At 58.1% G+C, this 57,671-nt stretch carries 52 protein-coding genes (1 of these 52 running past the window's edge); 20 read left to right on the top strand and 32 right to left on the bottom strand.

What is annotated here, in order from left to right; translation table 11 throughout:
- The 12 genes from nuoF to CF137_RS13525 form a co-directional block, all read left to right on the top strand.
- A protein-coding gene (gene nuoF, locus CF137_RS13580) for an NADH-quinone oxidoreductase subunit NuoF (protein WP_139719649.1) crosses the window boundary here: on the top strand, positions 1-292 show its 3' portion. Its footprint begins 1,094 nt before the window's first position; 292 of the gene's 1,386 nt are visible here — the last part of the coding sequence; its start codon lies beyond the left edge, outside the window; the stop codon is at positions 290-292.
- 43 nt (positions 293-335) lie between these two features.
- On the top strand, positions 336-3,092 hold the full coding sequence (gene nuoG, locus CF137_RS13575) for an NADH-quinone oxidoreductase subunit NuoG (RefSeq protein WP_139719647.1): 2,757 nt from the start codon (positions 336-338) through the stop codon (positions 3,090-3,092).
- Positions 3,089-4,057 carry an NADH-quinone oxidoreductase subunit NuoH gene (gene nuoH, locus CF137_RS13570; protein WP_005337244.1) on the top strand — a complete coding sequence of 323 codons (969 nt, stop codon included), beginning with the start codon at positions 3,089-3,091 and terminating at the stop codon, positions 4,055-4,057. Before nuoG ends, nuoH begins: the two co-directional genes overlap by 4 nt.
- Positions 4,058-4,067: 10 nt before the next feature.
- The gene (gene nuoI, locus CF137_RS13565) at positions 4,068-4,610 is read left to right on the top strand and encodes an NADH-quinone oxidoreductase subunit NuoI (protein ID WP_100646127.1); all 543 of its coding nucleotides are present in this window, start codon (positions 4,068-4,070) and stop codon (positions 4,608-4,610) included.
- A gap of 10 nt (positions 4,611-4,620) precedes the next feature.
- Positions 4,621-5,172: an NADH-quinone oxidoreductase subunit J gene (gene nuoJ, locus CF137_RS13560; protein WP_139719645.1), complete on the top strand. Its 552-nt coding sequence runs from the start codon at positions 4,621-4,623 to the stop codon at positions 5,170-5,172.
- Entirely contained in the window at positions 5,169-5,477 is a 309-nt protein-coding gene (nuoK, locus tag CF137_RS13555) for an NADH-quinone oxidoreductase subunit NuoK (RefSeq protein WP_042019042.1), read from the top strand. The genes nuoJ and nuoK overlap by 4 nt, the downstream gene beginning before the upstream one ends.
- The gene (nuoL, locus tag CF137_RS13550; RefSeq protein ID WP_139719643.1) at positions 5,474-7,321 is read left to right on the top strand and encodes an NADH-quinone oxidoreductase subunit L; all 1,848 of its coding nucleotides are present in this window, start codon (positions 5,474-5,476) and stop codon (positions 7,319-7,321) included. Before nuoK ends, nuoL begins: the two co-directional genes overlap by 4 nt.
- A gap of 98 nt (positions 7,322-7,419) precedes the next feature.
- A complete protein-coding gene (nuoM, locus tag CF137_RS13545) occupies positions 7,420-8,964 on the top strand; it encodes an NADH-quinone oxidoreductase subunit M (RefSeq protein WP_139719640.1) in 1,545 nt (514 codons plus the stop codon).
- Positions 8,961-10,424, top strand: coding sequence for an NADH-quinone oxidoreductase subunit NuoN (nuoN, locus tag CF137_RS13540; RefSeq protein ID WP_139719638.1), 1,464 nt, complete (start codon positions 8,961-8,963; stop codon positions 10,422-10,424). Before nuoM ends, nuoN begins: the two co-directional genes overlap by 4 nt.
- A gap of 237 nt (positions 10,425-10,661) precedes the next feature.
- Positions 10,662-11,798: an FIST C-terminal domain-containing protein gene (locus tag CF137_RS13535; protein ID WP_139719636.1), complete on the top strand. Its 1,137-nt coding sequence runs from the start codon at positions 10,662-10,664 to the stop codon at positions 11,796-11,798.
- Complete coding sequence (locus CF137_RS13530) at positions 11,795-13,252, top strand: HD domain-containing phosphohydrolase (protein WP_139719633.1); 1,458 nt, start codon at positions 11,795-11,797, stop codon at positions 13,250-13,252. Before CF137_RS13535 ends, CF137_RS13530 begins: the two co-directional genes overlap by 4 nt.
- 1 nt (position 13,253) lies before the next feature.
- Entirely contained in the window at positions 13,254-14,798 is a 1,545-nt protein-coding gene (locus tag CF137_RS13525) for an HD domain-containing phosphohydrolase (protein ID WP_139719631.1), read from the top strand.
- Between the two features lie 64 nt (positions 14,799-14,862).
- Here CF137_RS13525 and purL read toward each other — a convergent pair whose 3' ends face one another.
- Complete coding sequence (gene purL / locus CF137_RS13520) at positions 14,863-18,813, bottom strand: phosphoribosylformylglycinamidine synthase (protein ID WP_139719628.1); 3,951 nt, start codon at positions 18,811-18,813, stop codon at positions 14,863-14,865.
- Between the two features lie 149 nt (positions 18,814-18,962).
- Between purL and mltF the strand changes: the two genes are divergently transcribed.
- Positions 18,963-20,447, top strand: a complete 1,485-nt coding sequence (gene mltF, locus CF137_RS13515; protein ID WP_139719626.1) for a membrane-bound lytic murein transglycosylase MltF — start codon at positions 18,963-18,965, stop codon at positions 20,445-20,447.
- Positions 20,448-20,622: 175 nt separating this feature from the next.
- Positions 20,623-20,769 carry a hypothetical protein gene (locus CF137_RS22115; RefSeq protein ID WP_162850107.1) on the top strand — a complete coding sequence of 49 codons (147 nt, stop codon included), beginning with the start codon at positions 20,623-20,625 and terminating at the stop codon, positions 20,767-20,769.
- Between the two features lie 50 nt (positions 20,770-20,819).
- On the opposite strand, the gene CF137_RS13510 is transcribed toward CF137_RS22115, so the two are convergent.
- The 20 genes from CF137_RS13510 to trmJ all read right to left on the bottom strand — a co-directional run bounded on the left by CF137_RS13510 (position 20,820) and on the right by trmJ (position 39,783).
- A complete protein-coding gene (locus tag CF137_RS13510) occupies positions 20,820-21,044 on the bottom strand; it encodes a zinc ribbon domain-containing protein (protein ID WP_139719624.1) in 225 nt (74 codons plus the stop codon).
- A gap of 124 nt (positions 21,045-21,168) precedes the next feature.
- Entirely contained in the window at positions 21,169-22,659 is a 1,491-nt protein-coding gene (der, locus tag CF137_RS13505) for a ribosome biogenesis GTPase Der (RefSeq protein ID WP_068979372.1), read from the bottom strand.
- A 74-nt stretch (positions 22,660-22,733) separates the two neighbouring features.
- Positions 22,734-23,918 (bottom strand): outer membrane protein assembly factor BamB, encoded by a 1,185-nt coding sequence (bamB, locus tag CF137_RS13500; protein ID WP_101316580.1) that lies wholly within the window; start codon positions 23,916-23,918, stop codon positions 22,734-22,736.
- The gene (locus CF137_RS13495; protein ID WP_042019025.1) at positions 23,911-24,561 is read right to left on the bottom strand and encodes a YfgM family protein; all 651 of its coding nucleotides are present in this window, start codon (positions 24,559-24,561) and stop codon (positions 23,911-23,913) included. The genes bamB and CF137_RS13495 overlap by 8 nt, the downstream gene beginning before the upstream one ends.
- A 3-nt stretch (positions 24,562-24,564) precedes the next feature.
- Positions 24,565-25,842, bottom strand: coding sequence for a histidine--tRNA ligase (gene hisS / locus CF137_RS13490; RefSeq protein ID WP_042019024.1), 1,278 nt, complete (start codon positions 25,840-25,842; stop codon positions 24,565-24,567).
- Between the two features lie 138 nt (positions 25,843-25,980).
- On the bottom strand, positions 25,981-27,111 hold the full coding sequence (ispG, locus tag CF137_RS13485) for a flavodoxin-dependent (E)-4-hydroxy-3-methylbut-2-enyl-diphosphate synthase (RefSeq protein WP_042019023.1): 1,131 nt from the start codon (positions 27,109-27,111) through the stop codon (positions 25,981-25,983).
- 10 nt (positions 27,112-27,121) lie between these two features.
- A complete protein-coding gene (locus CF137_RS13480; RefSeq protein WP_139719621.1) occupies positions 27,122-28,063 on the bottom strand; it encodes a RodZ domain-containing protein in 942 nt (313 codons plus the stop codon).
- Positions 28,053-28,844 carry a PilW family type IVa pilus biogenesis/stability lipoprotein TapF gene (gene tapF / locus CF137_RS13475; protein ID WP_098969695.1) on the bottom strand — a complete coding sequence of 264 codons (792 nt, stop codon included), beginning with the start codon at positions 28,842-28,844 and terminating at the stop codon, positions 28,053-28,055. Before tapF ends, CF137_RS13480 begins: the two co-directional genes overlap by 11 nt.
- Before the next feature lie 11 nt (positions 28,845-28,855).
- The gene (rlmN, locus tag CF137_RS13470; protein WP_042019018.1) at positions 28,856-29,959 is read right to left on the bottom strand and encodes a dual-specificity RNA methyltransferase RlmN; all 1,104 of its coding nucleotides are present in this window, start codon (positions 29,957-29,959) and stop codon (positions 28,856-28,858) included.
- 178 nt (positions 29,960-30,137) lie between these two features.
- Positions 30,138-30,566: a nucleoside-diphosphate kinase gene (gene ndk / locus CF137_RS13465; RefSeq protein ID WP_042019017.1), complete on the bottom strand. Its 429-nt coding sequence runs from the start codon at positions 30,564-30,566 to the stop codon at positions 30,138-30,140.
- Positions 30,567-30,833: 267 nt separating this feature from the next.
- Entirely contained in the window at positions 30,834-32,117 is a 1,284-nt protein-coding gene (pepB, locus tag CF137_RS13460) for an aminopeptidase PepB (RefSeq protein ID WP_139719619.1), read from the bottom strand.
- On the bottom strand, positions 32,114-33,418 hold the full coding sequence (gene pepB, locus CF137_RS13455; RefSeq protein WP_139693156.1) for an aminopeptidase PepB: 1,305 nt from the start codon (positions 33,416-33,418) through the stop codon (positions 32,114-32,116). Before pepB (CF137_RS13455) ends, pepB (CF137_RS13460) begins: the two co-directional genes overlap by 4 nt.
- A gap of 160 nt (positions 33,419-33,578) precedes the next feature.
- Entirely contained in the window at positions 33,579-33,917 is a 339-nt protein-coding gene (fdx, locus tag CF137_RS13450; RefSeq protein ID WP_042019013.1) for an ISC system 2Fe-2S type ferredoxin, read from the bottom strand.
- 1 nt (position 33,918) lies between these two features.
- Positions 33,919-35,766, bottom strand: a complete 1,848-nt coding sequence (gene hscA / locus CF137_RS13445) for a Fe-S protein assembly chaperone HscA (RefSeq protein ID WP_139719617.1) — start codon at positions 35,764-35,766, stop codon at positions 33,919-33,921.
- Between the two features lie 28 nt (positions 35,767-35,794).
- Positions 35,795-36,313, bottom strand: coding sequence for a co-chaperone HscB (gene hscB / locus CF137_RS13440; protein WP_042019011.1), 519 nt, complete (start codon positions 36,311-36,313; stop codon positions 35,795-35,797).
- 114 nt (positions 36,314-36,427) lie between these two features.
- Positions 36,428-36,751 (bottom strand): iron-sulfur cluster assembly protein IscA, encoded by a 324-nt coding sequence (gene iscA, locus CF137_RS13435; RefSeq protein WP_042019010.1) that lies wholly within the window; start codon positions 36,749-36,751, stop codon positions 36,428-36,430.
- A gap of 15 nt (positions 36,752-36,766) precedes the next feature.
- Positions 36,767-37,150 (bottom strand): Fe-S cluster assembly scaffold IscU, encoded by a 384-nt coding sequence (iscU, locus tag CF137_RS13430; protein ID WP_040094674.1) that lies wholly within the window; start codon positions 37,148-37,150, stop codon positions 36,767-36,769.
- 42 nt (positions 37,151-37,192) lie between these two features.
- Complete coding sequence (locus CF137_RS13425; protein ID WP_139719615.1) at positions 37,193-38,407, bottom strand: IscS subfamily cysteine desulfurase; 1,215 nt, start codon at positions 38,405-38,407, stop codon at positions 37,193-37,195.
- 57 nt (positions 38,408-38,464) lie between these two features.
- On the bottom strand, positions 38,465-38,968 hold the full coding sequence (iscR, locus tag CF137_RS13420) for a Fe-S cluster assembly transcriptional regulator IscR (protein ID WP_101316595.1): 504 nt from the start codon (positions 38,966-38,968) through the stop codon (positions 38,465-38,467).
- Positions 38,969-39,060: 92 nt separating this feature from the next.
- The gene (trmJ, locus tag CF137_RS13415) at positions 39,061-39,783 is read right to left on the bottom strand and encodes a tRNA (cytosine(32)/uridine(32)-2'-O)-methyltransferase TrmJ (protein ID WP_139719613.1); all 723 of its coding nucleotides are present in this window, start codon (positions 39,781-39,783) and stop codon (positions 39,061-39,063) included.
- A gap of 186 nt (positions 39,784-39,969) precedes the next feature.
- Here trmJ and CF137_RS22430 point away from each other — a divergent pair, with 186 nt between their 5' ends.
- On the top strand, positions 39,970-40,386 hold the full coding sequence (locus CF137_RS22430) for a hypothetical protein (protein ID WP_101316599.1): 417 nt from the start codon (positions 39,970-39,972) through the stop codon (positions 40,384-40,386).
- Here the strand turns inward: CF137_RS22430 and ubiT are convergent.
- Positions 40,339-40,872, bottom strand: a complete 534-nt coding sequence (ubiT, locus tag CF137_RS13405) for a ubiquinone anaerobic biosynthesis accessory factor UbiT (protein ID WP_101316601.1) — start codon at positions 40,870-40,872, stop codon at positions 40,339-40,341. The genes CF137_RS22430 and ubiT overlap by 48 nt on opposite strands.
- Positions 40,873-41,061: 189 nt before the next feature.
- Between ubiT and ubiU the strand changes: the two genes are divergently transcribed.
- A complete protein-coding gene (gene ubiU, locus CF137_RS13400; RefSeq protein ID WP_139719611.1) occupies positions 41,062-42,057 on the top strand; it encodes a ubiquinone anaerobic biosynthesis protein UbiU in 996 nt (331 codons plus the stop codon).
- A gap of 12 nt (positions 42,058-42,069) precedes the next feature.
- The gene (locus CF137_RS13395; protein ID WP_139719609.1) at positions 42,070-42,942 is read left to right on the top strand and encodes a U32 family peptidase; all 873 of its coding nucleotides are present in this window, start codon (positions 42,070-42,072) and stop codon (positions 42,940-42,942) included.
- A 62-nt stretch (positions 42,943-43,004) separates the two neighbouring features.
- Here CF137_RS13395 and nlpI read toward each other — a convergent pair whose 3' ends face one another.
- From nlpI to queA, 7 genes are all read right to left on the bottom strand, one after another.
- Complete coding sequence (gene nlpI / locus CF137_RS13390; protein WP_301335802.1) at positions 43,005-43,949, bottom strand: lipoprotein NlpI; 945 nt, start codon at positions 43,947-43,949, stop codon at positions 43,005-43,007.
- 90 nt (positions 43,950-44,039) lie between these two features.
- Positions 44,040-44,408, bottom strand: coding sequence for a rhodanese-like domain-containing protein (locus CF137_RS13385; RefSeq protein WP_139719656.1), 369 nt, complete (start codon positions 44,406-44,408; stop codon positions 44,040-44,042).
- Positions 44,409-44,492: 84 nt separating this feature from the next.
- On the bottom strand, positions 44,493-45,440 hold the full coding sequence (gene secF, locus CF137_RS13380; RefSeq protein WP_101316611.1) for a protein translocase subunit SecF: 948 nt from the start codon (positions 45,438-45,440) through the stop codon (positions 44,493-44,495).
- A gap of 10 nt (positions 45,441-45,450) precedes the next feature.
- Entirely contained in the window at positions 45,451-47,304 is a 1,854-nt protein-coding gene (secD, locus tag CF137_RS13375; RefSeq protein WP_101325094.1) for a protein translocase subunit SecD, read from the bottom strand.
- 18 nt (positions 47,305-47,322) lie between these two features.
- Positions 47,323-47,658 carry a preprotein translocase subunit YajC gene (gene yajC, locus CF137_RS13370; protein WP_042018994.1) on the bottom strand — a complete coding sequence of 112 codons (336 nt, stop codon included), beginning with the start codon at positions 47,656-47,658 and terminating at the stop codon, positions 47,323-47,325.
- Between the two features lie 55 nt (positions 47,659-47,713).
- A complete protein-coding gene (tgt, locus tag CF137_RS13365) occupies positions 47,714-48,850 on the bottom strand; it encodes a tRNA guanosine(34) transglycosylase Tgt (protein WP_101316615.1) in 1,137 nt (378 codons plus the stop codon).
- Positions 48,851-48,923: 73 nt separating this feature from the next.
- Positions 48,924-49,991 carry a tRNA preQ1(34) S-adenosylmethionine ribosyltransferase-isomerase QueA gene (gene queA / locus CF137_RS13360; protein WP_139719607.1) on the bottom strand — a complete coding sequence of 356 codons (1,068 nt, stop codon included), beginning with the start codon at positions 49,989-49,991 and terminating at the stop codon, positions 48,924-48,926.
- Between the two features lie 212 nt (positions 49,992-50,203).
- On the opposite strand from queA, the gene CF137_RS13355 reads away from it, so the two are divergent.
- From CF137_RS13355 to ahpF, 3 genes are all read left to right on the top strand, one after another.
- On the top strand, positions 50,204-50,650 hold the full coding sequence (locus tag CF137_RS13355; protein ID WP_068979356.1) for a CBS domain-containing protein: 447 nt from the start codon (positions 50,204-50,206) through the stop codon (positions 50,648-50,650).
- Positions 50,651-51,292: 642 nt separating this feature from the next.
- Positions 51,293-51,859, top strand: a complete 567-nt coding sequence (ahpC, locus tag CF137_RS13350) for an alkyl hydroperoxide reductase subunit C (protein ID WP_101316621.1) — start codon at positions 51,293-51,295, stop codon at positions 51,857-51,859.
- Between the two features lie 154 nt (positions 51,860-52,013).
- Complete coding sequence (ahpF, locus tag CF137_RS13345; RefSeq protein WP_139719605.1) at positions 52,014-53,594, top strand: alkyl hydroperoxide reductase subunit F; 1,581 nt, start codon at positions 52,014-52,016, stop codon at positions 53,592-53,594.
- Between the two features lie 136 nt (positions 53,595-53,730).
- Here the strand turns inward: ahpF and CF137_RS13340 are convergent, their stop codons facing one another.
- The 3 genes from CF137_RS13340 to CF137_RS13330 all read right to left on the bottom strand — a co-directional run.
- Entirely contained in the window at positions 53,731-54,447 is a 717-nt protein-coding gene (locus CF137_RS13340; RefSeq protein WP_162515937.1) for an SIMPL domain-containing protein, read from the bottom strand.
- 56 nt (positions 54,448-54,503) lie between these two features.
- Complete coding sequence (locus tag CF137_RS13335) at positions 54,504-55,064, bottom strand: hypothetical protein (protein ID WP_139719601.1); 561 nt, start codon at positions 55,062-55,064, stop codon at positions 54,504-54,506.
- Positions 55,065-55,150: 86 nt separating this feature from the next.
- Positions 55,151-57,671, bottom strand: a 2,521-nt coding sequence (locus tag CF137_RS13330; RefSeq protein ID WP_139719598.1) for a type I secretion C-terminal target domain-containing protein, incomplete at its 5' end; no start/stop codon positions are given.

The raw sequence follows: 57,671 nt of genomic DNA, 5'->3' as shown, positions 1-57,671 counted from the left end.
ATCCTGCGGCTGGTGTACTCCCTGCCGCGACGGCCTGCCCTGGAGCGTCAAACTGCTGCGGGCACTGGAGCGTGGTGAAGGGCAAGAGGGCGATTTAGCTACGCTCGAGCAACTTTGCAATTTCCTTGGGCCGGGCAAAACCTTCTGTGCCCATGCTCCTGGCGCCGTCGAGCCGCTCGCCAGCGCAATCAAATATTTCCGCTCCGAATTCGAGGCCGGGATCAAGGGCGCTGGTGACAACCACAAGCCATTTAAAGGGATCCAGCCCAATCTGCTGGGCGAACGCTGGTAAAAAAAAACCACCGATTTCACAAAACAGGTTTCAGGGAAGTTGTATGGCAACCATTTATGTAGACGGTAAAGAGTACGAGGTGGACGGGGCAGACAACCTGCTGCAAGCCTGTCTCTCCTTAGGGCTGGACGTCCCCTATTTTTGCTGGCATCCGGCGCTGGGTAGCGTCGGCGCCTGCCGCCAGTGCGCGGTCAAGCAGTATCAGAATGCCGACGACAAGCGCGGCCGTCTGGTCATGTCCTGCATGACCCCCTCTACCGATGGCACTTATATCTCCATCGAAGATGAAGAGGCAAAAGAGTTTCGCAAGTGCGTGGTGGAGTGGCAGATGACCAACCACCCCCACGACTGCCCGGTATGTGAAGAGGGGGGTGCCTGCCACCTGCAGGACATGACGGTGATGACCGGCCACAACAGCCGTCGCTACCGCTTCACCAAGCGCACCCACCAGAATCAGGAGCTGGGGCCTTTCATCAATCACGAGATGAACCGCTGCATCGCCTGCTATCGCTGCGTCCGTTATTACAAGGATTATGCCGGTGGCGAGGATCTGGGGGTCTACGGTGCCCACGACAACGTCTATTTCGGCCGGGTCGAAGATGGCACTCTGGAGAGCGAATTTTCCGGCAACCTGGTGGAGGTCTGCCCCACCGGCGTCTTCACCGACAAGACCCACTCAGAGCGTTACAACCGCAAGTGGGACATGCAGTTTGCACCCAGCATCTGCCAGCAATGTTCCGTGGGCTGCAACATCAGCCCGGGTGAGCGTTATGGCGAGCTGCGCCGCATCGAAAACCGCTTCCACGGCAGCCTCAACCACTACTTCCTCTGCGACCGTGGCCGCTTTGGCTATGGCTATGTCAATCTGGCGGATCGCCCGCGCCAACCGCTGCTCAAAGATGGCAGCGACCAGCTGACCATCACGGTAGATGGCGCCCTCAACCGCGCCGCCGATGCCCTGCGCACCGCCAGCGGCTTCATCGGCATCGGCTCGCCCCGCGCCTCGCTGGAGAGCAACTTTGCCCTGCGCGAGCTGGTGGGTGAAGCCAACTTCTACGCAGGCGTCGAGCAGGCCGAGTGGGCCTGTCAGCTGAAGATGCTGCAGATCCTGCAACAGGGCGGCGTGCCGACCCCGAGCCTGCGGGACATGGAAGAGGCTGACGCCATTCTGCTGCTCGGCGAAGATGTCACCATGAGCGCCGCCCGTATCGCGCTGGCGCTGCGTCAGGCGGTCAAGGGCAAGGCCCGCGAGCTGGCCCGCAAGATGAAGGTGGATCTGTGGCAAGTCGCCGCTGTTCAGACCCTGGGGCAGAACGAGCGCTACCCGCTGCTCATCACCAGTCTCGACACCACCCGTCTTGACGATGTGGCGGCCGACAAGCTGCACGCCCCCTACGCAGATCAGGCGCGCCTTGGCTTTGCCATCGCCAACCTGCTCGACCCGAGCGCACCGGCAGTGGCCGATCTCGGCGCCGAGCAACAGGCACAAGCGGTTCGCTGGGCCGAGCTGCTGGGCAACGCCAAAAAGCCACTTATCATTGCAGGCTCAAGTGCCCGCGATGTGGCGCTGGTCGACGCGGCCAGCAACATTGCCCGCGCCCTGAAAGGCCGTGGCCAGGAAGCCAGCATCGCGCTGGTTGGCCAGGAGGCCAACTCGCTGGGTCTGGCCATGCTCGGCGCTCAAACATTGTCAGCCAAGCCGCTCGAAGCCGCCCTCGAGCGTATCGAGGCCGAAGAGGGGCTGGCGCTGGTGACCCTGGAGAACGATCTCTACCGCCGCGCACCGCGCAACCGGGTGGACGCTGCGCTGGCCCGACTGCAGCACCTGCTGGTCATCGACCATCAGGCGACCCTGACTGCCAACAAGGCGGATCTGGTGCTGCCTGCGGCCAGTTTTGCCGAGGCCGATGGCACCCTGGTCAATATGGAAGGGCGCGCCCAACGCTTCTTCCAGGTCTATGCGCCCGCCTTCTACAACGCTGACATTCAGGTGCGTGAAGGATGGCGCTGGCTGGCTGCGCTGCAAGGGGCGCTAGATCACAAGCCGCTGCGCTGGCAGACCTATGAACAGATAAGCCATGACTGCGCCACCAGCCATCCGCTGCTGGCCACCATGCTGGAAGCGGCGCCCAACGCGGGCTTGCGCATCCGTGGCATGCGGCTGGCCCGTGAGCCGCACCGCTACAGCGGCCGCACCTCTATGCTGGCGGATCAGAACGTCAGCGAGCCACGGGTGGCGCAGGATCCCGACTCCCCCTTCAACTTCTCCATGGAAGGGTATGCCGGTGCCCGCCAGAACATGCCGCAAGTGCCCTTTGCCTGGGCGCCGGGCTGGAACTCCCCCTCCGCCTGGAACAAGTTCCAGGATGAAGTCGGTGGTCATCTGCGCGCTGGCGATCCGGGTCGCCGTCTGCTGGAAGTAAACGACCAGCAAACAGAAGGTAAAGAGCCACTCGGCTGGTTTGCCACCATCCCCGCCCCCTTCAAGGCCGCAGAAGCGCTGCAGGTGGTCAACTATGCCCAGTTGTTTGGTGGCGAGGAGCTGTCGGCCCGTAGCCCGGTGATCCAGGCCCGGATGAACGAACCCGAGCTGGTGCTCAATCCCCTTGATGCGCAGCGTCTGGCCCTCCATGCAGGCAGTCAGGTCTCCTTCTCCTGGGGCGGTAGCCACTGGCAGTTACGCCTGCGTCTTAGTGCACAGCTGAGCGCCGGTCTGGTGGGGCTCCCTCTTGGGGTGAACGGCCTGCCGACGGCCCTGCAACAAGCCTCAATCACTAACCTGCAGGAGGTGATCGCATGAGCGAGTCGCTGATCGATCTGTTGCTGGAGGTGGGCAAGGCACTGATAGTGCTGGTGGGGATCGTGGGGGCTGGCGCCTTCATGAGCTTCATCGAGCGCCGTCTGCTGGCCCTGTGGCAGGATCGCTACGGCCCCAACCGGGTCGGGCCGTTTGGCCTGCTCCAGCTGGCCGCCGACATGATCAAGATGTTCTTCAAGGAGGACTGGATCCCGCCGTTCGCCGATCGCCGGATCTTTATCCTGGCTCCCATCATCGCCTTTACCGCCTTTATTCTGGCGTTTGCGGTGGTGCCCATCACCCCCACCTGGGGCGTGGCGGATCTCAACGTGGGGCTGCTCTACATCCTGGCCATCGCGGGGCTGGCGGTCTACGCGGTGCTGTTCGCCGGTTGGTCGAGCAACAACAAATACTCCCTGCTCGGCAGCTTGCGCGCCTCGGCCCAGACCCTCTCCTACGAGGTGTTTCTCGGCCTCTCCTTGATGGGGATCGTGATCCAGACCGGCAGCTTCAACCTGCGGGATATCGTCGAGGCACAGGCAGATTTGTGGAACGTGGTGCCCCAGATCCTGGGCTTTGTCACCTTCCTGTTTGCCGGTGTCGCCGTCACCCACCGTCACCCGTTTGACCAGCCGGAAGCCGAGCAGGAGCTCGCCGATGGCTATCACATCGAGTATGCGGGGATGAAGTGGGGTCTCTTCTTCGTGGGCGAGTATATCGGCATAGTGCTGATCTCTTCGCTCATCGTGACCCTCTTCTTCGGTGGCTGGCACGGCCCCTGGCTGCCCCCCTTCATCTGGTTTGCCCTGAAGACAGCCTGTTTCATGGTGTTCTTCATCCTGCTGCGGGCTTCCCTGCCTCGCCCGCGCTTTGACCAGGTGATGTCGTTTGGCTGGAAAGTCTGCTTGCCGCTGACCCTGATCAATATGCTGGTCACCGCGGCAGTTGTACTGATAAGTACGCAGTGAGGCACTCAATATGAAAATTGTTAGCATTATTCAGGGTGTCGGCACCCAGTTACGCAGCCTGGCCATGGTCTTCTCCCATGCCTGGCGGCCCCGTGAAACCCTGAGCTATCCGGAAGAGGCGGTCTATGCGGCCCCCCGCTACCGCGGGCGCATCGTGCTGACCCGTGACCCCGACGGGGACGAACGCTGCGTAGCCTGCAACCTCTGCGCGGTCGCCTGCCCGGTCGGCTGCATCTCGCTGCAAAAGTCCGAGCGGGAAGATGGCCGCTGGTATCCGGAGTTCTTTCGCATCAACTTCTCTCGCTGCATCTTCTGCGGCTTGTGCGAAGAGGCCTGCCCCACCACCGCCATCCAGCTGACGCCGGATTTCGAGATGGGTGAGTATCGCCGCCAGGATCTGGTGTACGAGAAGGAAGATCTGCTGATCAGTGGGCCCGGCAAATACCCGGACTACAACTTCTATCGCATGAGCGGGATGGCCATCGACGGCAAGCCGAAAGGGGATGCCGAGAATGAAGCCAAACCCATCGATGTCAAGAGCCTGCTGCCCTGAGGAGTCAATCATGGAACTGGCATTTTATGCCTCGGCCCTGGTGGCCGTTTACAGCACGCTGCGGGTGATCAGCACCAGCAATCCAATGCATGCGCTGCTCAATCTCATCATCTCCCTCATCGCCGTGGCCATGATCTTTTTCTGCCTGGGCGCCGCCTTTGCGGGCGCTCTGCAGGTGATCGTCTACGCAGGCGCCATCATGGTGCTGTTCGTGTTCGTGGTGATGATGCTGAACTTGGGAACCGCACAAGTGCAGGAGAAGACCTGGCTTACCCCCATGACCTGGGTTGGCCCTGCCCTGCTCTCGCTGGTGCTGCTGGGCTTTCTGGCCCACGGCATTCTCGGGGTGACCGGAGGCCTGATCGGGGTGACCGAGGTGACCGCCAAGCAGGTCGGTATCGAGCTCTTTGGCCCCTATGTACTAGCAGTGGAGCTCGCCTCCATCTTGCTGCTGGCCGGTCTGGTGACCGCCTACCATCTGGGTCGGGAAGAGAAGAACGGTGAAGTGCTCTCGGTCCCTCGCGCAGCATCCCGCTCTGCACAAGAAGGAGATCAGCAATGAATGGAATCCCTATGGAGCACGGCCTACTGCTGGCCGCGGTGCTGTTCTGCATCGGCTTGTGCGGTCTGCTGATCCGCCGCAACCTGCTCTACATCCTGATGAGTATCGAGATCATGATGAATGCCTCGGCACTGGCGTTTGTGGTGGCGGGTAGCCGCTGGGCCCAGGCCGATGGCCAGATCATGTACATCTTGGTGATTTCTCTGGCAGCAGCAGAGGCCAGTATCGGCCTCGCCCTGTTACTGCTGCTCTATCGTCGTTACCACACCCTGAACGTGGACATTGTGAGCGAGATGCGCGGATGAGCCTCTTATACCTGACTTTTCTATTTCCGCTGTTGGGATGGCTGGTGCTGGCCTTCTCCCTCGGCCGGTTTGGTGAGCGTACCTCGGCGCTGATCGGGGTGGGCTCCATTGGCCTGTCGGCCCTCACCACCCTCTGGGTCGGCATCGACTTTCTGAGCAACCCGCCCGAGGGGGGCGTCTATGTCCAGCGCCTGTGGCAATGGATGGCAGTGGGCAACTTTACCCCGAGCTTCTCGCTGGCACTGGATGGCCTGTCGCTGACCATGCTGGGGGTAGTGACCGGGGTGGGTTTCTTCATCCACCTGTTTGCCTCCTGGTACATGCGTGGTGAAGAGGGCTACTCCCGCTTCTTTACCTACACCAACCTCTTTATCGCCAGCATGCTGTTTCTGGTGCTGGCCGATGACCTGCTGTTTGTCTACCTCGGCTGGGAAGGGGTGGGGCTGTGCAGCTACCTGCTGATCGGCTTCTACTACAAGGATCGCAACAACGGCGCGGCGGCCCTCAAGGCCTTTATCGTGACCCGGGTGGGTGACGTCTTCCTCGCCATCGGTCTGTTTATCCTCTACCAGGAACTGGGCACCCTCAATATCCACGAACTGCTGGTACGGGCGCCGACCATGTTTGCCGAGGGCTCCCCTGCCCTGTCGCTGGCCTGCCTGATGCTGCTGGGCGGCGCGGTCGGTAAATCGGCCCAGTTGCCGCTGCAAACCTGGCTGGCGGATGCAATGGCAGGCCCGACCCCGGTCTCTGCACTGATCCACGCCGCCACTATGGTGACCGCCGGTGTCTACCTGATTGCCCGTACCCACGGTCTGTTCCTGCTGGCGCCTGAGGTGCTACATCTGGTCGGGCTGGTCGGCGCCATTACCCTGGTGCTGGCTGGTTTTGCGGCGCTGGTTCAGACCGACATCAAGCGGATCCTCGCCTACTCCACCATGAGCCAGATTGGCTACATGTTCCTGGCACTCGGTGTCGGCGCATGGGAAGGGGCCATCTTCCACCTGATGACCCACGCCTTCTTCAAGGCGCTGCTGTTCCTCTCCGCCGGTGCCGTCATCGTCGCCTGCCACCACGAGCAGAACATCTTCAAGATGGGCGGCCTGCGCAAGAGCCTGCCGCTGGTTTATGCCTGCTTCCTGGTGGGTGGCTCGGCGCTGGCGGCGCTGCCGCTGGTCACCTCCGGTTTCTACAGTAAGGACGCCATTTTGTGGCAAGTAGCAGCCTCGGGCCAAAGCGCGCTGCTGTGGGCCGGTCTGGTGGGGGCATTCCTCACCTCGCTCTACACCTTCCGGCTGATCTTTATCGCCTTCCATGGCAAAGAGCAGACCAAAGCCCACGCGGGCCACGGTCTGGCTCATCACTTGCCGCTGCTGGTGTTGCTGGTGCTCTCTACCGGCATCGGGGCGCTGATCACCCAGCCGCTGGCCGGGGTACTGCCGGCAGGCCCTGGGGATCATATCGAAGAGGGTCGCCATGCACTGGAGGTAGCCTCCGGCATCATCGCCATCGCAGGGATTGCACTGGCGGCCTTGCTGTTCCTCGGCGAGCGCCGACTGGCCACCTCGATTGCCAACAGTGCACCGGGCCGCCTGCTCAGCACCCTCTGGTTCAACGCCTGGGGCTTTGACTGGCTTTACGACCAGCTGTGGGTCAAACCCTATCTGCTGGCTACCCAGCTGCTGGCCCGAGATCCGCTGGACCGCACCATGGAGCTGCCCGCCTGGTTTGCCCTGCGTGGCAACCAGTTGTTGGCCTGGACCGTGACCGGCAAGTTGCGCTGGTATGCCGCCTCCATGGGGATCGGCGCCGTACTGGTGCTGGCGCTGTTGCTGCTGGGGTAACGCGATGAACAACCGGACAATCATACAGCCAGGCTGTTTGCTCTCCCTGATGGAACAGGGAGCGCAATCTCATATGAACTTGAACGAGAGCTGATACCGTGACCTTACTCTGGATCTTGCTAATTCCTTTTATCGGCGGCTTGCTCTGCTGGCAGATGGAGCGTCTCGGCGGGCAGTTTGTCCGCTGGGTAGCCCTCATCTCCATGAGCGCCAGCCTGCTGCTCTCCTGCGCCATCTGGCTGGGTAGTGACTTCTCGCTTGCCACGACAGGTCTCGACAGTGCTGGCTTCACCGGTGCCGCATCTGCCTGGGCCGCCGAGTGGCGCCTGCCGTGGATCCCCCGCTTTGGCATCTCTTTGCATCTGGCAGTGGATGGCTTGTCGCTGCTGATGGTGATCCTCACCTGCTTTATCGGGGTGCTGGCCATCCTCTGTTCGTGGAAAGAGATCGTGCAGCGCATCGGCTTCTTCCACCTCAACCTGCTGTGGATCCTGGGCGGGGTGCTCGGCGTCTTCATGGCGCTGGACCTGTTCCTGTTCTTCTTCTTCTGGGAGATGATGCTGGTCCCCATGTACTTCCTGATTGCCCTGTGGGGCCACTCGGTCACTGACGGCAAATCACGGATCAACGCCGCGACCAAGTTCTTTATCTACACCCAGGTGAGTGGCCTGATCATGCTGGTAGCCATCATCGGGCTGGTGCTGACCCACCAGCATGCCACCGGTGTCTACACCTTCAACTATCTGGACCTGCTCAACACCCCGATGAGCAACAGCGTTGAGTGGTTGCTGATGCTGGGCTTCTTCATCGCCTTCGCGGTCAAGATGCCGCTGGTGCCGCTGCACGGCTGGCTGCCGGATGCCCACAGTCAGGCACCAACCGCAGGCTCGGTGGACTTGGCCGGTATTTTGCTGAAAACCGCCGCCTACGGTCTGCTGCGCTTTGCCCTGCCGCTGTTCCCCGAGGCCTCGGCCGAGTTTGCCCCCTACGCCATGGTGCTGGGCCTGATCGGTATCATCTATGGCGCCATCGTGGCGTTCGGCCAGACCGACATCAAACGGCTGGTGGCCTATACCAGCATCTCCCACATGGGCTTTGTGATGATCGCCATCTACTCGGGTAGCGAAGTGGCCCTGCAGGGCGCCGTGGTGCAGATGATCGCCCACGGTCTTTCTGCTGCCGGTCTCTTTATCCTCTGTGGTCAGCTCTACGAGCGGCTGCACACCCGCGACCTGCGCCTGATGGGTGGCCTGTGGGGACGGCTTCGCTATCTGCCCGGCGTGATGCTGTTCTTCTCGGTGGCCTCGCTCGGCATGCCGGGCACCGGCAACTTCGTCGGCGAGTTCCTGATCCTGGTCGGCAGCTTCCAGGTTGCCCCGGTTATCACGGCGGTCGCCACCTTCGGTCTGGTACTGGCCTCGGTCTACTCCCTCATCATGTTGCAGCGCGCCTGCTTTGGCCCCGCCAAGGATGAGCGCGTGCTCAAGGGACTGGATCGCCGCGAGCTGACCATGATGATGGTGATCGCAGGTCTGCTGGTACTGCTTGGCCTCTATCCCCAACCCGTGATTGATACCGCCAGCAGCAGCCTCATCAACGTGCTGCACTGGTATCTGCTGCCGACTGCTGGAGCCCTGCAATGACTTTCACCGCTGCCCAACTGCTGGCACTGCTTCCCCTGCTGTTGACCACCGGGGCCATGGCGGCCCTGATGCTGGCCATTGCCTGGCGCCGCTGTGTCACCACCGCCTTTACCGTGACCATTGTTGGCCTCAACCTGGCGCTGTTCTCCCTGCCCATCGTGATAGCGCAGGGTGATCAGGGGGTTACCCCGCTGCTGCAAGTGGATGGCTATGCCGTTTTCTACATGGGTCTGGTGCTGATCGGGGCGCTGGCAACCTGTACCTTCGGTCAATCCTGGCTGAAAGCCTACCCGGATAACCGGGAGGAGTTCTTCCTGCTGCTGCTGATCGCCACTGCCGGTGGTCTGGTGCTGGCCTGCTCCCGCCACCTCGCCTCCCTGTTTATCGGGATCGAGATGCTGACCCTGCCGATGTTCGGTCTGGTGGGCTACGCCTACCGCGAGCGCCACTCGCTGGAAGCTGCAGTGAAGTACATGGTGCTCTCTGCCGCCGCCACCGCCTTCCTGCTGTTTGGTATGGCACTGCTCTACGCGCAGGCTGGCAGCCTGAGCTTTGCCGCCCTGGGGCAGACCCTGGCCGAGAGCCCGGCTCACCATCCGCTGCTGATGGGCGGTTTGGGGTTAATGCTGGTCGGCTTTGCCTTTAAACTCTCCCTGGCCCCTTTCCACCTCTGGACCCCGGATGTCTATGAAGGTGCCCCGGCACCGGTGGCCACCTTCCTCGCCACCGTCAGCAAGGTCGCGGTCTTTGCCGTGCTGCTGCGTTTCTATCTGGCGGTACCGGCGGCGAGCGATCCCATGATCCACTGGCTGCTGGCAGCCATGGCGGTCATCTCCATCCTCGTCGGCAACCTGCTGGCACTGGTGCAGACCAACGTCAAGCGGATGCTGGGTTACTCCTCCATCTCCCACTTCGGCTACCTGCTGGCGGTGATTGTGGCGAGCCGCATTGGCCAGATGCCGGTGGAAGCGGCCGGGGTCTACCTGCTGATGTATCTCTTCACCAGCCTGGGTGCCTTTGGCGTGGTGAGCATGATGTCGAGCCCCTATCGCGGCAAGGATGCAGACTCCCTGCACAGCTATCGCGGCCTGTTCTGGAAGCGTCCTTACCTCACTGCCGTAATGACGGTGATGATGTTGTCGCTCGCGGGCATCCCGATGACCCTCGGCTTTATCGGCAAGTTCTACCTCATCGGCGTGACAGTCGAGGCCCAGCTCTGGTGGCTCTCCGGCGCCATCGTGCTCGGCAGCGCACTGGGTCTTTACTACTACCTCAAGGTGATGGTGACCCTCTATATGCGCGAGCCGGGCATGCAGCAGCGTGATGCCAGCGCCGACTGGGCACTCTCCTCTGGTGGCGTGGTGGTACTGCTCTCTGCCGCACTGGTAGTGTTGCTGGGGCTCTACCCGCAGCCGGTCATCAGCCTGGTACAAGGGTTCCAGCACGTGGTGTTGCAGTAACCTTTACCGTCGTTACCCCTCATCATTACCCGCAAAACCGGCAGCCTTGGCTGCCGGTTTTTTCTTTCCAGCCCGATTAACGTGCTTCCGCTCTCTTGGACTCGCCACCCAATCACCCTGCGACAGGGGAGTACCGGTCACCCGAGTTGGTGTTCAGTCACAGTCACAGGGATTAAAAATATCCTTATGAATCTCATATTGATATAGTCATCAGATTCTGGAATGGAGTTCAGATTGATGAAGCAACATTACGTTTGCCAATTTAACCCGACAGAACTGGCAGCTACGCTCAGGCCCTATCAAGGCGGCAAACTGACCATACTGCTGGCTGAACAGGAAAGTTCACAGGTCGCGCTGTTGCAGCAGTTGTGCAACGACCTTGAGATCACCCTCGATGGCGCCATTTTCCCCCAACTGCTCGGCGCGCAAGGATTGCTACCACAGGGGGCATGGTTACTGCCCAGACCGGAACCCTATCAGGCAACCTTGATACCGCTGCCACCAGAGGGGGATGCAGTACAGCTGGCCCGACTGATCACAGATCAGGTGGCAAGCATGCTGGCCACCTGGCCAGCCCTCTCGCCGCCACCCACCCTGTTTCTGACCTTCGACAACCTCATCCCCAATATTGCCTCCATTCTGGATGCGCTTTATCTGCAGTTGGCCAATCGCGTCAACTATGCCGGCACCAATGCGGGCAGCGGCCACTTCACCCCCCTTGCCTGTCTGTTCGACAACCAGCGGCTACTTGCCTACGGGGTGACCTGCACGCTGCTGCCAAACAACAGCTTTCCCTTTCTGGAGCATGGCTATCAACTCTCGGCCCAACCAATGCTGGCGACCGGCAGCGGCGCCAACACCATCACCTACATCGACTGGCAACCGGCTTTTCACACCTATCAGGAGCTGATCCGCCAGCAGTTCCAGCACACGCTGACGCACGAGGAGCTCTACCACTTCGCGGTACACATGCCCCTTGGCCTGCTCCTTGCCAATGGGGATGTGATTGTCAGGATCCCGTTCGATGTGACGGATGAGGGTGCCCTGATCTGCTCGAGCGAAGTATCCGAGCACAGCATTCTCACGCTGCTGAAAGCGCCGGAGAGTGCCACCGATCATGCCTGCTCACTGGCCCGACGCCTCTGCCAGCAGCAGGATCTCACCCGGGCGCATCTGCTGGAGGTTTACTACTGCGCAGGGCGCCAGCTGCACTTCGGCCAGCAAACCGTGACCGAGTTGCGCACCCTGCTGAGCGACTCGGGCGCGGGCGAGCTGGCAGGCGCACTCTCACTGGGTGAAATTGGCAGCATCCGCAGTGGGGATTATCCCCAGTTTCATAACGGCGCCATTCTCTGCAACGGGGCATTGGTATGAATAACGATCACGCCATGGCGATTGTGTGCGATCTGGCGCTCTGTATCGGGCGCGAAGTGACGCTGGACGCCCTGCTTACCAAGGTATTGCAGCGTTTCATGTATCACTGCGCCACGCCGGTCGGCGTGGTCTTGCAACAAAAACCGGAGGGATACACCCTGCTCAAGGCGATTGGCGACGAGCAGTTGTGCCAGCATACCGGCACCACCCTGACCCTGCCTGCTTGGGTCAGCGAGGAGGCGCGCTGCCTGCTGCAGCAGACGATCCCGCTACCGGGTAGCCATTCCTACCGCTTTGCCTATCGCCTCAGGGTCGACGGGGGCTATCTCATCTTGTTGCTCGCCCCCCAGCCACAGCAGCAACTGGTGCCCGTCTGTCATCTGTTCAGCCCGGTGCTCGGCAATCTGGCGCGCACCATTCAGTTGTGCAAAGACAGCGAACTGCTCGCCCAGCGCCAGCAAGCCGAATTGAAAGATCTGCAGCACTTCAACCAATCCCTGCTCAAAGCCATCCCGATCCCGGTGTTCTACAAGGATATCGAGGGGCGTTTTCTGGGCTGCAATCCGGCCTTCAGTCAGGTGATCGGGATCAGCAAAGAGTCGCTACTCGGCAAGCGGACCCATGAATTGCTGCCCGTCGGCATGGCTGAGGAGTACTCCATACGGGAAACCGAATTACTGCGAAACCACCAGCCCCAGTGCTTCGAGCTGCAACTGCACGATCGCAATGGCATGCGCTATAACGTCATCTGTTTCAAGGATCTCTTCTACGACCATCAGGGGATGATCGCGGGCATCATCGGCACCCTGGTCGATATCACCCGCCTTAAAGAGAGCGAACGCCACCAGCGTGACCTGCTGTTCCAGGCCATCAGCGCCCTCGCCAGCGCCATCTCTCACAAGGATCGCAACAGCGCAGGCCATGAGCAGAGGGTGCATGATCTGGCGCTGGCCATCGGGCAGGCCATGCAGCTGCGTCAGGATCAGCTTGATGGGCTGGGGCTGGCCGCCATGGTGCACAATATCGGCCTGCTGCAGACCCCCACCGAGATCATCACCCGCCCCCGAGAACTGCGGCCGTTGGAGTTCGAGCTGATCAAACAGCATCCGCAAGCAGGTCATGACATCCTCACGCAGATCGACTTCCCCTGGCCCATCGCCATCATAGTGTTGCAACACCACGAGAACCTTGATGGCAGCGGATACCCGATGGGGCTGACAGGCAACGCCATCACCCTGGAGGCGCGCATTATCCGGGTGGCGGACTCACTGATCGCCATGACGGCCCATCGCCCGTTTCGCCGCGCCATGCCCCTGAGCGACGCCTTTGCCGAACTGACCCGCTATGCCGGGATCCGTTACGATGAACAGGTCGTCAATACCTGCATCCAGCTGTGGCAGACCGGCTACGGCTTCAGCCCCTCCATCAGCCAGGTCATGCACAAGGCGGGATAATATGTCTGAACTGCTCACCCCCTATTCATCCCGCCATCACCTGCCAGATGCCCTCCCCTCATCGGCCATGTTGCTGACTCAGGTGATGGACCAGCTCCCCTACCGGGTGCTGCTCAAGGACACTCGCTTCATCTACCTCGCCGGCAACCGCCTGCTGGCCGATGATCTGGCCCTGACTCCCGAGGCATTGGTAGGCAAGAGTGACAGCGATTTTTTTCCGCCCGAACTGGTGCGACGCTATCGGGAGGATGACACTCGGGTGATGCGCGAAGGCATACATCAGCACATCGAAGAGCCCTATCTCAAGGGCAGAGAGTCCCGCTGGCTCAGCACCACCAAGTTTCCCCTGCGCGACAAAGCGGGGGCGATCGTGGGGGTCGGCATCTTCTTTGAAGACATTACCGAACAGAAGTGGCAGCAGGAGAAGCTGCAACAGTACCGCTGGACCCAGCAAGCGATCAGTCGCGCCCATCACGCCTTGCTCAAACCGGGCGATGAACATCTGCTGCTGCAAGATATTTGTGATGCCATCGCCTTCGATGACCGCTTTCCGTTGGTGGCGGTGCTGCAGAGTTCCCCGGATCCCGCCCAACCACCCCGGGTCGTGGCGCGGGCAGGCAGTGCCGACGCCTCAGAGCAGGCACTGTGGTTGACCGATGATGCCCTCGGACCGGCCATCCTCCACCAACGTAGCCTCAATCAGATCATCTGCCATGAGCCGCAGCAGCACAGACGCCACCCACTTTACTCCCACCTGCTGATCCCCCTATTACTGCAGGGAGAACAGCCGGGGGCACTGCTCATTCACAGCGACCAGCAACGGCTGTTCAGTCAGGAGGAGGAGCAGCTCTTTATCCAGTTGACCGACTACCTCGCCTACGGCCTGCAAGCGCGCCATACCCAGCAGGCCTACCTGCACTCGCAGCAGGAGAAGATCCTCCACGCCCGCCAACTGGAGCTGGCACTGGAAGATGCACTGGGGGCCATCGCCGCCGTGCTGGAGCAGCGCGATCCCTACACGGCGGGTCATCAGAAACATGTCGCCCGGCTGGCCCAGGCCATCGGCAGGGAGCTCCGGCTGGCAGAAAGGCAACTGCGGGGACTCTATCTGGGGGCCATGGTGCACGATATTGGCAAGATCCAGGTGCCCGCCGAGATCCTCACCAAACCGGATCGCCTGACACCGCTCGAGTTCGAGCTGGTCAAGGAGCACCCCGCCATCGGCTATCTGGTGCTCAAGGATATCGACTTCCCCTGGCCCATCGCCCAAATGATCCACCAGCACCATGAATATCTCGATGGCTCCGGCTACCCACAGGGGCTCAAGGGGGATGAGATCCTGCAGGAGGCCCGCATCCTCACCGTCGCCGATATCGTCGAATCCATGTCATCGGATCGCCCCTATCGCGCCGCCCTTGGCATTCCCCAGGCCCGGGAGCAGATCGTCCAGATGCGCGGCCACCAGCTCGATGCGGATGTGGTGGATGCCTGTCTGCGGATCCTCGACCGGGGGGACTTTATCCCCCAACCGCTCGGCAAGCCGTAACGCCGCAGATCAAAAAACCGGCCAATTGGCCGGTTTCTGTTTTTACTCTCTTGCGTAATCCGTATTAACCCAGACGGATCCGGGCGTTGCGGAACATCCGCATCCAGGCCCCATCCTCGCCCCAGTTGTCCGGGTGCCAGGAGTTGGCCACGGTGCGGAACACCCGCTCCGGGTGCGGCATCATGATGGTAGCGCGGCCATCCGTGGTGGTCACCGCGGTAATGCCATCCGGCGAGCCGTTCGGGTTGGCCGGGTATTGCTCGGTCACCTGACCGTGGTTATCGACAAAACGCAGCCCTACCAGACCGCTGGCTTGCAGTGCGCTCAGGTGAGCCGCATCGCGCACCTCGACACGCCCTTCCCCGTGGGAGACGGCAATCGGCATCACGGAGCCTGCCATACCGGCGAAGAAGGCAGAGGGTGACTCCTGCACCTGCACCAGGCTGAAGCGCGCCTCGAAACGCTCGGAGTGGTTACGCACAAAGCGCGGCCACAGATCGGCGCCCGGGATGAGATCCCGCAGGTTGGACATCATCTGGCAACCGTTGCACACCCCCAGAGAGAGGGTATCGCCGCGCTCGAAGAAGCGCTGGAACTGCGCGCGAGCGTTGTCGTTGAACAGGATGGACTTGGCCCAGCCTTCACCGGCGCCCAGCACGTCACCGTAAGAGAAGCCGCCACAGGCCACCAGGCTCTGGAACTCCTCCAGCTTGATGCGACCGGAGAGAATATCGCTCATATGGACGTCCACTGCGGCGAAACCGGCACGATCGAACGCCGCCGCCATCTCCACGTGGGAGTTGACCCCCTGCTCGCGCAGCACCGCCAGACGGGGGGATACCCCACGGGCGATATAGGGCGCCGCCACATCCTCAGACGGGTTGTAGCTGAGCTTGGCATGCAGACCCGGATCGGTGGCGTCCTGACGGGCGGCGTGCTCTTGATCGGCACACGCCGGGTTGTCACGCAGACGCTGCATCTGCCAGCTGGTCTCGCCCCAAATGGTGCGAAGCGCAGTACGGCTGGCGCGATAGAGCTCCTGACCCGCACGCTGCAAGGTGATGAGATCCCCCTCGCGCACCGTGCCAAGCACATGGGAGCAGGCCGCCAGACCATGACCGGCCAACAGAGTCATCACCGCCTCTTTGTCTTCACGGCGTACCTGAATGACGGCGCCCAGCTCTTCGTTGAACAGCGCAGGCAGCAGCTCGCCACCGATGCGATCGAGATGGATATCGAGGCCGCAGTGACCGGCAAAGGCCATCTCGGTCAGGGTGACGAACAGGCCGCCGTCAGAGCGGTCGTGATAGGCGATCAGTTTGCGATCGGCCACCAGCGCCTGAATGGCGTTGAAGAAGCCCTTGAGCTGCACCGGATTGTCGAGATCCGGCGCCTTGTCACCCAGCTGACGATAAACCTGCGCCAAAGCGGAAGCACCGAGACGCTGCTTGCCGTTGCCAAGGTCAATCAGGATAAGGTCTGTCTCACCCAGATCGGTACGCAGCTGCGGGGTCACTGTGTTGCGCACATCTTCGACCCGGGCAAAGGCGGTGATCAGCAGGGAGAGCGGCGAGGTGACGCTTTGCTCCTTGCCATCCTGCTGCCAGCGGGTCTTCATGGACATGGAGTCCTTACCGACCGGAATGGTGATACCAAGGGCCGGACAGAGCTGCTCGCCTACCGCCTTGACCGCCTCATAGAGACCGGCATCTTCCCCCGGATGACCCGCTGCGGACATCCAGTTGGCAGAGAGCTTGACCCGTTTCAGGGAACCGATATGAGCCGGTGCCAGGTTGGTCAGGGCCTCGGCTACCGCCATACGGGCAGAAGCGGCATGAGAAAGCAGCGCCACCGGGGTGCGCTCGCCCATCGACATGGCCTCACCGTGATAGCTGTCGTAGGTAGCGGCGGTGACGGCGCAATCGGCCACCGGGATCTGCCAGGGGCCAACCATCTGATCGCGGTTAACCAGACCGGTCACGCTGCGATCGCCAATGGTGATCAGGAAAGATTTCTCCGCCACGGTCGGCAGGCGCAGTACCCGCTCGGCTGCGTCACTCAAAGTGATGCCATCGAGCTGGAGCGCTTTGCCTTGGGCAGGCAGGGTCACCACGTCGCGGTGCATCTTGGGCGCCTTGCCCAGCAGCACGTCCAGCGGCAAGTCGATGGGCTGGTTGTCAAAGTGTGCATCCGACAGCGTCAGATGCTTCTCTTCGGTGGCAGTGCCGATCACCGCATAAGGGGCGCGCTCACGCTCGCACAGTGCCTTGAACAGGGGTAACTGCTCCTGCGCCACCGCCAGCACGTAACGCTCCTGGGATTCGTTGCACCAGATCTCCAGCGGGCTCATGCCCGGCTCGTCGCTCTGGATGGCGCGCAGATCGAAACGGCCGCCACGCTCGCCGTCGTTGACCAGCTCAGGCATGGCGTTGGAAAGACCGCCCGCACCTACGTCATGAATAAAGACGATAGGGTTCGCCTCCCCCATCTGCCAGCAGCGATCGATCACCTCCTGGCAACGGCGCTCCATCTCGGGGTTATCGCGCTGTACCGAAGCAAAATCGAGATCTTCGGCCGACTGGCCGGAGGCCATGCTCGATGCGGCACCGCCGCCCAGACCGATATTCATCGCCGGGCCGCCCAGCACGATCAGGGCCGCGCCGACCGGGATCTCCCCTTTCTGCACGTGTTCGCTGCGGATGTTGCCGATGCCGCCCGCCAGCATGATCGGTTTGTGGTAACCACGCACCTCAACGCCATTGTGGCTCGGCACCTCCTCTTCGAAGGTACGGAAGTAGCCGAGAATGGCCGGACGGCCGAACTCGTTGTTAAACGCCGCGCCGCCGAGGGGGCCTTCCTGCATGATGTCAAAGGCGCTGACGATACGGCTCGGCTTGCCAAAATCCTGCTCCCAGGGCTGCTCGAAACCGGGGATGCGCAGGTTGGAAACGGAGAAACCGACCAGACCCGCTTTGGGCTTGGCACCACGGCCGGTGGCACCCTCGTCGCGGATCTCGCCGCCGGAGCCGGTAGCGGCCCCCGGGAAGGGGGAGATGGCGGTCGGGTGGTTATGGGTCTCCACCTTCATCAGGATGTCGACCCGCTCCTGGTGGTATTGATACTCACCATTGGCGGGGCTCGGGAAGAAACGGCCACCCTGACTGCCTTCCATCACGGCGGCGTTGTCTTTATAAGCAGAGAGGACATGATCTGGCGTCTGCTCAAAGGTGTTCTTGATCATCTTGAACAGCGACTTGGGCTGTTGCTCACCGTCGATGGTCCAGTCGGCGTTGAAAATCTTGTGGCGACAGTGCTCGGAGTTCGCCTGGGCAAACATGTAAAGCTCGATGTCGTTGGGGTTACGGTCAAGCTTGGTGAAATTCTCCACCAGATAGTCGATCTCGTCATCGGCCAGCGCCAGACCCAACGCCACGTTGGCTTCGGCCAGCGCAGCGCGGCCACCACCCAGTACATCGACCTGGGTGAAGGGGCGCGGCTCGTGGTGAGCAAACAGCGCGCTCGCCGCCTCCATCTCGGCAAACACCACTTCCATCATCCGGTCATGGAGCTCTGCAGCAATGGCGCTGCGCTGGGCAGCACTCAGCTCACCCTGACCACCTTTGATAGTCAGGTAATAGGCAATACCTCGCTCCAGCCGCTTGACCTTGGTCATGCCGCAGTTGTGGGCGATGTCGGTTGCTTTGGAAGACCAGGGGGAGATAGTGCCGGGACGGGGGGTAACAAGAAACAGCTGACCGCTGGGGGTATGTGCGGGGATAGTCGGGCCATGTTGTGCACCAGAGTGCAGGAGCTGGCCCAACCTCGCTCGCTCGGGGGGCGACAGGGGGCTCGTCAGCTCGGCAAAGTGCACATATTCGGCATAGACATCCTCTATCTCTAATCCACTCTCTTTTCCACTTTCCAGTTCACTTTTTGCCGCAATCTGCGCTAAGCGCTGCAGCAGTTTTTGGACACGAAAATCAGACAGCGCTGGGGCACCACGCAAGATATCCATATAACCTTTCTCACCTAGTTTTAAAGTGGGGGGGAATTGAGACGCGCGTATTATAGGGATCTGGTTCACAGCGGACAAACGTTTTTCTCATTTCATGCTGTGTGACTCGGCGCACACTCTCTGGTATAAAGGTGCCTCTTTTTTGACAAATGCCGATTTTTTCAACAAAGGTACTCACCTACTTGCGATGCATTTTTCGACTGTTTATCGGGTTGTTGTTGACGCTGACGCTAGTCGGCTGCGACTTCTATAGCCCCTCCAGCCAGCTGGAGCAGATCCGCCAGCGCGGCGAGATCCGGGTTGGCACCATCTATGGCCCCACCTCTTATTACCAGCGTGATGACCTCGCCCAGGGGTTCGATTACGAGCTGGCGCAAAACTATGCCGACTGGTTGGGGGTGAAGCTCACCATCATTCCGGTCGATACCACTGACGAACTGGTCGCCCTGCTGAAAAAGGGCAAGCTCGATCTGGCGGCTGCCGCCATCATGGTCACCCCCGAGCGGCGCGAGCTGTTTCGCTTCGGCCCGGGCTTTTATCAAGTCTCCCCCAAGCTGGTCTATCGCAATGGCAAACCCAAGCCAGCCTCGTTGAACGATATCAAGGGCAAGCTGGTGGTGGCCGCCGGCTCCACCGGTGAAGACCTGCTCAAAGAGATGAGCAAGGAGAATCCCGAACTGACGTGGGGCACCAGCCACAACGCCGATGTGGAGGAGCTGCTCAAGCAGGTGGTGGATGGCAAGATTGACTACACAGTGGTGCAGGATACCGTGCTGGCCCGTACCCAGCGCTACTACCCCGAACTGACCGAGGGGCTGACCCTGGCCCAGAAGCAGACCGTCGCCTGGGCCATGAGCAAGCTGCCCGATGACAGCCTCTATGCCAGCGTCATCGACTTCTTCGGTCAGCGCTTCATGGATGGTGCCATCGCCAAGCTGGACGAGAAGTACTTCGGCCACGTGCAGAACTTCGACTTTGTCGATACCCGCACCTTCCTCAAGCGGGCCAAGAGCCTGCTGCCCAAGTACCAGTCGCTGTTCCAGACCCACGCCAAGAATATCGACTGGCGCCTGCTGGCTGCCATCAGCTATCAGGAGTCCCACTGGGACCCGCAGGCCCGCTCCTACACCGGCGTGCGCGGCATGATGATGCTGACCGAACCTACCGCCAAGGCGATGGGGGTCAATAACCGACTTCATCCGGAACAGAGCATCAAGGGTGGCTCCCTCTATCTGCAACAGATGATGGAGAAGGTGCCCGATTCGGTGCCCGATGACGAGAAGGTATGGTTTGCGCTCACCGCCTACAACATAGGTTACGGCCACATGATGGATGCGCGCCGCCTGACCAAAGATCTGGGCAAGAATCCCGATGCCTGGAGCGATGTAAAAGAGGTGCTGCCGCTGCTGCAACAAGCACGCTGGCATCGCAAGGTACGTTATGGCTATGCCCGTGGCAGCGAGGCGCGCAACTATGTCAATAACGTGCGCCAGTACTACCAGAGTCTGCTGTGGCTCGATAACGAACAGCAGAAAGCCCATCAGCGTGAACGTCTCGACAACGACAGCGAGCCGGAAATTGCCGAGCGCCCCACCGTCATCGCCGAAGTGGTGCGCCAGATCACCATGGGCTAACAAGGCATTATTCGGCTATTTTCAGGCAAACTTCTCTGTTACCATCTGATTACATCGGAGCCTATCCGAAATCGCATTGTTTTCATCATCTTGATATTTTCAATAACAGCAATTTCTGATGGGCTCCATCAATGACCCATGGCCAGGATGGCCACCCGATTGGGAGGAGACCACGATGCAAAAACGTAGAAAAATCAGTCTGGTCAGAAAAGCAAAGAGCGGCTGGAGCCCCAGACGTAAACTCAAGCTTAATGACATCAAGCGCAACCTGTGGCGCAGAAATCGTTCATATACCTTGCTTATTGCAGAACCAACAGCATAGACCCGGCATTCGCCGGGTTTTTTTATCTCCATTCTCACCTGACTAACGTCTTACACCAGCGCAGCCTTGAACTGTACCGTCCGCTTGGATACCAGCGAGTTGCAGTGGTTGCAGAAGTAATCCACCGCTCCGCATGCCTGGAGACGCTCCAGCTCCTGCTGGCAAGTGGGGCAGATGGCCGTGACGCGAACATGGGCCTGGCACTGGCCACAAGTCTGCTCCTTGCTACGGGCATCCAGTCCAGCCTGGCATGATGGGCAAAGCAGGGCTTCCATTGTCGACTCCTCATAAAGTGCACCTGCGATGGGCTTGCCCATGGCGGGTTCCCCTCCCCGCCTGACCTAACGCCACTGCAGGGGGAATAACAAAGCGGCTGCCGGTGAGGGCAGCCGCCAGGGCTTATTTCTTCATCTTCAGCAGGCGTTTACGCTGCCGTTCCTGACTCAGGGTCATGGTATTTTTTCTGCCTTCAAACGGGTTGGCCGATTCCTGGAATTCAACCCGGATCGGAGTACCCATGATCTTGAGGGACTTGCGGAAGTAGTTGATCAGGTAACGCTTGTACGAATCGGGCAAGTCGTTCAGCTGGTTACCGTGGATCACGATACGCGGCGGGTTGTAACCACCGGCGTGGGCATATTTGAGCTTGACGCGGCGACCGTTAACCATCGGCGGCTGGTGATCTTCCTGCGCCATCTGCATGATGCGGGTCAACATGGCGGTACTGGTACGACGGGTAGCCGACTGGTACGCCTCCTGAATCGACTCAAACAGGTGGCCCACACCGCTGCCATGCAGGGCGGAGATGAAGTGGACGCGGGCAAAGTCGATAAAGCCCAAGCGACGTTCCAGCTCGTTCTTTACATCTTCTTTTACTTTCTGATCCAGACCGTCCCACTTGTTGACTACCAACACCACCGAGCGGCCGGAGTGGAGCACGAAGCCAAGGATGCTGAGATCCTGATCGGTGATGGTCTCCTGGGCGTCGATCACCAGCAGGCAGACGTTGGCATCTTCGATGGCTTTCAGGGTCTTGATGACGGAGAACTTCTCCACCGTCTCGTGCACCTTGCCACGACGACGCACACCGGCGGTATCGATAATGACGTACTTCTGCTCGTCACGCTCCATCGGGATATAGACGGAGTCGCGAGTGGTGCCCGGCATGTCATAAACGATGACCCGATCTTCGCCCAACATACGGTTGGTCAGGGTCGATTTACCGACGTTAGGGCGACCGACGATGGCAAACTTGATCGGCAAGTCGGCAAACGGGGTCTCTTTGGTATCTTCGCGGGTATCCAGATCACCGGCAGCTACCATGCGCAGCAGGGCTTCTTCGTCGAAGTCCTCCTCTTCTTCCTGCGCATCTTCATCGGTAGCGGCGTCGACCAGGGTTTCCAAGTGGGGAGCCAGCGCCAGTTCGAACAGGCTCAGCACACCACGACCGTGGGCAGCGGCGATTTGATAGACATCACCCAGCGCCAGGGCGTAAAACTCGGACACAGCGGAATCACCGTCGATGCCATCGGTTTTGTTAGCAACCAGGAACACCTTCTTGTGGGTCTTGCGCAGGTGTTCAGCGATGGCTTGATCCGCCGCAGTCATACCGGCACGGGCATCCACCATAAACAGCACCACATCGGCTTCTTCGATGGCCAGCAGGGATTGCTCGGCCATCTTCAGCTCGATCCCCTCTTCGGAACCATCGATACCGCCGGTATCGACCACGATAAATTCCAGCTCGCCCAACTTCGCCTGACCGTATTTACGGTCCCGGGTCAGACCGGGAAAATCGGCGACCAAGGCATCCCGAGTACGGGTCAAGCGGTTAAACAGGGTGGATTTCCCCACATTGGGGCGGCCCACCAGGGCTACTACAGGAGTCATAAAAGCCTCATTCTCAAGACGACAAAGGCTCCTGGCCAAAAAGCCAGGAGCCGGATATTCACATTAACGGACGATCAAGGACGCTTGAGGGCGTACAACTTGCCGTCACGGCTCTGTACATACAGGGTGTCACCATCCACCAGCGGGGCGGCATAGAGACCACTGCTATCGAGCTGCTGCATCGCCTTGATGGTACCGTCGGTACGATCCAGCCAATACAGGTATCCTTCCACATCACCCACCACCACATAGTCACCAAAGATGACAGGTGCAGTGACGGTACGATTCTCCAGCTTGGTATTAGACCACAACTCCAGGCCATTGCGACGATCGACTGCAAACAGGTGGCTGCGGCTGTCGGTCAGCACGATGGCATTGCCGGTCATCGCCAGATCGCGATAGCCGGAATACTTGCGCTTCCACACCTCGTCACCGGTCATCAGCTTGCGTGCCATCAGCTGACCATTGTAGGCAATGGCATAGAGCTCATCGCCGGCGATCAGCGGGCTGGCATCGACGTCGACCATGCGGTCAAGCTCAGTGGCACCACGGGGATCCGCCACCTTGGATTGACGAACCGGCTGACCGTTGGCCAGCAGGGCAATGCCCACTTTGCCATCGGCACGACCGTAAATCACCGCACCATTGGTAATAACCGGGGCACCGGCACTGCGCAGGGTCAGTGGTGGCTGCTCTTCGGAGAGCGACCATTGCAGTTTGCCCTCATCGGTATCGAGCGCAATCAGGCGGCCAGAGGTGGTCAGCACCACCACACGGCCATCTTCCACCGCCGGGCTGGCAACCACTTCACCGGGCACATTGGTCTGCCACAGCACCTCGCCGTTCTCTGCGTTCAGGGCATAGACAACGCCGTTTTCGGAGCCGAGGAACAGCTTGCCGTAACGGGAGACCAGACCACCGGAAAGACGAGCGCTGCGCTTATCGGCATTGACCGGCAGATCCGCCAGATCAACGGTCCACAGGCGATCGCCACTGACACGATCGAAGGCGGTGACATCACCACCACGAGCCGCAGCATAGATACGATCCTCTTCCACCACCGGCTTGAGCTGGGAGTAGAAGTTACCGATCCCGTCACCTACCGTCGCAGACCAGGCCGTGTCAGCACTGAAGGCAGATTCAACCTGGGGCAATGGTGCCATCGGGTTGAGATCTTCTTCCGAACTGAACAGGGAGCATCCCTGCAGCGCAAAGGAGACCGCGGCCCCCAACGCTACCATCTTGAATAGATTACGCATCCGGTGCCTCACCCATTACCACGGCCGGCAAGGCCAGGTCGTCCATCTTCAGTTTGAGCTCCTGGCTGCTTTGCAGGCCGCCGGCATCAGCAGCAGCCTGATAAGCATCACGGGCTTCTTCGCTCTTGCCCTGCTTTTGCAGGATATCGCCACGCACTTCCGCGACTTGGGCTTTGAAGGCATCACTGGTAATAGTGCCAAGCTTGGCCAATGCCTCATCGGCCTTGCCTTGATCATTCAGCACCCGGGCCAGGCGCAGAGCAGCGATGGGGCGAATGCTCTCGTCACCACTGGTGGCCACCAGAGTCAGCTGCTCGGCAGCCAGATCCAGCTTGCCCGCTTTGACGGCAGCAGCCGCCAGTTGCAGGGCGGCCAGCTCACCGTAGGAGTCACCCTTGTTGGCAGTGACAAACTGCTGTGCCTGCTCGAAACCGGCAGCATCAGCTTTGACCAGTTGTTCAATTGCCTGGTTGTAAGCTTGGGAGGAAGCTTCCATGGACTCTTGTTGATGCTGGTTGTAGTAGCGCCAGCCGAACAGGCCGACCAAGCCGATCACGGTCCCGGCGATCACCGATGTCCCGTTCTCTTTCCACCACTCCTTGATAACCTCAACCTGTTGTTCTTCGGTGGTATAAACTTCCACAGCTTACTCTCCTTTGGCTGCCAGCAGGGCGATGGCGGCGTCAACCTTGACGGTCTGTTGCTCAGCCTGACCACGCAGGTATTTGATAGTGATCTCCCCGTTTTGCACCTCGGTTTCACCAAGGATCAGGGCGATAGACGCGCCGCTCTTGTCGGCACGTTTGAGTTGTTTTTTGAAGTTGCCGCCACCGCAGTGGCTCATCAGGCGCAGGTCTGGCAGCGCATCACGCAACCGCTCGGCCAGCTGGAAGCCCGCTTGCTCGGTCCCCTCACCCACCATGGCCAGATAAACATCCACGGCAGGACGGATATCGCCATTGAGCTCGAGGGTCTCCAGCATCAATACCAGACGCTCCATGCCCATGGCAAAGCCAACTGCCGGGGTCGCCTGGCCACCGAGCTGCTCAACCAGACCATCGTAGCGGCCACCGGCACAGACGGTGCCCTGGGCACCCAGGCTGGTAGTGACCCACTCGAACACGGTCAGGTTGTAGTAGTCAAGGCCGCGCACCAGGCGTTCGTTCACTTCAAACGCGATACCGGCAGAGGTGAGCAGGCGCTTGAGCCCCTCGAAGTGAGCCAGACTCTCTTCGCCAAGGTGATCAAACAGACGGGGAGCATTAACCAAAATGGCCTGTACTTTTTGGTCTTTGGAGTCGAGCACCCGCAGCGGGTTGCTGTACATACGGCGCTGGCTCTCTTCGTCCAGCTGATCCTTGTACTGCTCCAGATAGGCCACCAGTGCATCGCGATAGGCGGCACGTTCGGCGCTCTGACCCAAAGTATTGAGCTGCAGGGTGACATTATCGCTGATGCCAAACAGGCGCCACAGGCGGTGGGTCAGCATGATCAGCTCAGCGTCAATATCCGGCCCGTTGATGCCAAACAGCTCGACACCGAATTGGTGGAACTGGCGATAACGACCCTTCTGGGGACGCTCGTGGCGGAACATGGGGCCCATGTACCACATCCGGCGTTCCTGGTTATAAAGCAGGCCGTGCTCGATACCGGCGCGGACGCAGCTGGCAGTTCCTTCCGGACGCAGGCTCAGGCTGTCGCCGTTGCGGTCATCAAAGGAGTACATCTCTTTTTCGACCACGTCGGTCACTTCACCGATGGCGCGCTTGAACAGGTGGGTCTGCTCGACAATCGGCATGCGCACTTCGCTGTAGCCATAGCTGGCAACGACCTGGCGCAGGATCTGTTCAACCTTCTGCCATACCGGGCTCTGCTCCGGCAGGCAATCATTCATACCGCGAATAGCTTGGATCTGTTTTGCCACGTTGATACTCGAGAAAAAGAGGTAAAATTTGGCCGCATTATAGGGATTTTCACCCCCGAGGTAAAATCAGAGAATCCGTATGCGGGATGTAAAATCAGTCACCTGGAACGAGGGCCACCCAAGGTGGCCCCAATTTGTTCAATCCTTGCCCACCAGGATCTGGTTGGCGGGATCCAGCATGGCGGCTCTGGCACGAATACGCCGTTCCAGGATCGGGATAAGATCCTTGTTATCGAGCCGATCGACCCGTAGGCCCCCTTCGTAGAAGGCGCTCTTGTTGGCCGCACCGGCCAATCCCAGATCGGACACCAAGGCTTCCCCTGGACCATTGACCACACAGCCGATGATCGACACATCCATCGGGGTGATGATGTCTTCGAGCCGCTCTTCCAGTGCATTGACGGTGGCGATCACATCGAACTCCTGACGGGAGCAGGAGGGACAAGCAATAAAGTTGATGCCACGGGAGCGGATGCGCAGGGATTTGAGAATATCAAACCCGACTTTGATCTCTTCAACCGGGTCTGCGGCAAGGGAGATACGAATGGTATCGCCGATCCCATCTGCCAGCAGCATGCCAAGACCGACCGCCGATTTCACCGCGCCAGCCCGAAAACCACCGGCCTCGGTGATCCCCAAATGGAGTGGCTGCTCAATCTGTCTGGCCAGCAGGCGATAGGCGCCCACCGCCAGGAACACATCGGAGGCTTTCACACTCACCTTGAAGTTCTGGAAATCAAGGCGATCCAGATACTCGACGTGACGCATGGCGGATTCCACCAGTGCCTCGGGGGTCGGCTCGCCGTACTTCTCCTGAATATCTTTTTCCAGCGATCCACCGTTGACGCCGATGCGGATCGGAATGTTCAGATCGCGAGCACAATCGACCACCGAACGTACCCGCTGCTCGTTGCCGATATTACCCGGGTTGATACGCAGGCAATCGGCACCATATTCCGCCACTTTCAACGCAATGCGATAGTCAAAGTGGATGTCGGCAACGATAGGAATACGGGTCTGCTGCTTGATGAATTTGAAGGCTTCCGCCGCTTCCATGGTCGGCACAGAGACACGGACAATATCGGCACCAACTCGCTCGATCCGCTGGATCTGCTCGACGGTCGCCGCCACATCGGTGGTCTTGGTGTTGGTCATGGTTTGCACCGTGATGGGGGCATCGCCCCCGACCGGTACATTACCAACCATGATCTGCCTGGATTTACGACGAATGATGGGAGATTCGTGAGCGGATTTTTCGTGAACAGACATGGGAAACAGGTTACTCCTGCGGCAATGAGAAGCGAGCAGTACGGCCGTTGTTATAACGACTCATATCAAACGAAGTGCCCTTGTAGTCAAGCTTGACCGCCATCGGCGCACCAATGGTGAACTTGAGGGGCTCGGCGCCTTCCAGCACCAACTCGTCATTGGCTTTCTTCAGACCGCTGAACAGGGTCTTGCCGTTGCCATCTTTCACATCCAGCCAGCAATCGGCGGTGAAGCTCATCTTGAGTTGCGGCGCCTTGGCTGGCTCACCTTGAGCCACTTCCGCTGTTGGTTCTGCCACTGCACTCGGCACCGAGGTATCAGCCACAGCACCATTCACCGGAGCCACAGAGGCTGCCGCTTGAGTGCCAGCCGCAGCAGAGATCGGGGCAGCCACATCAGTGCCAACGGCAGCAGATGGCTCAGCCCCCTCAATAAGCACAGGGCTGATGATCTCGGGCTGCGGATCGGCTGCAGGCTCAGAGACGGTCGCGCTCATTTCGGTTGCGGCAAGGGCTTCGTCACCGGCAGAACGGCGGGCGGTACTCTGCCACCACCAGGCGACGGAGAGCGCAATCAACACCAAGATCACCAGCCAGGTCACCATCTTGAGCCGACTGTCATTGGCTTGTTGGCGGGAACGGCGGGAGAAACTTTGCATGTCGATATTATCAGGTGGCGTCAGACCCAGCTTGTCGTAAGCGGCAAGAATAGTCTCATCCGGGATCCCGACCAGCTTGGCATAGGAGCGCAAATAGCCGCGGATAAACGTATGGGAGGTGTTCTTGTCGTAAGTATCCGATTCAATAGCAGCAATCAGGGTCAGACGAAGGTGAATGCGGGATGCAACCTGTTCTCGTGTCCAGCCAAGCTGTTCACGGGCGTTGCGCAGCAATTGGCCTGGGCCTGCTGCCTGGGAGTCGTCTTGAAAATCGTGTGGCTGTTCAGTAGTCATTGGATAAATAACGCTTGGCTTGTTGCGAAGTGGGATATTGCCTTACCAGCTCAGTCCCGAATTGGTGAATTAATGCCGGTTTGTCCATCGCCTGTGCCAGCCGCAATCTCAACCAGAGACTGTCCTCGTTCTCGTCTGACGCATCGGCAAAACGAGCGAGGTAGGACTGCACATCAGGCAGCTTGCCATCTTTCATGGAAAGCTCGGCCAAGTCCAGCAATAACCTTGGGTTGCGGGGATTATACCCCAAGGCCAAGCGATAGTACTCGCTTGCTTTATCATTTCTGCGATTTTGCTGGGCGCAAAACGCTGCATTTTCATAGGTATCGGAGATTTTCACGTAGCCAGGCTGCTGCACCGCCTGATTAAAGGCCTTATCCGCCTCCTCATAACGGCCACGATCACACAAAAAGGCACCATAGTTGTTCATTGCGTCAGCATTGGACGGATCCATAGCAAGAGCATTCTTGTAATGATTTTCAGCGGCAATGAAATCCCCTACGGTCTGATAGAAGTAGGCGAAACCAATCTGGATTTGAGAGTTGGAGGGGTCATACTGGAGGGCGCGGTCAAGATTGAACTTGGCCTGCTCGGCATTGCCCTGACGCAGGTACTGGATCCCCAGGTCGAGGCGCGTTTGGGCCGCCGCCTTAAGGTCGGGACCCACTTCACGCTGGGTAGAATTCTGGCCAGCGTAAGTGGTCTCGGTCACACAGCCGGGCAGCGCGCATAGCGCTGCCACTACGATCAATGTACGTGTATCCATTCCCTTTCTATACAATGGCTTAGCATTTAAACCATTTTGACGGAAATCCCATCCTGTTGCATCCGATTTTTGATAGTTCGCTTGGTACGGTCAATTACGTCCCCCACCAGCTGACCACAGGCGGCGTCGATGTCGTCCCCACGGGTCTTGCGAACGATCACGGTGTAACCGTACTCCATCAGCACCTTGGAGAAGCGATCGATACGGCTGTTGCTCGGTTTGCCATAAGGATTGCCCGGGAAGGGATTGAACGGGATCAGGTTGATCTTGCTCGGCGTGTCCTTGAGCACTTTGGCCAGTTCGTGGGCATGTTGCATGTCGTCATTGATATGATCGAGCAGCACATATTCGACTGTGACCCGGCCACCATTGGCATTGGACTTTTCGAGATAACGACGCACGCCAGCGAGGAAATCCTCAATGTTGTACTTGTCGTTGATCGGCATGATCTCGGAACGCAACTTGTCATTCGGCGCATGCAGGGAGATAGCCAATGCCACGTCGATCTGGTCGCCCAGCATGTCAAGTGCCGGTACCACCCCTGAGGTCGAGATAGTCACACGACGCTTGGAGATACCATAACCGTAATCATCCATCATCAGACGCATGGCAGGCACCACGTTGGCGAGGTTGAGCAGCGGCTCGCCCATTCCCATCATCACCACGTTGGTGATGGGACGCTTGCCACCGACCACGCGGGCGGCACGCCACACCTGACCGATGATCTCGGACACTTTCAGGTTACGGTTAAAGCCTTGCTGGGCAGTGGAGCAGAACTTGCACGCCAGCGCACAGCCGACCTGGGAAGAAACACACAGGGTGGCCCGATCGCCTTCGGGAATATAGACCGTCTCGACTTCCTGATCACCCACCTGCAAGGCCCACTTGATGGTGCCGTCAGAGGAGCGCTGTTCCCGGCTGATCTCGGGCGCTTTGATCTCCGCCATCGCCTTAAGGCGATCCTTGAGCACCTTGTTGACGTTGGTCATCTGATCGAAATCATCACAACCGAAGTGATAGATCCACTTCATTATCTGATCTGCCCGGAATGGCTTCTCGCCCAGTTCGACGAAGAAGGCACGCATGGCATCCCGATCAAGATCCAGCAGGTTGATTTTTGTTTCGCTCATCAATGGCCTCAGTTCAAACACTTCATCAATTATTGGCTGACGATGTCAGGGGGCGGCATTGTACAAATAATGGGGCTGGCTTTCCACCTGGAGAATAGAGGGATATTGCGCAAAAAGAAGTGACGCCTGCAAAACAACAAAGGGAGCCGAGGCTCCCTTGTGTCTATCAAGCCACACCTCAGGCGCGGGTGTGAAGCTCTTCTTCATTAAAGAAGTAGGCAATTTCACGCTGGGCAGAGGCAAAGCTGTCGGCACCGTGCACCGCGTTGCGATCGATGCTCTCGCCGTAGCAGGCGCGAAGAGTACCGGCCAGCGCTTGCTCGGGATTGGTCAGCCCCATCAGATCGCGATAACGCTGTACGGCATTTTCTCCTTCCAGCACCTGCACCATCACGGGGCCAGAGGTCATGAAGGTCACCAGCGCATCATAGAAAGGACGGCCTTGATGTTCAGCGTAGAAGCCGGCGGCCTGGTCACTGGTCAGACGCAGCATTTTGGCGGCGACGATGGTCAGCCCGGCGCTTTCCATGCGGTGGTAGATCTCACCGATCAGGTTCTTGCTGACAGCATCCGGTTTGACGATAGAGAAGGTACGTTCGATGGCCATTGGTATCTTTCCTTAATTACAGGGTCTTATTGTTAGTATCCATGTTCGCTGGCGATTATACGTAAACAAAAAGCGGATAAACACACAAAAAAGCAACTTTTTATTAAACATAACCTCCTTGCAATCAACATCAACACTCATCTTCGCTGAGCAGTGCGGGAAAATATGTGCGCTTGCGCACGATAGTCCTTTTAAGCTGCCAAAAAGACATCTTTTGATCACTATTTGAACAACCTGAAAAAGGCACCCGAAGGTGCCTTGTCTCGCTTATTTGGCTTCCGCCAGCAGGGCGCGCGCTATGGTGCGCATCCCCAGGGTATTGGCCCCCGGCGCCCACAAACTATCACCGTTATCGCTAAAGCAGGCGGCCAGATCGATATGCAGCCAGCCCATCCCTTCGTTGGCAACGAAACGGGAGAGGAAACCCGCCGCGTTGGAGGCGCCACCTGGCCCGCCCCCCTTCACCGGGCGGCTGTTGGCCGTGTCGGCATAATGGGAGGGGCACTGCTGACGGTGCCAGGGCTCCAGCGGCAGCGGCCAGGCAGGCTCCTGCTCGGCATCGGCATAGGTCATGGCACGGCTCACCAGCCCCTTGTCGAGGCCAAACAGGGCATTGTAGCGACCACCCAGCGCCATCACGGCGGCACCGGTCAGGGTGGCGGCGTCGATGATCAGCGGTGCGCCGCTGTCACTGGCCAGTTGCAGGCCATCGGCCAGCACCAACCGCCCCTCGGCGTCGGTATTCACAATCTCCACCGTGGTGCCGTTCTTGTAAGTGAGGATATCCCCCAACTTGTAGGCATGGCCGGAGACCAGATTCTCGGCGCAGCAGAGAATGAGCTTCACCCGCTTGTCGAGGCCGCGCAGCATGGCCAGCGCCAGCGCACCGGTCACAATTGCCGCGCCCCCCATGTCGCACTTCATGGTGAGCATCCCCTCGGAGCTCTTCATGGAGTAGCCGCCAGAGTCAAAGGTGATCCCCTTGCCCACCAGCGCTGCCGCTACCGGCGCTCTGGGATCGCGCGCCGGATTAAAATCGAGCTCAAGCAGCACCGGCTCGCGCTCACTGCCACGCCCCACCTGATAGAGGCCGACCCAGCCTGCCTGTTGCAGCGCTTCACCTTTCAAAATACGGTGACTCACCTTGTCTGGCGCCAGCTCGGTAATAAAAGCAGCGGCTTCGACCGCCAGCTCCAGCGGCCCCAATTGCTCTGGTGTGGCATTGGTCATCTCACGCACCCAGCGCCCACATAACCAACGCGCTTCCAGCTCTTCTCTGTCTTCTTCCGAGGACATGGCCCATTGCAGTTGCACCTCCACCTTGGGGGTTTGCAACCCCTGGGCAAAGGCCCACTGCTGCTCGCGATCCCAATGCCCTGCAAGCGCTACTTTCTGGATCCCCTGCTGACAGAGGCGGCGCGCCGCCTGCTGGATATCGAGCAGTGGGGAAGCGGTGATCAGGTGGATCACCACAGCGTCGGCACGGTATGAGAGCAAGGCCCCGTCACCCCATTCCGCCGGGGCAAAATCACGACTTAACCAGACATTCATGCAGTTACCTCCTGTAACCAGCGCGCGATAGTACGCACTCCGTGGCCTTTAGCACCGGTAGCCCAAAGCTCGTTACCCGACTTCTGATATGCCGCTGCCAGATCCAGGTGTACCCACCCCTTTCCTTCATTGGGCACAAAACGGGACAGGAAGGCGGCCGCAGTGGTGGCACCAGCAGTGCCTTCTGCAGAAGCCACGTTGCCCAGTTCGGCAAAGGCCGAAGTGAGCTGGCTGGCATGCCAGGGTTCCAGCGGCAGCGCCCATGCCTGCTCATTTTCGGCCTTGGCAGCGGCCAGCGCACGCTGTTGTTCGGTCTCATCGAGGGCAAACACTGCGTTGTAGTCGCGGCCCAACGCCATCTTGGCGGCGCCGGTCAGGGTTGCGGCATCCAGGATGTAGGTCGCGCCACTCTCGGAGGCGGCCATCAGACCATCGGCCAGCACCAAGCGGCCTTCCGCATCGGTATTCTGGATTTCAACCGAGATACCGTTTTTGTAGGTAAGAATGTCGCCCAGTTTGAAGGCGTGGCCGGAGACCAGATTCTCGGCGCAACAAAGAATGAGCTTCACCCGCTTGTTCAGGCCACGGCTAATAGCCAGCGCCAGCGCGCCTGTCACCATGGCTGCACCGCCCATGTCGGACTTCATCGGCAGCATGTTGTCAGAGGACTTCATGGAGTAGCCACCGGAGTCGAAGGTGATGCCCTTGCCCACCAGTGCAGCGACCACTGGCGCATGGCGATCCCCGGTCGGGTTGTAATCCAGCTCCAGCAACACCGGCTCGCGCTCGCTGCCACGACCGACCGACCAGATCCCGATGTGGCCCGACTCGCGCAACGCTTCGCCGGCAGTGATACGGGCGGTCACCAGATCACCGGCCAGACCGCGAATGAGCAGCAGGGCCGATTCCGCCAGACTCATGGGGTAGATCTCTTCCGGGCAGCCATTGGTGATGTCACGAGCCCAGCAGCTCGCCTTGATCAAGGCATCCAGCTCGCAGCTATCCGCCTCACTCTGCTGGCCAACGTCCAGTTCACGCACTCCTTTAGCGGCATAAAAACCCTGGGCGAAGGCAAAACGGCGTTCCAGATCCCAACCCTCACCGACCAGCTTGACCCGCTTGATCCCGGTGGACTCAAAGCGGCGGGCCGCACGCTGGATGGCGCGCAGTGCATCTTTTTCCTGACTAACCGACCCCAGATGGATGTCAGCTCTGTCACCATTAAAACTGAGTAGCGCACCCTCGCCCCAATGGGCGGCAGCAGCCTGGGTAGATAACGCTACGTTCATCATGTTAGCCATCGTGTTTGCTTCCTTTTTTACTGGCACGATTTATAAGCACTCTTCATAGGCAAAGAGGGAATAACGAATACAAAAAAGGCCGTGCCCTTTAAGGGGCACGGCCTTCACCATATCACTGAAGCACCACGGGATGCTGCACGCGCAATGCACTCATGGGTAATTAATGGCGTTCAGATGCAAGGTTCAGGGTGTACTTGGGCAGCTCGACCACCAGATCCTCGTCCTCCAGCCTGGCTTGGCAACTCAACCGTGATTCCGGTTCCAGGCCCCACGCCTTGTCCAACATGTCGTCTTCCAGCTCATCGCTTGGCTCGAGAGAGTCAAATCCCTCCCGCACCACGCAATGGCAGGTGGTGCAAGCACAGGACTTCTCGCAGGCATGTTCAATCTCGATCCCATTACGCAGCGCCACGTCGAGAATGGTCTCACCACGTTGCCCCTCAAGGGCGACACCATCCGGACAGAGCACAGGATGAGGAAGAATGATCAGTTTTGGCATATTACACCTTGTTGACGTTTTGTCCGGTCAGCACCTTGCGGATGGACGCATCCATCCGGCGGGCTGCAAATTCACCACTGACAGCATCTGCCGCCTCAATGGCATCTTTGATTTGATTGGTGGTGCCCGTGCTGCGCATGATCAGCAGGTGGGCGATGGCAGCATCAATTTCGGCGCGCTCGGCGGCACTTAGCAGTGACTCACCATCGGCGGCCAAGGCAACGTTGAGGCTCAGGGCAACCCGATCAGCTTCGACCTGCTGCTCTGCCAGCATGCGGGCATCCATATCCTGTTGGGCATTCTCGATGGAGGCGCTCAACATGGTAAGAATGTCCTGCTCCGCCAGACCGTAAGATGGCTTGACCTGGATCTCTGCCTGCACGCCGGAGGATTTCTCCATGGCACTGACCGACAGCAAACCATCCGCATCCACCTGGAAAGTGACACGAATATGGGCCGCGCCCGCCACCATGGGTGGAATACCGGTCAGGGTAAAACGGGCCAGTGAGCGGCAATCAGCGACCAGCTCACGCTCTCCTTGCACCACATGGATAGCCATGGCGGTCTGACCATCCTTGAAGGTGGTGAACTCCTGGGCGCGGGCTACCGGAATGGTAGTGTTGCGCGGGATCACCTTCTCGGCGAGGCCACCCATGGTCTCCAGACCCAGTGACAGCGGGATCACATCCAGCAGCAACATCTCGGCATCGGGCTTGTTGCCCACCAGAATGTCAGCCTGGATGGCGGCACCGATGGCAACCACCTTGTCCGGATCAATACTGGTCAGCGGCGTACGCTGGAAGAAATCCCCTACCAGTTCGCGCACCAAGGGCACCCGGGTGGAGCCACCAACCATCACCACTTCCAGCACTTCCACCTGCTCAAGATCCGCATCGCGCAGGGCGCGGCGGCAAGCCAGCAGGGTTCGCTTCACCAGCGGTGTGATGAGTTGCTCAAACTGGCTGCGGGTCACACTGCCCTGCCAGCCGGAGAAGGTGCACGCTACCTGCTCGGCATCGGTCAGACCGTGTTTGAGCTGTGCCGCCACATCCAGCAGTTCACGTTGGGTACGGGCATCCAGTACGCCAGTCAGACCGGCTTGTGCTTTGATCCAGTCAGCCAGCAGGTGATCGAAATCATCGCCGCCGAGGGCCGAGTCGCCGCCGGTGGCCATCACTTCAAACACACCGCGATGCAAACGAAGAATCGAAATATCAAAGGTACCACCACCCAGATCGTAAACCGCAATCACCCCTTCCTGACCGGAGTCGAGGCCATAGGCGATGGCGGCCGCGGTCGGTTCGTTGAGCAGCCGCAACACGTGCAGACCGGCCAGACGGGCCGCATCCTTGGTACCCTGACGCTGGGCATCATCGAAATAAGCAGGGACGGTAATGACCACGCCGTCGAGTTCACCCCCCAGCGAGGCGGAGCCACGCTCGGCCAGTGTTTTCAAAATTTCGGCCGATACCTGTACCGGATTGACCAAGCCTTGGCAGGTTTGCAGCTGGGGCATACCGTTCTCGGCGGCAACAAACAGGTAAGGTTGCTGACGGGTGTCAATATCGGCCAGTGCCTTACCCATCATCCGTTTGACCGAGACGATGGTGTTGTGCGGGTCGAGGGCAGCTTCGCGCTTGGCATCAATACCCACTCGAATAGCATCCGGCTGATAATGCACCACCGACGGGAGAAGATCGCGCCCTTGCTCATCGCAAAGGGTATCGGCGTGACCGCTGCGAACCGCAGCAACGAGAGAGTTGGTGGTACCGAGATCGATGCCGACGGCACGTTTGTGCTGATGAGGTACAGCGCTCTGGCCGGGCTCGGCTATTTGCAGTAATGCCATGGGTAATCAAACTTCCAGCGTTAAAGGATCAAGACTCGAGGAGCGAGTCTTCGAATCGTTCCAGCTCTTCGAGGAGCTTGTCGACAAACTTGAGTTTGCGGACGCAGTCAGCCGCTCCCAAATCTTCGCCTGCGGCGAGATAGGCGGTCAACTGCTGCATCAGCAGCTGATGATCATGCCTGATTTCAGAGCGAAAATCCTTGATGGCACGCTCAGGGTCAGCGTCGTCTTTCAAATCAGCCAGACGTTCACGCCACTCCAGTTGCTGCATCAGAAATGCGGTATCTTGCAGTGTTTGCTGCTCACCACGAATATCCGTACCGCGTAAGGAGAGCAGATATTCCGCACGGCGCAGCGGGGCTTTGAGGGTGGTGAACGCCTCGTTGATTTGAGCTGCATGCTGCACTGATGCCAGCTGCTCCCGCTCGGGGGCAGTGGCAAAACGATCGGGATGGAAGCGGGTTTGCAGTTGTCGGTAGGTATCCGCTAACTGCCGGGTGTCTAGTTCGAAGCCTTCAACCAGCCCAAACAGCTCGAAATGGTTCATACAAACCTCTTGGCAACGGTCGTCATAACCACTCTCGATATAGCGGCAGAAATAGCACGGTTGAACTGGCGGTCAGATGCCAGTTCAACCGTCACGTCATTCAGGTCACCCCTGTCAGACATTAAAGCTCTCGCCGCAACCACATTCGCCTTTGGCGTTGGGATTATTAAACTGGAAGCCCTCATTGAGGCCCTCCTTGACGAAATCCAGTTGAGTTCCGTCCAGGTGGATCAGACTCTTGGCATCGACAATAATTTTCACACCCTGCTGCTCGAATACCTGATCTTCCTCGGCCAGCTCATCAACAAACTCGAGCACATAAGCCAAGCCAGAGCAGCCAGTGGTCTTGACGCCGAGGCGCAGGCCAATGCCCTTGCCCCGGTTAGTCAGAAAAGAAGACACCCGTGCCGCTGCGGCATCTGTCATGGTAATAGCCATACTGCTCTCCGGCGCTTAGAGACCTTTCTTCTGCTTGTAATCGGCGATAGCAGCCTTGATGGCATCCTCAGCCAGAATCGAGCAGTGGATCTTTACCGGTGGCAGTGCCAGCTCTTCGGCGATATCGGTGTTCTTGATGCCAGCCGCTTCGTCCAGGGTCTTGCCCTTGACCCATTCGGTCACCAGCGAGCTGGAGGCAATGGCGGAGCCACAGCCGTAAGTCTTGAACTTGGCATCTTCGATGATGCCCTCGTCGCTGATCTTCAGTTGCAGCTTCATCACGTCGCCACAGGCAGGCGCACCGACCATGCCGGTTGCGATGCTGGGATCATTCTTGTCAAAACCACCGACGTTGCGGGGATTTTCATAGTGGTCGATTACTTTTTCACTGTAAGCCATATCTCACTCCTGCTAATTCCGTTGTTCACTGACCCTGTTGGATCAGTGATGAGCCCACTCGACCGTGTTCAGATCGACGCCATCTTTATACATCTCCCACAGTGGAGACATCTCGCGCAGACGGCCAATGGAGTCACGAATAAGCTTGACTGCGTAATCAATCTCTTCTTCGGTGGTAAAGCGACCCATGCTGAAACGAATGGAACTGTGTGCCAGCTCGTCATTAAGACCCAGCGCACGCAACACATAGGAAGGTTCCAGGCTGGCAGAGGTACAGGCTGAACCGGAAGAAACCGCCAGATCCTTCAGCGCCATGATCAGGGATTCCCCTTCCACATAGGCAAAGCTGACATTGAGGTTACCCGGCACACGCTGCTCCAGATCACCGTTGATGTAGACAGCTTCAATATCCTTGATGCCATCCCACAGACGCTGACGCAGTGCCATGATATGCGGCGCTTCGCTGACCATCTCTTCCTTGGCGATACGGAATGCTTCGCCCATGCCAACGATCTGATGAGTTGGCAACGTGCCAGAACGCATACCACGCTCATGACCACCGCCATGCATCTGGGCTTCCAGACGAACACGGGGCTTGCGACGGACATACAGGGCACCGATCCCCTTGGGACCATATACCTTGTGCGCAGAGACGGAGAGCAGATCAACTTTCAGTGCCTCGACGTCTACCGGGATTTTGCCCACGCTCTGGACTGCGTCCACGTGCAGCAAGATCTTGCGGGAACGACAAAGCTCACCGATGGCAGCGATGTCTTGCACCACGCCAATCTCGTTGTTGACATGCATGATGCTCACCAGAATGGTGTCATCACGCAAAGCCGCATTGATTTGTTCGATGGTAAACAGACCGTTTGGCATCGGCTCAAGGTAGGTCACCTCGTACCCTTCACGCTCCAGCTGGCGGCAAGTATCAAGCACTGCCTTATGTTCAGTCTTGGAGGTGATGATGTGCTTGCCTTTGCCGGCGTAAAAATGTGCAACGCCCTTGATGGCCAGGTTGTTGGATTCAGTCGCACCTGAGGTAAAGACGATTTCGCGCGGGTCTGCACCGATCAGCTCTGCCACTTGATTACGGGCCAGATCAACCGCTTCTTCGGCTTGCCAGCCAAAGCGGTGGGAACGGGAAGCCGGATTGCCGAACAGGCCATCCATGGTGAGACACTGCATCATTTTTTCTGCGACACGCGGGTCCACCGGACAGGTTGCCGAATAATCAAGGTAAATAGGCAGTTTCATGTATTTCTCCGTTACAGCCTTGTTCGCACATCGAACGACTGTGGAAAGCACGTTTGTTTATAGTTGGACTTTCAAGCTCACATTGCCGCGTTCTGCCCGTTCAACCAGGGACAACGCGGTTTTCATCTGTTCATCTTGCTTGCCGGCAATCCGGCGTACATCGGCCTGGCGAACCAGTTCTGCCAGGGTGATATCGCCGAGAAAACTGGAAATTCGCTCACTGAGATCACGCCACAAAGAGTGGGTCAGACACTGGGTGCCGCCATGGCAGCCACCCTTACCGAGACACTTGGTGGCATCAACCGACTCATCTACTGCGGTGATCACCTGGCCAACAGATATCTCGTCGGGAGCCAATCCGAGGCGATAACCACCACCCGGACCACGTACGCTGCTCACCAGGCCATGCTTGCGCAGGCGGGCAAACAGCTGTTCGAGATAGGACAAGGAGATGCCCTGACGCTCGGAAATATCGGCAAGGGGCACAGGCCCCTGCTCTGCATGCAGTGCCACGTCGAGCATGGCGGTTACAGCGTAACGTCCTTTAGAAGTCAGTCTCATGAGCCTTACCGTCTTGCGAAGCGATTTGATGTGGCACATGGTCACATACCCGACAAAAACAGTCAAGTATTATGGTTGAGTAAAACAGTTGGTTAATCCGGTGTTTTCACTTTCTGAACCGAGGTCAAAATGCCGCGCAAGATATTGAGTTCAGATGCTTCCGGCCGGGCACGATTGAACAGCCGGCGCAATTTGCTCATCACATGCCCCGGGTGATCATCGGCAATGAAACCTGTCTTTAGCAGTGTTTGTTCCAGATGCTGATAAAACCCTTCCAGTTGGGCAGCACTCGGATAGGCCATCTCCTCTTCTGGTTCGACTGCCTGCTCTTGCAGCCAGTGCACCCGTATTTCGTAACAGAGGGTCTGGACCGCCATGGCCAGATTGAGGGAGCTGTATTCCGGATTGGCCGGGATAGCCACATGGTAGTGGCACTTTTGCAGCTCATCATTGGTGAGACCGGTACGTTCGCGACCAAATACCAGCGCGACCGGATGCGTCATCCCCTCAAGCACCAACTTCTCGCCCGCTTCACGGGGATCAAGCATCGGCCAGCTCAGGGTTCGGGAACGCGCACTGGTGCCAATGACCAGACCACAGTCAGCAATCGCGTCATCGAGCGTCGACACAATGCGCGCATTGGCCAGTACATCGCTGGCCCCTGCCGCCAGGGCGAAGGCATTGTCATCCGGCAAAGCTTGTGGATCAACCAGCACCATCTGAGTCAGCCCCATGGTCTTCATGGCCCGCGCCGCAGACCCCATGTTGCCGGGATGGGAAGTGTTTACCAAAATAATACGAATTTGATCCAGCATGCCCTGTCAATCTACAGTCAAAAATGGCGCGTAATAGTAACATAACCAATCGCTATTTTGGCACCGTAAAAGGTGCGCCATTTCAGAACAAAAGCGGCGATTTGTATAACAAACAAGCATGAGGCAATCGAGGTGGGACACTAAACTTGAAGGATACCTGTTCTATGAGATCGGAGAAATCAAGCCATGCTCCCTCCATTTATCTATGAGAGATTACCCAGCCTCTATCTGCTGGCAGCCGTTGCCCTGATTATGCTCAACGAGCAACGACTACTCTGGTTTGCTGGCGCCCTGCTATTTATTGTGGGCGCAGTGACCTGGATGATGCGTTCCAGCTATCGTCGTACCGATCTCATCATCTTTCCTGCGAAACGCTGGTTGCAACCCGAGTGGCTTTATGAAGCCCAGCCCTTTGTGTTGCTTGCGCTGGGGTTGGTCATATCGCAACTGTCCGCCCCGATAGCGCTCGCAGCGTTTGTGCCCTGCTTGTGGGCATGCCGTTGCCTCTGGGCACGGCATCGTTATCGCCACCATGCCCATGTGGTAAGCAATCACTTAAAGCGGGAGCCGGCTCGGCGCCGCATGCACCGGAGCCTGCGCTGACTCGGCGCGGGCGCGATCGATAAAGGTCGCCAAGTCCATCAGGGGATACTTCATCAGGCTCGGCAAGCCATCGAGATCCAGGCTATCCATCAGGTTTTTTACCTCCAGACCCAGCTCGGTATCCCCTTCAATCTTCAGCTTGCGCTGAAAAAACAGCGAATCTGGATCCTCTTTACGTCCGGCAATCAGGATCAGATCGTTGACCGTACCGCTGAAACAGACATCAGCCTTGGCACACTCACGGGCCACCACCAGTTGGCCACTCTGCTCGCTGATAAACCAGCACAGCTCCAGATCAGATACCTCGACTTTTAGCCACTTGCCAGCCAAAAACTGGAAGTCGCCGTCTTCGATGGCCTCCTTGAATACCCGGGCCAACAGGCTCTCCATCAGCTGTTTTTGCAGATTGAAGGGGACCAGCTTGAGGGGATGGCGCAAGAAGCGCGGAGCCTGTTCGACCAGGCGATGTTGCAGTTGTTGAAACACAATAGACTCCCTTTTTTCGCATTCAAACACAGGGCCACTGCAAAGATCCTGTTGGAAATCAAACTTATGCAGGGTTACCTCAAGAAGGATAAAGCCACACAAAGCTGCCTCAGGTCAAAAAACCGGACGGCACTGATGCATACAATCAGGCCTTGTTTGCCCTTCATAATGCATTCTCGGAGCATACCAATGGAATTACTCTGTCCGGCAGGCAGTTTGCCGGCACTGAAAACCGCCGTGGATAACGGGGCCGATGCGGTTTACATCGGCTTCAAGGATGACACCAATGCCCGCCATTTTGCCGGTCTCAACTTTACCGACAGCAAACTGGAAAAGGCGGTGGATTATGTGCATCAACATGGTCGCAAACTGCATATTGCCATTAATACCTTCGCCCACCCGGGGGCCGATGCACGATGGAAACAAGCTGTTGATCGCGGGGTTGCCTTAGGTGCTGATGCGCTGATCATCGCCGATCTGGCGGTGCTGGAATATGCCAGCCGCCACTACCCCGAGATGGAGCTCCATGTCTCGGTACAAGCCAGTGCCACCAATGCCGCCGCTATTCGCTTCTATCAGCAGCAATTCAACGTCAAACGGGTGGTGCTGCCGCGGGTGCTCTCCATGCATCAGGTCAAACAGCTGGCCCGCGAAACCGATGTGGGCCTTGAGGTGTTCGCCTTTGGCAGCCTCTGCATCATGGCCGAGGGGCGCTGCTATCTCTCCTCCTACATGACTGGCGAAAGCCCCAACACCGTCGGCGCCTGCTCACCGGCCAAGTTCGTCCGTTGGGAAGAGACCGCGAACGGCCTCGAGTCGCGACTCAACGAAGTGCTGATCGACCGCTATGGCCCGGGCGAAAATGCCGGTTACCCGACCCTGTGCAAGGGGCGTTTCGACGTGGATGGCCAGACCTACCACGCGCTGGAAGAGCCCACCAGCCTCAATACCCTGGGTCTCCTGCCCGAGCTGTTCAAGACCGGGATCCAGTCGGTCAAGATTGAAGGGCGCCAACGCAGCCCTGCTTATGTGGAGCAAGTGACCCGAGTGTGGCGTGCGGCCATCGATGCCTATCAGGCCAATCCCGAGGCCTATCAGGTCAAAGCTGAGTGGGATGCCCAGCTCGCCCGCGTCTCCGAAGGTAGCCAGACCACCCTCGGCGCCTATCATCGTCAGTGGCAATAAGGAGCCCACAGCATGCAATTCTCTCTCGGGCCTGTGCTCTTTTACTGGCCCAAAGCGGATACCGACGCTTTTTACCATGCCGCGGCCAACAGCCAGGCCGACATCATCTATCTGGGGGAGACCGTTTGCAGCAAGCGGCGTGAACTCAAAGTCGATGACTGGATTGCGCTGGCCCGTCAGGTAACCAGCGCCGGCAAGCAGGTGGTGCTCTCTACCCTCGCCCTCATCTCCGCCCCCTCCGAACTCAAAGAGGTGAAGCGGCTGGTCGATAACGGCGACCTGATGGTCGAAGCCAACGATCTCGGTACGGTGCAACTTGCCTGGGAGGCGGGGATCCCGTTTGTCTGCGGCCCCGCCATCAACGCCTACAACGCCGATGTGCTGCGGATGCTGCTCAAACAGGGGATGAAACGCTGGGTCATGCCGGTGGAGCTCTCCCGCGACTGGCTGATCCAGCTCAATCAGGATCTGGGCCCACTGCGCGACCGGTTCGAGGTGGAGGTGTTTGCCTACGGCCATCTGCCGCTGGCCTACTCGGCGCGCTGCTTCACCGCCCGCTCCCTCGACAAGCCAAAAGACAACTGTGAACTCGCCTGCATCCACTATCCGACCGGACGACTGGCCAACAGCCGCGAAGGGCAGCGGGTGTTCAATCTCAACGGGATCCAGACCCAGTCCGGCTACTGCTACAACCTGGGTAACGAGCTCGCTGGCATGGAAGACTTGGTGGATGTGGTCAGGCTCTCGCCGCAAGGGATGGAGACGCTGGAGATGCTGGCCCGCTTCAAGGCTAACCAGCAGGGCAATCATCCCCTCGTTCTGCAGCAGGATCGCGATTGCAACGGCTACTGGCGCCAGATCCCCGGCATGAGTCTGGTGGAATAATCCCGACTCGCACCTAACAAAAAGGCCTCTGATTGAGGCCTTTTTTACAGCTGTCGTGTGGATCAGGAGGGCTTATCGCTCTTGCTGCGGGCACTCTGGGCACCCGGTGGCAAGGGTTTACGCGCCATCAGCTCCAGCTCCAGCAACGCATAGCGGTGCTCGATAAAGTCATAGACGTTGTTGGAAAGCGCCAACTTGAAGTAGCTGATGGCTTCCTTGCGGTTACCTTTGGCCAACTCGAACTTGCCCAGATAGAAGTAGGTTTCACACAAACGCTCGGCGAGCTCCCGGTTATCCTTCACCCCTTTCACCACGTTGCCCATCAGCTGGGAGGCATTGATCTCGCCGATATAGAGGCGAACCAGATCCCAGTTCCAGGCATCGTCATCGTATTTGTTAAGTCGTTCGCGCATCCGGCTCATGGCCGCAGGGGCATCGAGTTTTTGCTCGGCCAGATAGAGCCAAATCACCCGATAGGGATCTTCTGGCTGCGCTTCATAGAAGCGCTTCATGTCCGCGCTGGCAAGCTCGGGACGGTTACCATAATAGAGTGCTATACCACGATTGAGATAGGCATAGTCATAATCAGGTGCCAGCTCGAGGGCCGAGTCGAACGCCTCATAGGCTTCGTCATAATTTTGCTGCTGTACCAGATAAACGCCGATGAAGTTATAGGCTTCGGCAAAATCCGGCTTTTCACGCAGGGCACGGTTAAAGTCGAGCCGTGCGAGGGAACGCAGGCCAACCCGGTCAAATACCACGGCCCGCTCATAGAACAGCTCGGCCCGTTGTTCGGTGGTCAATTCCATTTCACCGAGCATCTGCCCGAGTCGCGCCAGCGCCAGCTCACTTTGGTAGGAGACCTGCAGGGGGGTCGCCAAAACCAGTGAAGCAGGCTGCTGCTTGGGAACCTTGGGGGTGTTAACTTGATTGCTACTGCTGCAACCCCACATGGGGAGCAACAACAGGATACCAAGGAGGTATCCAATCCCTTTCCTGACGTTCAATGAACACTCCGACGCTTACGCTTGACCCCGCATATGGTAAAGGTCCACCGCCACTTTGTCATGTAGCTGTGCCCCTCTGCCTCAAATAAATCAGGATTCGACAGGGTATCCGGCTTCCAGCCAACCCCGAAAACCGCCATCTACACTGACTACCCGGCGATAACCCATCTGTTGCAGATTATCCGCCGCCAGAATGGAGCGAAAACCACCACCACAATAGAGGTAGAGTTCGGTGTCGGGATCGGGGAAACGGGTCTCGATATCCCGCTCTATCACTCCACGCCCCAGATAGAGGGCGCTTGGCAAATGCCCCTTGGCCCACTCGCTCTCTTCTCTCACATCGATCAGATGAAAAGCGCGCCCTTCATCCTGCCAGCGCTTGATCTGGTGAACGTCAGTTTCGGTAACCCGGGAGCGGATCCCGTCAACCAGCGCCAAAAAACGAGGATTGTGTTGCATCATAAACTCCTGTTGCTTGAAACCTCTGCATCCGCAAGGGGCATACGGAGATAAGAAAAGAGCGCCTTACGGCGCCCTTCACTGTTACGGCAGGATTTCCTGTTGTTCCGCACCCTCTTTCTCTACCTGGGTTGGCAGCATGTGCTCGCGCTTGACGCCGAGGAACATGGCAAATGCACTCGCCACATAGATGGAAGAGTAAGTACCGAACGCCACACCGATCACCATGGCCACGGCAAAACCGTGGATCAGCGCACCGCCCTTGAGCAGCAACGCCAGCACCACGATGAAGGTGAGGCCGGAGGTGATGATGGTACGACTCAGGGTCTCGGTCATGGAGAGATCCAGAATGTAATCGGTATCCCCTTTACGCACCTTGCGGAAGTTCTCCCGCAGGCGGTCGAACACCACTATGGTATCGTTCAGGGAGTAACCCACCAGGGTCATCAGCGCCGCCAGTACGGTCAGATCGAACTCGTACTGGAAGTAAGCGAACACGCCCAGGGTGATCACCACGTCGTGCACCAGGGAGAGAATACCCCCCAGCGCCAGACGCCATTCGAAACGCACCGCCACATAGGCCAGGATACAGAGGATGGAGGCCAGCATCGCCAGCGCACCGTCTGTCGCCAGTTCATCGCCCACGGAAGGGCCGACGAACTCGACCCGTTTGAGCACAGCGCCCTCGTCGAGCAACTTGGCGGCCGCCAGCACTTCGTTACCTTGTTGCTCTACCTTGACCCCCTCTTTCGGGGTCAGGCGGAACAGCACGTCACGGCTGGAGCCAAAGTGTTGCAGGGTTGCCCCTTCAATCTTCTGCTCTTCCAGTGCGTCGTGGATCTTGTCCAGGCTCACCGACTGCTGGAACCCCACCTCGATGGTAGTACCACCGGTAAAGTCCAGACCCCAGTTCAGACCCCGATCAAACAGGAAGAACAGGGCAATCACCATCAGCACGGAAGAGAAAACCACACCCGGCTTGGCATAGCGCATAAACGGGATCGGTTTTTCAAAATGTAGAATCTGAAACATTTCTCTATCCTCAGATGGGCAGCTTGTCGATGCGCCGTCCACCCCAAGCCAGGTTGATAATGGCACGGGAAACTGTGATGGCAGTAAACATGGAGGCGGTCAGACCAATGCCCAGCGTCAGGGCAAAGCCCTTGATGGCGCCAGTACCGATACCGAACAGGATCACGCAAGTAATCAGCGAGGTAACGTTCGAGTCTGCGATGGTGGAGAATGCCCGATCAAAGCCCAGATGGATCGCTTGCTGAACACCACGACCATTGCGGATCTCTTCACGAATACGCTCGTAGATCAGCACGTTGGCATCCACCGCCATACCGAGCGTCAACACGATACCGGCGATACCCGGCAGCGTCATGGTAGCCCCCGGGATCATCGACATGATGCCGACAATCAGCACCAGGTTCATACAGAGCGCCAGGTTGGCGACCCAGCCGAACGCACGGTAGTAGATCCCCATGAACAGCACGATCACCAGCATGGCCCAGCCGATGGCTTCCATACCGCTGTCGATGTTCTGTTGACCCAGGCTCGGGCCTATGGTGCGCTCTTCCACGATCTGGATCGGGGCGATCAGGGCACCGGCACGCAGCAGCAGCGCCAGGTTGTGGGCTTCGTTGGCGTTGTCGATACCGGTGATACGGAACTGGCTGCCAAGGCGCGACTGGATGGTGGCGACGTTGATCACCTCCTCCTGCTTGCGGAACTTGCGCTTGCCATCCGGACCTGGCTGACCCACCGGCTTGTACTCGATGAACACGGTCGCCATCCCTTTACCGACGTTGTCCTTGGTAAAGTTGGCCATCTTGTTGCCACCCTGGCCATCAAGCTTGATGTTGACCTGGGGACGGCTGTACTCGTCAAAACCGGACTGGGCACCGACGATATGGTCACCGGTCAGGATCACCCGCTTTTGCAGCACCACAGGACGACCGTTGCGATCGTTATAGACCTTGGAACTTGGCGGCACACGACCATCAGCAGCAGCCTGGATATCTGCCGTTTCATCGACCATGTGGAATTCCAGGGTCGCGGTTGCACCTAGGATCTCCTTGGCGCGGGCGGTATCCTGAATACCGGGCAGTTCAACCACAATGCGCTCGGCGCCTTGCTGTTGTACCAGCGGCTCGGCCACACCCAGTTCGTTGACCCGGTTCCGGATGATGGTGATGTTCTGCTCGAGAGCGTACTTCTTCACTTCCTTGATCTTCGCTTCGCTCAGACCAGCCAGCAGGATGAATTCATCCCCTTTCTGCTCGGTGGTGAAGGTCAAATCAGGGTTCTGACGACGCAGATGAGAAGCCGCACGTTCCTGATCCGCTTCATCACGGAAGATCACCTGCACCTGATCACCGGTCCGGCGCACGCCGGAGTAACGGATCTTCTGGGTGCGCAGTTCGGTACGAAAATCCTGCACCATCTGCTCTTGCTGCTTGGTCAGCGCCTCGGCCATGTCCACTTCCATCAGGAAGTGCACACCACCGCGCAGGTCCAAGCCGAGCTTGAGCGGCGCAGCACCGATAGCTTCAAGCCAGGCGGGGGTAGAAGGAGCCAGGTTGAGTGCAGTAATGAAGTTATCGCCCAGCTTGTTGGCAACAACGTCGCGGCCCTTGAGCTGGTCTTCAGTATTTTTGAAACGGATCAGGATGAAGCCGTGCTCAAATGCAGCATGTTTAACCGGGATATTGGCCGCTTCAAGCGTCTCTTTCACCAGGTCAAGGGTCTCTAGCTTGACTTCGGCACCACGGCTGGCAGATACCTGCAAGGCCGGGTCTTCGCCGTAAAGATTGGGGGCTGCATATAGAAAACCGATGGCGATCACCAGGACCACCATCAGGTATTTCCACAGCGGATAGCGATTCAACACGCTGTGCTCCTTGGGAGATTAAAGGGACTGGATAGAACCCTTGGGCAGAACGGCAGAGACGAAGTCCTTTTTGATGGTGACTTGAGTCTGGTCGTTCAGGGCGATCACCAGGTAATCGCTATCTGCAGCCACTTTGGCAATCTTGCCAACCAGGCCACCGGAGGTGAGCACTTCATCCCCCTTGGACAAGGAGCTCATCAGATTGCGGTGATCTTTGGCACGCTTGGCCTGGGGACGATAGATCATGAAGTAGAAGATCAGGCCAAACACGGCCAGCATGATGATCATTTCCATACCACCACCCTGTGCACCCGGAACTGCGCCTTCTGCATATGCCTTGGAGATAATGCTCATTTAACAACCTCTTGTTGATGTAGATATACAAAGATAACGAGCTGATACGCTGTTGTTATTTCACGTCATTTTCAGCTAACGGAGGCACAGGCTTCCCTTGCCGACGGTAAAACTCAGTTACAAAGTCGTCTAATTTACCCTGCTCGATCGCGTCCCGCAAACCTTGCATCACTCGCTGGTAATAACGCAGGTTGTGAATGGTGTTCAGACGGGCACCCAGGATCTCGTTGCACTTGTCCAGATGATACAGGTAGCTACGAGTGTAATTTTTGCAGGTGTAGCAATCACAATCCGCATCCAGGGTGCTGGTGTCGGTGCGATACTTGGCGTTACGGATCTTGACCACCCCATCGGTGGTGAACAGATGACCGTTACGGGCATTGCGAGTCGGCATCACGCAGTCGAACATATCGACCCCACGGCGCACCCCTTCCACCAGATCTTCCGGCTTGCCTACTCCCATCAGGTAACGGGGCTTGTCGGCCGGAATTTTCGGGCAGACGTGCTCGAGGATGCGGTGCATATCCTCTTTGGGCTCACCCACTGCCAAGCCGCCGACCGCATAGCCGTCGAAACCGATCTCCAGCAGGCCATTGAGGGAGACATCCCGCAGCTCTTCATAGACCGAACCCTGGATGATGCCGAACAGGGCATTTTTATTGCCCAGCGCATCGAACTTGTCACGGGAGCGCTTGCCCCAGCGCAGGGACATCTCCATCGACTTGCGCGCTTCTTCGTAAGTGGCCGGATAAGGGGTGCACTCGTCGAAGATCATCACGATGTCGGAGCCCAGATCGTACTGGATTTCCATGGACTTCTCGGGGTCGAGGAAGATCTTCTCGCCATTGATGGGATGACGGAAATGCACACCCGCCTCGGTGATCTTGCGAATGTGCCCCAAGCTGAACACCTGGAAGCCACCAGAATCGGTCAGGATCGGGCCCTGCCAGTTCATGAAGTCATGCAGATCGCCGTGGGCGCGCATCACTTCCTGACCCGGGCGCAGCCAGAGGTGGAAGGTGTTGCCAAGCAGGATCTGGGCGCCAGTTTCACGCACTTCTTCCGGAGTCATCCCCTTGACGGTGCCGTAAGTACCGACCGGCATAAAGGCCGGGGTCTGGACAGTGCCGCGCTCGAACACCAGTTGGCCGCGACGGGCACGGCCATCGGTGGTTTTCAGTTCAAATTTCATTGCTACCTCGGCTGCGTCAGATAAACAGTCTGACAATGAAGGGCCGAACTTGGCCCGGTAAATAAGCTGAAGCTTATGCCTCAACCTGGCGACGGGTAACGAACATGGCGTCCCCGTAGCTGAAGAAACGGTACTGCCCGGCCACCGCGGCCTGATAGGCGGCCATCACGTTGTCATAACCGGCAAAGGCGCTGACCAACATGATCAGGGTCGACTCCGGCAGATGGAAGTTGGTGACCATGGCATCAACTATCTGGAACTGGTAACCCGGGAAGATAAAGATGTCGGTGTCACTAAAGAATGGCGCCAGCGGTTTGCCCTGAGCCAGGGTGACCTTGGCAGCACTCTCCAGGGAGCGCACCGAAGTGGTACCCACCGCAATCACCCGGCCACCGCGGGCACGGGTCGCAGCGATGGCATCCACCACCTCTTGCGGCACTTCGGCATATTCCGAATGCATGTGGTGATCTTCAATCTTGTCCACTCGCACCGGCTGAAAGGTCCCCGCCCCTACATGCAGGGTCACGAAGGCAGTTTCAACCCCTTTGGCACGAATTTTCTCAAGCAGCGCCTGATCAAAGTGCAGGCCAGCGGTCGGGGCCGCCACCGCACCCGGCTTTTGGTTATACACCGTCTGGTAGCGCTCCTTGTCGGCATCCTCGTCGGGACGGTCGATATAAGGGGGCAGCGGCATGTGACCGATCGCTTCCAGGATCTCCAGCACCGGGCGGGGATCGAGGAAGTGGATCTCGAACAGCGCGTCGTGACGGGCCCGCATCTCGGCCTCGACACTTTTGCCGTCCTGACCCGCATCCATGATCAAACGGGTGCCCGGCTTGGGCGCCTTGGAGGCACGGACATGGGCCAGCACGCTGTGCTCGTCCAGAATGCGCTCAACCAGCACCTCCAGCTTGCCGCCGCTGGCCTTCTGGCCAAACATGCGCGCCGGAATGACACGGGTGTTGTTAAATACCAGCAGGTCGCCCGGATTGAGCTGATCCAGCACATCGATAAATTGACCATGGCGCAGGGCGCCGGTTTGACCATCGAGCTGCAACAAGCGGCTGGCGGTACGCTCTGCCATCGGATAGCGGGCAATCAGCTCGTTGGGCAGATCAAAATGAAAATCGGATACTTGCATCTTTCACCTCGAAGGGAATCGGCGGCTAGTCTAGTTATCCCCATCTTCCAAGGCAACCCAAAAGACCAAAAACCCAAGAGAGACAAGGGATAGCGAGCAATATTGCTACACCCATCCGGTTAATGATTCTTTAATGATCTGTATTGACCCTGATCATGTTTTGCCAGAGAGGGGTGGGCTAGGGTGAAGGGAGATACACAAGGAGGCCCACCATGATGACCTTATCCGAAATCATGACCGAACATCCCTTCACCCTGGGTCCGGAAAACAGTGTCAAACAGGCGATGGAGCTGATGCAGCAGGAGCGGATCCGCCACATTCCCATCGTCGACGAGCAGCACCACCTGTTGGGGTTGGTGACCCTCACCGATATCCTGGCTACCCGGGAATCCAAACTGCTACTCATCAGCCCGGAGCGGGAAGCCGAATTTACCGACAGCGTGCAACTTGACGAGATCATGACACGGCAAGTGGCGAGCGTAGACCCCCACGCCGGCATCAAAGAGGCGGCACTCTACCTGCAGCGCCACAAATATGGCTGTCTGCCGGTGCTCAAAGGACGCAAACTGATCGGCATCGTCACCGAGTCTGATTTCATTGCGGTTGCCATCAACCTGCTGGAGTTGATGGAAGAGCAGGAGCCACCCACCGATTTCTGACGGAATATATGTAATAAAATTACAATAAAAGCGTTTTCAGCATGTCTAATCAGCAAAAATGCTGAAAGTCTTTCATTTTGATTGAAAAATTACACCATATGGTTGCTTTGTGATCTTCGTCACACTATTATCAGCTCATGCAATAGTTGCCGAGAGGGAGACGAGGGATTGTGCACCCACACTCTTCCTTTCATATGTCTGCAAGTTTGCACACCCCGTAGTTAGTCTTTGCTGTAAAGCATTTGTTTATATCGCCATTCCTTGTTTGATGACCCGGCCCTATCATCGCGATAGCGCCGGGATTTTTTTATCCGCGCTTTTCGGCTTCCCCCATGCCAACGCCTCCCCATCGCCGCGACCAGCTGCCTCAACCTCCTGCGCAACCGGCTTGCGCTGCCTTGAAAAAGCGATGTACCGCACAGATATTGAACCACGACAAGGAGTTATCTCTGTACGCCAGAGATATTCATGTTAGGTACAGCCAGTGTGGGTTATCTAATAAGTAGATTTAAGCGATTCAAAATTGCGGCTTTTATCGATTAGCAAAAGCCCCTATGATGAATCCATCGAAAGTTAAACGCCTCGTCTGGCCAACCTTTGCAACACCAGACCGGCATATGTACATCACCAAGGAGCTAATAGATGTCTACCTATATCAACACTGAAATCAAGCCGTTCAACGCTACCGCTTATCACAATGGCAAATTCGTTCAGGTGTCTGACGCTGACCTGAAAGGCAAGTGGTCAGTGCTGTTCTTCTACCCGGCTGACTTCACCTTCGTTTGCCCGACCGAACTGGGCGATCTGGCTGACAACTACGCTGAATTCCAAAAGATGGGCGTTGAGATCTACTCTGTCTCTACCGACACCCACTTCACTCACAAAGCGTGGCACGACACTTCTGACACCATCAGCAAGCTGCAGTACCCGATGATTGGTGACCCGACTGGTGCCATTACCCGCAACTTCGGCGTAATGATCGAAGAAGCTGGTCTGGCTGACCGCGGTACCTTCGTCATCGACCCACAGGGCATCATCCAGATCGTTGAGATCAACGCTGGCGGTATCGGCCGTGACGCACTGGAACTGCTGCGCAAAGTCAAAGCAGCCCAGTACGTGGCATCCCACCCGGGTGAAGTGTGCCCGGCTAAATGGAAAGAAGGCGAAGCCACTCTGGCCCCGTCCCTGGATCTGGTAGGCAAGATCTAAGCCTCCCGCTTCCAAGACCGGCCCGCTTCAGGGCCGGTCTGCTTTCCGGCCCGGTTAAATGTGCCGGTCTGCGCTCCGGCCCGCGTTAAAAGTGCCGGTCACCTTTCCGGCTCAAATATCACGCCGACCCGCAATCACAAGAAGGAATTCGAAGATGTTGGATACCAACCTCAAACAACAGCTGAACACCTATCTGCAGTACATCGTCAATCCCATCGAGATCAGCGTGTCCGGCAATGACAGCGACAAATCTGCAGAGCTGCTGGCACTGGCCAGCGAGATCAGCGAGATGTCACCCAAAATTTCCATGACCGATGGCACTGCCGCACGCAAGCCTTCCATGAGTGTCGCAGCAAAGGGCCAAGCCCCGCGCGTTCACTTTGCCGGCATTCCCATGGGTCATGAATTTACCTCTCTGGTGCTCGCCCTGCTGCAAAGCGGTGGCCACCCCTCCAAGGCCGATGCGGCCGTGCAGGAGCAGATCCGCCATCTCAAGGGTGAGTTCCACTTCGAGACTTATATCTCCCTCTCCTGCCACAACTGCCCGGACGTGGTGCAGGCGCTGAACCTGATGGCGACTCTGAACCCTGGCATTACTCACACCATGATCGATGGCGCCCTGTTTCAGGAAGAAGTTGCCGAGCGTCAGATCATGGCGGTACCGAACGTCTATCTGAATGGTCAGCCGTTCAGTCAGGGCCGCATCTCACTGGAAGAGATCGTTGCCAAGCTCGATACCGGTGCCAGTGAGCGCAAAGCGGCTGAACTCAATGAAAAAGCGCCCTACGACGTGTTGGTGGTGGGCGGTGGCCCGGCTGGCGCCGCAGCCGCCATCTATGCCGCTCGTAAAGGTATTCGCACCGCCATCGTCGCCGAGCGTTTCGGTGGCCAGGTGATGGACACCGTTGGCATCGAGAACTTTATCTCCGTGACCTACACCGAAGGCCCCAAGCTGGCCGCCAGTCTGGAGCAGCACGTTAAGCAGTACGGTGTGGAAGTGATCACCGAGCAGCGTGCCGCCGCCATCAGCAAAGATGGTTATGTGAACGTGGATCTCGCCTCCGGCGCTACCTTGAAGAGCCGCGCCGTGATCCTGGCGACCGGTGCCCGCTGGCGCGATCTGAACGTACCGGGCGAAGTCGAGTACCGCACCAAGGGCGTAGCCTATTGCCCGCACTGCGATGGCCCCTTCTTCAAGGGCAAGCGGGTGGCAGTGATTGGTGGCGGTAACTCCGGCATCGAGGCTGCCATCGATCTGGCTGGCATCGTTGAGCACGTCACCGTAGTCGAATTTGCCGATACCCTGCGTGCCGACGAGGTGCTGCAGAAGAAGGCGCGCTCCATGGGCAATATCGACATCATCATGAGCGCTCGCACTACCGAAGTGATCGGTGATGGCAGCAAGGTGGTCGGTATGGATTACGAAGATCGCACCACCGGTGAAATCAAGCACCTGACGGTGGCAGGCATCTTCGTCCAGATCGGCCTGGTGCCGAACACCGAGTTCCTGAAAGGAGGTGAGATTGCTCTGACCCGCTTTGGCGAAATTGAGATCGATACCAAGGGAGCAACTTCGCTGCCCGGTGTCTACGCTGCCGGTGACGCCACCACGGTACCGTTCAAGCAGATCATTATCTCCATGGGTGCCGGCGCCACCGCCGCACTGGGTGCGTTTGATTACCTGATCCGCAATCCGGCACCGGAAGCGACCAAGGCTGAGGCCGTGACCGCCTGATCGACCCCGCTTAACAAAAAGCCGACTCCCGATGAAATGAACACGAGAGTCGGCTTTTTTACATCTGCATCGACGCGACATAAAAACCCCGCAGCAAACGGCGGGGTTGTTCATGACAGGGCTTAAACGACTGGCATCACTCCAGCAAGAAAACAGCCTCGATATTATCGCTGACCGTGATCTGCTGTTGCTGATAGCTGTTATCCGCCATATCCGGCGCGGGTGCAGCCATCCCCATGGCTTGCACCACCTTCAAGTTGCGGCTGTAAGCGGTGATGGGCGAGGAGTTGCGATACTCCACACTGTATAGCTTGCCCAACTTCATATCGAATGCCTTGGCCAATGACTCCGCCTTGGTTTTGGCATCGTTCACTGCGCTCAACCGCGCCTGCTCCTTGATGACTTGAGGCGATTTCAAGCCATATTCAATCTGGGATACGGACTCCAGCCCGGCTTTGAGGGCGGTATCCATCAAGGAACTCAGCTTATCGAGCTGATAGAGTTTGACCGCCAATTGCCGCTGGGCACGGTATCCCAGCAATACCGGCTTCTTATTCTCGCCATACTGATATTCCGGAGAGACCATCAGGTTGCCGGCCTCAACATCGCTGCGCGTGATCCCCAGCCCTTCCAGCTGGCTAAAAAAGGCTGCGACCTTGGTATCGACCTGCTGCTTGGCCTTGAGGCCCTGCTTATCCAGTGCACTCACCGCCACATTGAGAGTGAGCATATCGGGTTCGGTCTTCTGCTCGGCGTAACCGCTCACCACCAGATGGGGCGCTTGCGGCACTTCAATCGCCAGCAGCGGAGCACTGACAACCAGAGCGGAAAGAGTAAGAAGGGGACGCCACATAGAAAAAAACCTCAATCGGAAAGATTGAGGTCATTATGCCCGTGCAGCTACAGGATTCATATATCGTGCAAGGGCGGGATCTGCTCCAGTATCTGATTGGTCAGATCGAGGCTGATGGTAACCATGTTGCCGGGCTCCTGGCTCTGGTTTGCCATATCCAGCACAGGTGCCGCACCACAGACCAACACCTCATCATCGAAATGGAACGAGTCCCACGACAAAACGTGTCCTTGCACCGCCTGTCCGATATCGGTGCCACCACTCTCCTCCTCTAGCGCAGACCAGGCGATGGTATCAGACGGCCCCAGCAAATCTTGCAACAACGGAGAGTGCAAACTGGCCAGCGGATACTCCTGCTGCCCCTGATCATGGCCAACCAGAATCATGTTATGGGCAGACTCGGTATCCATAACAGGCACATAGGTGATAGAGGCCGCAGCAAAGTCAACATAGAGCGACCCCGCTACATCGCCAGCCTCATTCTCTATCTCCATCCCATCCAGCCGATCACCCGCGATCGAGGCCTGATAGCCAAACTGGCCGGCGCAGGTAATGTTCCCCTGCCCATCCCAGCTATAACGGATGCCATCAATGTCGACCCAGTTGAATGACTGCATGATTACCCCTCTTGTCTACTGCCTGTATCTTATCCATCCCTTAGGGGAAAAAACAGGGGCCAGGCAAGCCCGGCCCCGAGACAGCGTTACGGATCAACCTTCAGATTGCCATCATCCAACAACTTCTGAATGATCTCCAAGTCGCTATTTCCCAAGGTCGTCAGGTCAATCGTGTCAAATTTTATGACGTGGCTAGTTCCTCCATTCGAACCATCCAAATCAATAGTCAATGTTGATTTGTTTGTGCCAGGCCCATCACTACTGAAATTTAGGTAGTCATCTAGCGCGCCTGAGGTGGCATGCTCGCCAGTGAGCAACTCGCTGATATCCAGTACATCCCCACCGGTTCCGGTGGTGAAGTCCTTGATCACATCGGTACCACCCACATCCCCAGCCATCCACTTGAAGGTATCTTTATCGGCACCGCCTGTCAGTGTGTCAGACCCGGTCCCGCCAATCAGAATGTCGATACCATTACCGCCAATCAGGATGTCATTACCTTTTTGGCCGTAAAGCACATCATGACCGTCGCCACCTTCAAGGGTATCATCGCCACCAACAGCCCCTTCCTTACCATACTCTGCATGCTGGCTGTAAAGTTCTTTGAGCAATTGCCCACCACTCTTGCTCGGGTTGTCTGCCACAAACTCGAACCAGCCACCATCCGCATTGTCAGCATGAACGCTGTCACCAAAGATCACATCATTGCCGTTGCCACCGACGAGATGGTCGTTGCCTACCGAGGCCGCGTCGATAATTCCACCGGTAATCTGACCAATCACACTGCTCAACTCATTGGCATTAGTCACATTGGTAGCCCTGCCACCTGTACCCTCGACCTGGCTCAGCAGGTCCTGGGCATTTTCGTCGACCTTAATGCCGACAGCCTCAACGGTAAAGGCCTGCGCCGTCGATGAGTCGACGTTCTCGATCAGGTTGATTTCATTGACGGTATCGTCGCCAGGGCCCTTGACGTTGTAAGTACCCAGCACATGCTGCATGGCTACAGAGCTGCTTACCGACACAACCGTGCCTGCCCCGTCGCCTTGCAGCGCCCTGTTGGGTGCGCCATCGGAGACGAAGATAACCTTGTTGACGTCCGCCGCCGCTATGGGCGCATTTCCCCCTGCAGACTCGATCCAGGTATTTGCTGCCACCAGCCCCGCTTCATAGTTGGTGTATTGCGCGGCATCCGAGGCAGGCACCGCGATGGCATTGACAAAAGCTATCGCCGCCGCCAGTTGAGCTGCGTTATCCACACCGCCGGAAGTCAGGGTAAAGGTGCCAGAACCATTAGCCTGAGTCGCGAATGTATCTAGATGCACCCGGATATCATCGGCCCCCGAGTTATAGAGACCGGTCAGTGAAGTTATCACCGCCTGTTTCATGGCATCCAGACGAGTCATGGTCGTAGTGGTGCCATTTGCATTGGTGAACTGAATGGTATTGGTCTGCATGCTGCCGGAGTTATCCAGTACAAAAGCGATATTGGCCTTTTGTCCGGGCAACTGCGTAGTTCCCCCCACGTCCCCGACCAACAAATCATTGCCACCCTTGCCGGTAATGACGCCAGCACCGCCAGAAACCTCATAGGGCACCGAGCTGCCGGTAACATCATCTGCATTCGTGCCCACAATCAGAACCGGGGCAACCACCGGCTCAAAGGTCACATCAAGTGTGGCCGAATCCCTATCCCCGTCGGCATCGACGACAGCCAGATCAAAGCTGGTCTTTACCGGGCTCTCGTCTACACGATCGACCAGCGTGATCTTCTGCACCCGGTAGCCGTAAGCTCCACCGTTGTCGGACAGTTCAACCCGCATTATGTCCGTCAAGGTCGTGGGCACCTGCTGAAGCACACCGTCGGTGAACAGCGTGCTGCCACTTTCAGTTACCAACTCACCGTTAGCGTTGGTGCCATACACAGTCCAGTTAACGCTGTTGGTCGTAGCGCCGGTTTGTACGTCAATGGCAAACGACACCTTGACGGCAGGCTCACTGAAGTCGAAATACAGCTTCTCGCTGCCATCGACCCACTGATTGTCTGTCGCCAGCCCTTGAGCGCTGGAATTGACCGAGTCAACTGATGAATCGATAGACATGATCACGAACTGACCGGCAGGCACAACCTCTCCAGATTTGTAGATGCCCCCAGTATTACTCACCACAAGATAATCCTGATTGCCGCCAGGAATATTCGAGAATGTCGCCGAGTATTCTTGGGTTGCGTTGTCCAGCTTACCATTCATGTCGATGACATAGATGCCAGACGTGTTCAGGCTCAAGGTGAATACCAGCGACTGACCAGCACCGCCGGTGTAGGCGCCGGGCACCGCACTGGTATAGGCGTACAGGATGCTCGGATCGGCTGCACTGACGTAGTAGTAAACTGTTGCGCCACCTGAGGTCAGCGCGCTGGCTGCATAGGTAGTGCTTGAGCCATTCCACCCACTGATATTGCCCGTCAGATCAGCCCTTCCCGCACCATCAGTGCCAATATCGACAACCGAATCACCAGAGAAGTAGCCACTGGCTGAGTTAGCCAGAACTGCATCCTGAACATCACTGATGTCCGGGCCGTCATCCTCGAAGGCCACCAGGTCGGCC

The organism is Aeromonas sobria, assembly GCF_006243315.1.
Lineage (GTDB): Bacteria > Pseudomonadota > Gammaproteobacteria > Enterobacterales > Aeromonadaceae > Aeromonas > Aeromonas sobria_A.
Note: the sequence above shows the minus strand (reverse complement) of the source record. Positions and strands in the feature narration are given on the sequence as shown.

Bases quoted from the DNA above. Each gene is read 5' to 3' on its own strand.
- ispG (WP_042019023.1), bottom strand. From the start codon at position 27,111: ATGTCTGTTCACGAAAAATCCGCTCACGAATCTCCCATCATTCGTCGT.
- CF137_RS13355 (WP_068979356.1), top strand. From the start codon at position 50,204: ATGATGACCTTATCCGAAATCATGACCGAACATCCCTTCACCCTGGGT.
- CF137_RS13510 (WP_139719624.1), bottom strand. From the start codon at position 21,044: ATGGAAGCCCTGCTTTGCCCATCATGCCAGGCTGGACTGGATGCCCGT.
- nuoN (WP_139719638.1), top strand. From the start codon at position 8,961: ATGACTTTCACCGCTGCCCAACTGCTGGCACTGCTTCCCCTGCTGTTG.
- ndk (WP_042019017.1), bottom strand. From the start codon at position 30,566: ATGGCCATCGAACGTACCTTCTCTATCGTCAAACCGGATGCTGTCAGC.
- CF137_RS13335 (WP_139719601.1), bottom strand. From the start codon at position 55,064: ATGCAGTCATTCAACTGGGTCGACATTGATGGCATCCGTTATAGCTGG.
- nuoI (WP_100646127.1), top strand. From the start codon at position 4,068: ATGAAAATTGTTAGCATTATTCAGGGTGTCGGCACCCAGTTACGCAGC.
- der (WP_068979372.1), bottom strand. From the start codon at position 22,659: ATGACTCCTGTAGTAGCCCTGGTGGGCCGCCCCAATGTGGGGAAATCC.
- nuoH (WP_005337244.1), top strand. From the start codon at position 3,089: ATGAGCGAGTCGCTGATCGATCTGTTGCTGGAGGTGGGCAAGGCACTG.
- hscA (WP_139719617.1), bottom strand. From the start codon at position 35,766: ATGGCATTACTGCAAATAGCCGAGCCCGGCCAGAGCGCTGTACCTCAT.
- yajC (WP_042018994.1), bottom strand. From the start codon at position 47,658: ATGAGCATTATCTCCAAGGCATATGCAGAAGGCGCAGTTCCGGGTGCA.
- nuoJ (WP_139719645.1), top strand. From the start codon at position 4,621: ATGGAACTGGCATTTTATGCCTCGGCCCTGGTGGCCGTTTACAGCACG.
- hscB (WP_042019011.1), bottom strand. From the start codon at position 36,313: ATGAACCATTTCGAGCTGTTTGGGCTGGTTGAAGGCTTCGAACTAGAC.
- tgt (WP_101316615.1), bottom strand. From the start codon at position 48,850: ATGAAATTTGAACTGAAAACCACCGATGGCCGTGCCCGTCGCGGCCAA.
- CF137_RS13525 (WP_139719631.1), top strand. From the start codon at position 13,254: ATGTCTGAACTGCTCACCCCCTATTCATCCCGCCATCACCTGCCAGAT.
- nuoK (WP_042019042.1), top strand. From the start codon at position 5,169: ATGAATGGAATCCCTATGGAGCACGGCCTACTGCTGGCCGCGGTGCTG.
- trmJ (WP_139719613.1), bottom strand. From the start codon at position 39,783: ATGCTGGATCAAATTCGTATTATTTTGGTAAACACTTCCCATCCCGGC.
- ubiU (WP_139719611.1), top strand. From the start codon at position 41,062: ATGGAATTACTCTGTCCGGCAGGCAGTTTGCCGGCACTGAAAACCGCC.
- bamB (WP_101316580.1), bottom strand. From the start codon at position 23,918: ATGCGTAATCTATTCAAGATGGTAGCGTTGGGGGCCGCGGTCTCCTTT.
- nuoL (WP_139719643.1), top strand. From the start codon at position 5,474: ATGAGCCTCTTATACCTGACTTTTCTATTTCCGCTGTTGGGATGGCTG.
- mltF (WP_139719626.1), top strand. From the start codon at position 18,963: ATGCCGATTTTTTCAACAAAGGTACTCACCTACTTGCGATGCATTTTT.
- ahpC (WP_101316621.1), top strand. From the start codon at position 51,293: ATGTCTACCTATATCAACACTGAAATCAAGCCGTTCAACGCTACCGCT.
- iscU (WP_040094674.1), bottom strand. From the start codon at position 37,150: ATGGCTTACAGTGAAAAAGTAATCGACCACTATGAAAATCCCCGCAAC.
- pepB (WP_139693156.1), bottom strand. From the start codon at position 33,418: ATGGCTAACATGATGAACGTAGCGTTATCTACCCAGGCTGCTGCCGCC.
- CF137_RS13480 (WP_139719621.1), bottom strand. From the start codon at position 28,063: ATGACTACTGAACAGCCACACGATTTTCAAGACGACTCCCAGGCAGCA.
- iscR (WP_101316595.1), bottom strand. From the start codon at position 38,968: ATGAGACTGACTTCTAAAGGACGTTACGCTGTAACCGCCATGCTCGAC.
- iscA (WP_042019010.1), bottom strand. From the start codon at position 36,751: ATGGCTATTACCATGACAGATGCCGCAGCGGCACGGGTGTCTTCTTTT.
- pepB (WP_139719619.1), bottom strand. From the start codon at position 32,117: ATGAATGTCTGGTTAAGTCGTGATTTTGCCCCGGCGGAATGGGGTGAC.
- secF (WP_101316611.1), bottom strand. From the start codon at position 45,440: ATGTTTCAGATTCTACATTTTGAAAAACCGATCCCGTTTATGCGCTAT.
- CF137_RS13385 (WP_139719656.1), bottom strand. From the start codon at position 44,408: ATGCAACACAATCCTCGTTTTTTGGCGCTGGTTGACGGGATCCGCTCC.
- CF137_RS13535 (WP_139719636.1), top strand. From the start codon at position 10,662: ATGAAGCAACATTACGTTTGCCAATTTAACCCGACAGAACTGGCAGCT.
- rlmN (WP_042019018.1), bottom strand. From the start codon at position 29,959: ATGAGCGAAACAAAAATCAACCTGCTGGATCTTGATCGGGATGCCATG.
- purL (WP_139719628.1), bottom strand. From the start codon at position 18,813: ATGGATATCTTGCGTGGTGCCCCAGCGCTGTCTGATTTTCGTGTCCAA.
- CF137_RS13340 (WP_162515937.1), bottom strand. From the start codon at position 54,447: ATGTGGCGTCCCCTTCTTACTCTTTCCGCTCTGGTTGTCAGTGCTCCG.
- queA (WP_139719607.1), bottom strand. From the start codon at position 49,991: ATGCAAGTATCCGATTTTCATTTTGATCTGCCCAACGAGCTGATTGCC.
- ahpF (WP_139719605.1), top strand. From the start codon at position 52,014: ATGTTGGATACCAACCTCAAACAACAGCTGAACACCTATCTGCAGTAC.
- CF137_RS13425 (WP_139719615.1), bottom strand. From the start codon at position 38,407: ATGAAACTGCCTATTTACCTTGATTATTCGGCAACCTGTCCGGTGGAC.
- fdx (WP_042019013.1), bottom strand. From the start codon at position 33,917: ATGCCAAAACTGATCATTCTTCCTCATCCTGTGCTCTGTCCGGATGGT.
- CF137_RS22430 (WP_101316599.1), top strand. From the start codon at position 39,970: ATGCTCCCTCCATTTATCTATGAGAGATTACCCAGCCTCTATCTGCTG.
- CF137_RS13395 (WP_139719609.1), top strand. From the start codon at position 42,070: ATGCAATTCTCTCTCGGGCCTGTGCTCTTTTACTGGCCCAAAGCGGAT.
- nuoG (WP_139719647.1), top strand. From the start codon at position 336: ATGGCAACCATTTATGTAGACGGTAAAGAGTACGAGGTGGACGGGGCA.
- CF137_RS13530 (WP_139719633.1), top strand. From the start codon at position 11,795: ATGAATAACGATCACGCCATGGCGATTGTGTGCGATCTGGCGCTCTGT.
- CF137_RS22115 (WP_162850107.1), top strand. From the start codon at position 20,623: ATGCAAAAACGTAGAAAAATCAGTCTGGTCAGAAAAGCAAAGAGCGGC.